Origin of the sequence: Alcanivorax sp. P2S70 (assembly GCF_000475295.1) — a bacterium.
GTDB classification, from domain to species: Bacteria; Pseudomonadota; Gammaproteobacteria; order Pseudomonadales; family Alcanivoracaceae; genus Alcanivorax; species Alcanivorax profundi.
The window spans coordinates 112913-154349 of record NZ_AXBZ01000013.1; the positions used below are offsets into that span (position 1 = coordinate 112913).

At 58.4% G+C, this 41437-nt stretch carries 42 protein-coding genes (1 of these 42 only partly in view); 18 read left to right on the forward strand and 24 right to left on the reverse strand.

Going from position 1 to position 41437, the window contains the following annotated elements; genetic code table 11:
• Positions 1–324, reverse strand: partial view of a hypothetical protein gene (locus Q672_RS23420; protein WP_022984886.1) — the 5' portion only. Its footprint begins 48 nt before the window's first position; the window shows 324 of its 372 coding nt (coding positions 1–324); the start codon lies at positions 322–324; its stop codon lies beyond the left edge, outside the window.
• Positions 325–479: 155 nt separating this feature from the next.
• Between Q672_RS23420 and Q672_RS23425 the strand changes: the two genes are divergently transcribed.
• Both Q672_RS23425 and Q672_RS23430 read left to right on the forward strand, forming a co-directional pair.
• Entirely contained in the window at positions 480–2297 is a 1818-nt protein-coding gene (locus tag Q672_RS23425) for a sensor histidine kinase (RefSeq protein ID WP_022984887.1), read from the forward strand.
• 63 nt (positions 2298–2360) lie between these two features.
• The gene (locus Q672_RS23430; protein ID WP_022984888.1) at positions 2361–2726 is read left to right on the forward strand and encodes a hypothetical protein; all 366 of its coding nucleotides are present in this window, start codon (positions 2361–2363) and stop codon (positions 2724–2726) included.
• 164 nt (positions 2727–2890) lie between these two features.
• On the opposite strand, the gene Q672_RS23435 is transcribed toward Q672_RS23430, so the two are convergent.
• The 8 genes from Q672_RS23435 to Q672_RS23465 all read right to left on the reverse strand — a co-directional run bounded on the left by Q672_RS23435 (position 2891) and on the right by Q672_RS23465 (position 11423).
• Complete coding sequence (locus tag Q672_RS23435; RefSeq protein WP_022984889.1) at positions 2891–3271, reverse strand: hypothetical protein; 381 nt, start codon at positions 3269–3271, stop codon at positions 2891–2893.
• A 102-nt stretch (positions 3272–3373) separates the two neighbouring features.
• Complete coding sequence (locus tag Q672_RS23440) at positions 3374–3730, reverse strand: hypothetical protein (RefSeq protein WP_022984890.1); 357 nt, start codon at positions 3728–3730, stop codon at positions 3374–3376.
• Between the two features lie 98 nt (positions 3731–3828).
• Positions 3829–3981 carry a hypothetical protein gene (locus Q672_RS34210; protein ID WP_022984891.1) on the reverse strand — a complete coding sequence of 51 codons (153 nt, stop codon included), beginning with the start codon at positions 3979–3981 and terminating at the stop codon, positions 3829–3831.
• Between the two features lie 107 nt (positions 3982–4088).
• Positions 4089–4898: a sulfotransferase family protein gene (locus Q672_RS33950; RefSeq protein WP_081703623.1), complete on the reverse strand. Its 810-nt coding sequence runs from the start codon at positions 4896–4898 to the stop codon at positions 4089–4091.
• Positions 4899–5349: 451 nt separating this feature from the next.
• A complete protein-coding gene (locus tag Q672_RS23450; protein WP_022984893.1) occupies positions 5350–8493 on the reverse strand; it encodes an efflux RND transporter permease subunit in 3144 nt (1047 codons plus the stop codon).
• A gap of 11 nt (positions 8494–8504) precedes the next feature.
• The gene (locus Q672_RS23455) at positions 8505–9749 is read right to left on the reverse strand and encodes an efflux RND transporter periplasmic adaptor subunit (protein ID WP_022984894.1); all 1245 of its coding nucleotides are present in this window, start codon (positions 9747–9749) and stop codon (positions 8505–8507) included.
• 59 nt (positions 9750–9808) lie between these two features.
• Positions 9809–11041, reverse strand: a complete 1233-nt coding sequence (locus Q672_RS23460) for a TolC family protein (protein ID WP_022984895.1) — start codon at positions 11039–11041, stop codon at positions 9809–9811.
• 85 nt (positions 11042–11126) lie between these two features.
• The gene (locus Q672_RS23465; RefSeq protein ID WP_022984896.1) at positions 11127–11423 is read right to left on the reverse strand and encodes a hypothetical protein; all 297 of its coding nucleotides are present in this window, start codon (positions 11421–11423) and stop codon (positions 11127–11129) included.
• Positions 11424–11582: 159 nt separating this feature from the next.
• Here Q672_RS23465 and Q672_RS23470 point away from each other — a divergent pair, with 159 nt between their 5' ends.
• Positions 11583–12002: a PaaI family thioesterase gene (locus tag Q672_RS23470; protein WP_022984897.1), complete on the forward strand. Its 420-nt coding sequence runs from the start codon at positions 11583–11585 to the stop codon at positions 12000–12002.
• Positions 12003–12153: 151 nt separating this feature from the next.
• Here Q672_RS23470 and Q672_RS23475 read toward each other — a convergent pair whose 3' ends face one another.
• Positions 12154–13212, reverse strand: a complete 1059-nt coding sequence (locus tag Q672_RS23475; protein ID WP_022984898.1) for a transporter substrate-binding domain-containing protein — start codon at positions 13210–13212, stop codon at positions 12154–12156.
• Between the two features lie 25 nt (positions 13213–13237).
• Between Q672_RS23475 and Q672_RS23480 the strand changes: the two genes are divergently transcribed.
• Both Q672_RS23480 and Q672_RS23485 read left to right on the forward strand, forming a co-directional pair.
• Positions 13238–13708, forward strand: coding sequence for a hypothetical protein (locus tag Q672_RS23480; protein ID WP_022984899.1), 471 nt, complete (start codon positions 13238–13240; stop codon positions 13706–13708).
• Positions 13709–13876: 168 nt separating this feature from the next.
• On the forward strand, positions 13877–15103 hold the full coding sequence (locus Q672_RS23485) for an alkaline phosphatase PhoX (protein WP_200866012.1): 1227 nt from the start codon (positions 13877–13879) through the stop codon (positions 15101–15103).
• 157 nt (positions 15104–15260) lie between these two features.
• Here the strand turns inward: Q672_RS23485 and Q672_RS23490 are convergent, their stop codons facing one another.
• Both Q672_RS23490 and Q672_RS23495 read right to left on the reverse strand, forming a co-directional pair.
• Positions 15261–18323 carry an efflux RND transporter permease subunit gene (locus tag Q672_RS23490; RefSeq protein WP_022984901.1) on the reverse strand — a complete coding sequence of 1021 codons (3063 nt, stop codon included), beginning with the start codon at positions 18321–18323 and terminating at the stop codon, positions 15261–15263.
• 11 nt (positions 18324–18334) lie between these two features.
• Positions 18335–19501 carry an efflux RND transporter periplasmic adaptor subunit gene (locus Q672_RS23495; RefSeq protein ID WP_022984902.1) on the reverse strand — a complete coding sequence of 389 codons (1167 nt, stop codon included), beginning with the start codon at positions 19499–19501 and terminating at the stop codon, positions 18335–18337.
• Positions 19502–19590: 89 nt separating this feature from the next.
• Between Q672_RS23495 and Q672_RS23500 the strand changes: the two genes are divergently transcribed.
• Both Q672_RS23500 and Q672_RS23505 read left to right on the forward strand, forming a co-directional pair.
• Positions 19591–20241 carry a TetR/AcrR family transcriptional regulator gene (locus tag Q672_RS23500; RefSeq protein ID WP_022984903.1) on the forward strand — a complete coding sequence of 217 codons (651 nt, stop codon included), beginning with the start codon at positions 19591–19593 and terminating at the stop codon, positions 20239–20241.
• A 127-nt stretch (positions 20242–20368) separates the two neighbouring features.
• On the forward strand, positions 20369–20761 hold the full coding sequence (locus Q672_RS23505; RefSeq protein ID WP_022984904.1) for a hypothetical protein: 393 nt from the start codon (positions 20369–20371) through the stop codon (positions 20759–20761).
• Between the two features lie 45 nt (positions 20762–20806).
• On the opposite strand, the gene Q672_RS23510 is transcribed toward Q672_RS23505, so the two are convergent.
• The 8 genes from Q672_RS23510 to Q672_RS23545 form a co-directional block, all read right to left on the reverse strand.
• Entirely contained in the window at positions 20807–21481 is a 675-nt protein-coding gene (locus tag Q672_RS23510; RefSeq protein ID WP_022984905.1) for a hypothetical protein, read from the reverse strand.
• Positions 21482–21626: 145 nt separating this feature from the next.
• Positions 21627–21878: a hypothetical protein gene (locus tag Q672_RS23515; RefSeq protein ID WP_022984906.1), complete on the reverse strand. Its 252-nt coding sequence runs from the start codon at positions 21876–21878 to the stop codon at positions 21627–21629.
• On the reverse strand, positions 21875–23233 hold the full coding sequence (gene creD / locus Q672_RS23520; protein WP_052017490.1) for a cell envelope integrity protein CreD: 1359 nt from the start codon (positions 23231–23233) through the stop codon (positions 21875–21877). Before creD ends, Q672_RS23515 begins: the two co-directional genes overlap by 4 nt.
• A gap of 127 nt (positions 23234–23360) precedes the next feature.
• Positions 23361–24782, reverse strand: coding sequence for a two-component system sensor histidine kinase CreC (gene creC, locus Q672_RS23525; protein ID WP_022984908.1), 1422 nt, complete (start codon positions 24780–24782; stop codon positions 23361–23363).
• A complete protein-coding gene (gene creB / locus Q672_RS23530) occupies positions 24779–25444 on the reverse strand; it encodes a two-component system response regulator CreB (RefSeq protein WP_022984909.1) in 666 nt (221 codons plus the stop codon). Before creB ends, creC begins: the two co-directional genes overlap by 4 nt.
• A gap of 75 nt (positions 25445–25519) precedes the next feature.
• Positions 25520–25984, reverse strand: coding sequence for a hypothetical protein (locus Q672_RS23535; protein ID WP_022984910.1), 465 nt, complete (start codon positions 25982–25984; stop codon positions 25520–25522).
• Positions 25984–26985, reverse strand: coding sequence for a putative solute-binding protein (locus Q672_RS23540; RefSeq protein WP_031226239.1), 1002 nt, complete (start codon positions 26983–26985; stop codon positions 25984–25986). Before Q672_RS23540 ends, Q672_RS23535 begins: the two co-directional genes overlap by 1 nt.
• Before the next feature lie 100 nt (positions 26986–27085).
• Positions 27086–27529: a GAF domain-containing protein gene (locus Q672_RS23545; RefSeq protein WP_081703624.1), complete on the reverse strand. Its 444-nt coding sequence runs from the start codon at positions 27527–27529 to the stop codon at positions 27086–27088.
• Positions 27530–27684: 155 nt separating this feature from the next.
• On the opposite strand from Q672_RS23545, the gene Q672_RS23550 reads away from it, so the two are divergent.
• The 4 genes from Q672_RS23550 (at position 27685) to Q672_RS23565 (ending at position 31012) form a co-directional block, all read left to right on the forward strand.
• Positions 27685–28302: a TetR/AcrR family transcriptional regulator gene (locus tag Q672_RS23550; protein WP_022984913.1), complete on the forward strand. Its 618-nt coding sequence runs from the start codon at positions 27685–27687 to the stop codon at positions 28300–28302.
• A gap of 211 nt (positions 28303–28513) precedes the next feature.
• Positions 28514–29476, forward strand: a complete 963-nt coding sequence (locus tag Q672_RS23555) for an NAD(P)H-dependent flavin oxidoreductase (RefSeq protein ID WP_022984914.1) — start codon at positions 28514–28516, stop codon at positions 29474–29476.
• Positions 29477–29487: 11 nt separating this feature from the next.
• On the forward strand, positions 29488–29871 hold the full coding sequence (locus tag Q672_RS23560; protein ID WP_022984915.1) for a nuclear transport factor 2 family protein: 384 nt from the start codon (positions 29488–29490) through the stop codon (positions 29869–29871).
• Positions 29872–29893: 22 nt separating this feature from the next.
• Positions 29894–31012 (forward strand): YheT family hydrolase, encoded by a 1119-nt coding sequence (locus Q672_RS23565; RefSeq protein WP_022984916.1) that lies wholly within the window; start codon positions 29894–29896, stop codon positions 31010–31012.
• 6 nt (positions 31013–31018) lie between these two features.
• Here Q672_RS23565 and Q672_RS23570 read toward each other — a convergent pair whose 3' ends face one another.
• The 4 genes from Q672_RS23570 to glnK all read right to left on the reverse strand — a co-directional run bounded on the left by Q672_RS23570 (position 31019) and on the right by glnK (position 34599).
• On the reverse strand, positions 31019–31351 hold the full coding sequence (locus Q672_RS23570; protein ID WP_022984917.1) for a potassium channel family protein: 333 nt from the start codon (positions 31349–31351) through the stop codon (positions 31019–31021).
• Between the two features lie 23 nt (positions 31352–31374).
• A complete protein-coding gene (locus Q672_RS23575; RefSeq protein WP_031226241.1) occupies positions 31375–32577 on the reverse strand; it encodes a class I SAM-dependent rRNA methyltransferase in 1203 nt (400 codons plus the stop codon).
• A 352-nt stretch (positions 32578–32929) separates the two neighbouring features.
• Complete coding sequence (locus Q672_RS23580; RefSeq protein ID WP_022984919.1) at positions 32930–34189, reverse strand: ammonium transporter; 1260 nt, start codon at positions 34187–34189, stop codon at positions 32930–32932.
• 71 nt (positions 34190–34260) lie between these two features.
• Positions 34261–34599 (reverse strand): P-II family nitrogen regulator, encoded by a 339-nt coding sequence (glnK, locus tag Q672_RS23585; RefSeq protein ID WP_022984920.1) that lies wholly within the window; start codon positions 34597–34599, stop codon positions 34261–34263.
• 338 nt (positions 34600–34937) lie between these two features.
• Here glnK and Q672_RS23590 point away from each other — a divergent pair, with 338 nt between their 5' ends.
• From Q672_RS23590 to Q672_RS23620, 7 genes are all read left to right on the forward strand, one after another.
• A complete protein-coding gene (locus Q672_RS23590; protein WP_022984921.1) occupies positions 34938–35177 on the forward strand; it encodes an accessory factor UbiK family protein in 240 nt (79 codons plus the stop codon).
• A gap of 199 nt (positions 35178–35376) precedes the next feature.
• A complete protein-coding gene (locus Q672_RS23595) occupies positions 35377–35844 on the forward strand; it encodes an aminoacyl-tRNA deacylase (RefSeq protein ID WP_022984922.1) in 468 nt (155 codons plus the stop codon).
• A 176-nt stretch (positions 35845–36020) separates the two neighbouring features.
• On the forward strand, positions 36021–37469 hold the full coding sequence (gene pyk / locus Q672_RS23600; protein WP_022984923.1) for a pyruvate kinase: 1449 nt from the start codon (positions 36021–36023) through the stop codon (positions 37467–37469).
• Positions 37470–37704: 235 nt separating this feature from the next.
• On the forward strand, positions 37705–38646 hold the full coding sequence (locus Q672_RS23605) for a DegV family protein (protein WP_022984924.1): 942 nt from the start codon (positions 37705–37707) through the stop codon (positions 38644–38646).
• A 160-nt stretch (positions 38647–38806) separates the two neighbouring features.
• On the forward strand, positions 38807–39748 hold the full coding sequence (locus tag Q672_RS23610) for a DegV family protein (protein ID WP_022984925.1): 942 nt from the start codon (positions 38807–38809) through the stop codon (positions 39746–39748).
• Between the two features lie 143 nt (positions 39749–39891).
• The gene (locus Q672_RS23615) at positions 39892–40110 is read left to right on the forward strand and encodes a hypothetical protein (protein WP_022984926.1); all 219 of its coding nucleotides are present in this window, start codon (positions 39892–39894) and stop codon (positions 40108–40110) included.
• An 18-nt stretch (positions 40111–40128) separates the two neighbouring features.
• Complete coding sequence (locus tag Q672_RS23620; protein WP_022984927.1) at positions 40129–41277, forward strand: hypothetical protein; 1149 nt, start codon at positions 40129–40131, stop codon at positions 41275–41277.
• Positions 41278–41437 lie beyond the last annotated feature (160 nt).

Consider the following 41437-nt stretch of genomic DNA (forward strand, 5'->3'; position numbering starts at 1 on the left):
ACGCTGGCCGAAATAGCTCACCGGCTCGAACTCGCCGCCCTCCACCGAGCCCACCTCGCAATCAACGCGGTATTGTTTGGCCAGGTCATTGAACAGCTGCACCGCCGGCTTGATCTGGGCCGCCTTCTTCACCGGCTGCTGGATCCCCAGACGCCAGTCCTCGCACTCCTCGCTGTCACACTCGTCGATCACGGTGACCTGGCTGTCAGGGTTTTCTTCCGCATACGCGTGCAGTGCTGCCTGCACATCAGACCGGCAACGCTTGAGGGCCTTTTCCTGTTTTTCATCCAGGCCATCGCAGGCCACAAGAAGATAAAGGAGCATGGACAAACATCCGGTTGGGAAGGATGCGCTACTGTACCATAGCGCGAAGACAACGTTGTGACGGAAGCAAGGCCTCAATGGGCCATCATCACGCCACTGCAGCACCGGGATTCATGCTACATTTGCCGCAAACCGATCACCGCAGAACAACAAGAATGCGCGCTTTTCACGTTTTACTGGGCCTCTCGATTCTACTGCTGACCAGCCTGGCCTATGCCGACAGTCCTTATCACGCCATTACCCAGGGGCAAGTCGCCTATACAGAACACCCTACAGACCAGCCTCCCCTGAGCGGCTGGCAGGAAACCGGCTTGCCATTTTCCGGCTCCGCCCGGCAGACAACGGGCACTTTCTGGTTTCGCTTCCCCGTGGAGGCCCTCCCCGCCGACCAGCGCGACAGCCTTTATGTCGCCCATCATGTATTTGATATCACCGTATACCTTAACGGTCACCGGGTCGGCAGCACCGAACGGCTCGATGGTCTGGAATCCACGGGCTGGAACCATCCGTTTTATACGGCCATTCCCGCGCTCTTCTGGCAAGAGACCGGCAACCAGCTGCTGGTGCGCATACGCAGCGGCGAACCCAACGCGGTGCTATCGCCAGTCTTCCTGGGCGCGCAAACCGCTCTGCAAACCCACTACCAGCAAGCCGTCAGGCAGAAAATCCACATCGCCGAATGGAGCATGATTACCTGTCTGATCATGGGTGGTCTTACCCTTTTCATCTGGTTGCTACGCCGTAAGGACCGGCTCTATTTGTATTTCTCACTGCTCTGCTTCAGCTGGTCGGTGGTCATGTTCTATCTGGCCATACCGTTTGCCCCCTTCGACCACGGCAGCTGGCTTCGCTTCGCCTTTTACTGTGTCGATTTATCCGGCTTCTTCCTGTTCATGTTTCTCTACGAGTTGATGAAGCTGGAGCGGCCACGACTCAAATTCACCGCCATCATTGCAGTACTACTCTCAGCGGTGCTGCTGTTCAGCATGCCAATGCACCTGCACTCACTGGTGATCACTCTGGTCCATGGCATGCATCTGGCGCTGGTGGTCTACCTGCTCGTCATTGGCACACGCATCGCCATTCGCAAACGCAGCCGCGAACTGCTGGTGTTGATCCCCGGATTTCTGATTATTGCGGCTCTGGTCCTGCACGACATCTACGCCTTCCAGGTCGCTGCCCGGCAACCGGGCGGGCTGCCGGAAGGCACCTACATGCAATACGGATTCGCCGTATTGCTGATACTCATGTTTATCCACTTGGTGCGCACCTTCGTGCGCGCACTCAACAGCAGCGAAACCCTCAACAGCCAACTGGAAAAACGGGTGGCCGAAGTGTCCGCCTCGCTGGAGCAAAGCTACGCAGAAAATCACGCCCTCGCACTGCACAATCATGCCCAGCAAGAACGCCAGAAAGTCTACCGGGACCTGCACGATGACGTGGGCGCAAAACTGCTCTCCATCCTGCACTCGCGCGCGGAAGACGAAAAATCCCTGCTGGCCCGGGAAGCGCTGTCTTCCCTGCGGGAAACCGTCAACCAAAGTACCCGCGACGTGATCCCTCTGAACGAGCTGGTGAGCAACACGCTCAGCGAAACAGAAAACCGCCTGGCTCACGCACGCATTCCGTTTGAGGCCACCGTTAGCGGCAACACCCCCGACCTGCCCGCCGACCCCAAGAAGGCCTACCACCTGAGCCGCATCCTTCGCGAACTAACCTCCAACATCATCAAGCATGCCAACCAGGGGCCAGTCCGTTTGCACTGCGAGGCAAGCCACCACACCCTGGCTCTGACTCTGCAGGATAATGGCCCTGGCCTGCCGGAAACCAGCCACTCACCAGGAATGGGACTGACCAATATCCGTTTTCGGGCCACGGAAATCGGCGCTACGATGGAATGGGAAAACCAACCGGAAGGGGGATGCCGGTGTCAGTTGCAGATACCCATACACGCCATGCTGCTTGATTACTAAAACCCCATTGAATCGTTGCCCCGGGTTTTCTAGCCTTGGTATTTTTCAGGTGCGTCACATTCCATGCGTATTTACTTTTTCGTGCTGATTCTGCTCGGCCTCCTGCCTTCTGCCTCATTGGCAGAGTCAGACTGCCAGCTCAACATTCTTCACAGTGCCATTGGGTCCACACACAGCTTTAACCTGGAAGTGACCTGTGCGGGCAACTACAACACGCTCACCTACTTGCTACGCAGCAAGACCCAAAAGAATGGCACTACACGCATCGACAGTGAAAGCGGCGAGTTGCACATTCTGGGCGATAGCAAGACGACCGGCCCAATTAAACTCGACCTGACCGCCGGTGACAGCGTGACAGTTGAAGCAAGAATCCTGCAAGCCTGTGAAATCCTGGCGGATACGACCCTGCACTATTCACACGAGCACTAAACCCAGGACGGGAATGGCCACCGCGGAATCAGCGGTAAACGTTCAAGACCCTCAACGGTAACCTACGCATTGAGGCTCGCCTTTAACCGCTCAAACACTCAAAGAGTGCCTGGCCCCGTTGTTGGGATCGGCTCACAACGACAACAACCTGCCGAAAAGCGCTGTTATGGTGAAATGCGGATGGCAGCATGGATTGTCGCGGCAGCAACAAGCCCGACGGTAGCGATAATGTCTGCGATGACCACCTTGCGAATAGCGTCATTGTAGCCGCCCACCGACCATGCAATAGCGATGAAAGACACAACACTGATAACGCCCGCGACAATGGCGATTGATTGCAGAGCGGGTTGAAACGCAGCATAGAGCAAGAATAAGCCGAGAAGCCCAAACAGGATGGCCCGGTGACGCATCAGGATTTCAAGGTTGGGCTCCCCCAGGGAAACACCATACAAAGCAGCAAGGCGCTTTACGCCCAGCACCCCCGAAACGGGCAGCAGATGAATGATGCCGACAAGCACCAGAAGACCGGTAACCACTGACTCCATATTGCACACCCCTGGATTTAACGCTCGGCAAAGCGGAAAAATTACAGCAAGGAACGAGCAAAAAATCGGCCCGCCTGTCGCCACTTGGAAGGGCTTTCATACTTAGAGAACATAGAATTCAGTTTCCCAAATATGAATAGTAAAATCCTCAAAGGGCCGCTCCTGGGTAACAAACACCAGATTCGCATCGCAGGCAAACGATAGGCAGAAATGGAAGTCATCCCTTTTCTCCCACCCTATGACCTTGCATCCAATCAAATCCTCTAACCCACCGGTGCTTACCCAGGAGTCAGAGAAGAGCTGCTTCGAAATTCCACTGCTCTCAAGCAGTAGATCGCCACCACCCTGTATAGACACCCTTTCAAATTTAAGCTGTATTTGATGCTGATCGATGCAGATTTGAGACAGCACATCCCCCACAATTTCACTCAAATCAAAGCTATCCGGTATCCGGTTCATTCAACCACCAACAAATCCAACCTACAGTTCAACATGGCTGTTTCACGAAGGTTTTTAATTTCCCATGATGAATGAAGTGAATGCATCAGGTTGAGCCTCTATATGTGAAACCCCGGATTATTATCTAAAAACCTTATTAATGCATAAACACCAATCAGTCCTGCGAACACCAGCATAATGATGCAGACCAAAAAAACACCCAGGCAACCACGTTCTTTCTCTTGCAATTCTTCGCTATCGAAATCACTCATCACAAATTCCATTTAGCGCGATATCCGGAGTTTGGGATACCTGATTCCAAGCCACATGAACGCTATCGTCACGACAACATTCCATGCCCAGTGCCACCGATAATAATTTAAAGCAACTTATAATCGAAATAATCGAGCAAATCACGCTCAGGACAGAGAACACTATTCAGGCAATCGACATCATCGGCAGTCAAGTTCGAAATCTGCCGCTGATTCTGATTAATAATCGGTTGCAGCTCGTAATCTTTTACTTTTACGTGCGCATTCAGGCTGATGGTTTCTGCAACCCCCTCTGGCAACGAGAGCATATCAAGCAACAAAGAGGGGCTCTCGCAAAAACGCTCGTACGTCAAAACAGGAACCCCCCCCCCTTCAACGAATTCACGAATTCGACGACTTCTTTCCACCCAGACCCTGGCCAAGTCTATCAATATCTCTTGTCGCGACGACAAGGTGACATTTTCCACATCGTGATAACGAAAAAGCCGACTTGAACAATTCGCATACGGATCTCTGTTGTTTGCCAAAAATGAGACTCTGTCAAATTGACTCGATAGATCCGCGATTCTCATCATGTTGGGAGGGCTCTTTTCAATCACCACGTCCACTTCAGAATGCTGGCTTTTGACCTTTTGATAACGATTCAGCCAAACTGCCTTGACTGACGAGTAGTCCACTTCTTTATCTGGATCCCATCGATCCGCAGAACATAAACCCGGAACAAGCCATTGACCTTCTCCATTTGGCGTCAAAGTCATCGTTCTAGGGCTGGAATCAAGTACTTTAGCAATCGCGGTTGATCCAGAATTAGGAGGCGTCAAAAGAAACAGAAAATATGGTTGATCACTTTCATCATGCTTTGGCTTTGGCCACTTGGGCTTCACACTTTGATAAAGCGATTTCAGGGTTTTTTTCATAGAACGCCTTGGATATAGATCATATAGCCGGAAGAATAAGCCGGTCAGGATACACCTATCCTGATTTAGGTTGAAATTTTATACATCTGAATAATGCCATCCCCCTAGAATCCTGGAGGAAAGAAAACAGGATTTGCAATCACCAGGGCAGCGTAATATCTGGCGCTGGCGTTTCCATATTCTGATCTTCTTCATGAGCTTTAACTTTTATGCATTTTCTGCCAACTAATCGCTTTCCGCCCTCTCCTCTTACCTTCCGCATTCAAAACCTGGCCATCATATCTTCTTTCGCACTATTCATAACAAATATCCGCAGGCTATTTTGTCAATTCATGCCGCCCCTTATTGCTCATGAGCGTCCCTTATAGTTTTTGCATTAACCTGCAAATTCAACTTGCGAGCGGGTCAAACCGGAAAGTCATCCCCGGCGAGTGAAGCCGGGGATAGTGGCTTATCGCTGCAATGTCGCAGCCTTCTCCCTTGAAAACACTCCATAAAGACTCGGTAACACCAACAACGTCAACGCCGTCGCCGACACCAGGCCACCCACAATCACCACCGCCAGGGGTCGCTGCACCTCACTGCCGACCCCGGAGGCCAATAGCATGGGAATCAACCCCAGCATGGAAGTGAGCGCAGTCATCAATACCGGGCGTAGTCGCGACACGGCTCCTTCAAAGATAGCCGCCTCCAATTTCTCACCATCGCGCAGCCGATGATTAATGGCTTCCACCATCACCACCCCATTGAGTACCGCCACACCGAACAGGGTGATGAATCCCACGGAGCTGGGCACGGACAGGTACTGGCCGCTAAGTGCTAATGCGAGGATGCCGCCGATCAGGGCCAATGGGACGTTGACCAAAATCAGGGCGGCCTGGGCTACGGACCCGAAGGCGAAGTAGAGCAATAGGGCGATCAGCCCCACAGCCACGGGCACCACCATGGCCAGGCGTTGCTGGGCACGTTGCTGGTTTTCGTATTGGCCGCCGATGTCCAAGCTGTAGCCAGGGGGCAGGTCCACTTCGCTGTCGACGGCTTGCTGGATGTCCGCCACTACGGAGCCCATGTCGCGCCCGGCCACGTTGGCCTGGATGACCACGCGGCGTTGCACGTCGTCGCGGCTGATCTGCGGTGGGCCGGAGACCAGATCCACGTCTGCCACGTCCATAAGCCGCACCCAGGCACCGTCTGCGGCTTTCAAGCGCAGGTTGCGAATGGCTTCCGCATTGTGGCGGGCATTCTGTTCCAGGCGCACATAGATGTCGTAGCGTTCGTTGCCGTTAATCACCTGTCCGGCGCTGCCGCCACCCAGGCCGTTGCTGACCAGATCCATGACCTGATTGACGCTGAGGCCGTAACGGCTAAGGGCGTTGCGGTCCGGGGTGACTACCAGCTGTGCTTCCCCCGCGATCTGTTCCAGTTGCACGTCGGTGGCACCATCGACTTCTTTCACTGCCTGAGTGATGGCTTCGCCTCTTTCCTGCAACACAGTGAGATCCGGGCCGAACAATTTGATGGCCAGTTGCGCTTTGACGCCGGAGAGCAGTTCGTCCACCCGCATGGCGATGGGCTGGGAAAAGTTGAATAGCAGGCCGGGGTGCACCTCCAGCCGTTGCTGAATTTTTTCCTGCAGTGCTTGCCGAGAACTGGCGCTTTCCCATTCGCTGACTGGCTTGAGGCCGATATAGATTTCCACGTTGCTTACCGGCTCCGGGTCACCTCCGATTTCCGCACGCCCTACCCGGCTGAGTGCGTAGGTGACTTCCGGGAAGGTCAGGATTTCCTTCTCCAGTTTTTGCCCCACGTTCAAGGCGGTGTCGAGACTGGAGGACGGCGCCAGGGTGACACGCAAGGCCAAGGTGCCCTCTTCCAGTACCGGCACGAACTCCGTGCCGATAAAGGGAGTGGTGGCCAGCGCCAACGCGAACAAGCCAACCGCACCGCCGACGACGACCTTGCGTGCCTGCATCGCTTTCGCCAGCAGGGTTCGATAGCGGGTTTCCAGCCACTGCATCAGTTTGTTTGGCTTTTCTTCCACGCCGTGACGAAACAGAAACCCGGCCAGTGCCGGCACCACGATCAGCGCCACCAGCACGGCAGCGGCCATGGCCAGCATGATGCTGATGGCCATGGGCACGAACATTTTGGCTTCCACCCCTTCGAACGCGAACAGGGGCAAGAACACCACCAGAATAATGCTGGCAGCGAAGAACACCGGGCGCGCCACTTCCTGGGCGGCAGCTTTGACGCGCAAGGCCATACCACCACGAGCATCATCGTTGCCCGCCCCCTGGCTGAGATGTTTGACGATGTTCTCCACCATCACCACGGAGCCATCCACCAGCATGCCGATGGCCACGGCCAGGCCGCCCAGCGACATCAGGTTGGCGGACATGCCCAGGCTGGCCATGACCAGCAAGGCCAGCCCAATGGACAGGGGAATGGACAACAACACCAGCGCCGTGGCGCGAAGGTTCATCAGGAACAAGGCCAATACGATGACGATAAACACAAAGGCCAGCAGCAAAGCGGTGACCACGGTGCTGACGGCTTTTTCCACCAGGTCGGCCTGGTCGTAGAACACCTGGAATTCCACACCGTCGGGCAGGGCCTGCTGAATGCGCGCTTCACGGGCCTTGATGCCATCGATGGTGGCCTTGGTGTTGGCGCCCATGCGCTTGAGCACGATGCCCGCCACCACTTCGCCCAAGGCTTCCGGTTCGCCGTTGGCGTCGCGGCGGGTCATGGTGAGCGCGCCCTGACGGATCTCGCCGCCGAATTCCACCTTGGCCACATCGCTTACACGCACCTGGCTGCCGTCCACTTCGCGCAGCGGAATGGCAGCGATGTCTTGCAAGCCCTGTTCACCGCTGCCCACCCAGCCCATGCCACGAATCACCAACTGCTCGGCGCCACGATCCAGATACCAGCCACCGGCGTTGCGGTTGTTGGCGGCGATGGCCTCCATGACGTGTTGCAGGGTCAGGTCGTAGGCAAGCAACCGGGTGGGATTCACGTTGACCTGATACTGGCGCACTTCACCGCCGTAGCTGAGTACATCGGTAACCCCACCCACGGGCATAAGCAGCAGCTTCACGACCCAGTCGTTAAGGCTGCGCAATTGCATGGCGTCGATATTGGCGCCCGGCTTGGCGGTGAGCAGGTATTGATAGACCTGACCCAGCCCGGAGGTGTTCGGGCCCATCTCCGGGGTGCCGACGCCGTCGGGAATATCTTCCCGCGCCGCTTGCAGGCGTTCGAACACCAATTGCCGGGCGAAATAGATGTCGGTGCCGTCTTCGAACACCACGGTGACGATGGACAGACCGGTCTTGGAAATGGAACGCACCTCGGCCACCTGGGGCAGCGCATACATCACCGCCTCGATGGGATAGGTGATCAACTGCTCCACTTCTTCGGCAGCCAGCCCTTCCGCTTCGGTGTTCACCTGCACCTGCACATTGGTGACATCCGGGAAGGCATCCAGTTTCAGGTTGGGCAATTGCCAGCCGATCACACCGACGGTGATGACCAGTAACAGCAACACAATGAGGCGGTTGTTCACCGCCCAATCGACAAGTCGATTAAACATGACGGTGATCCTCAGTGGTTGTGGATGTCGAAACCGGACTTGGCCATTTCACTGGCGAGAAAAAACGCGCCGCGAGTGACCACGCGCGTGCCAGGCTCAATGCCAGTCACGATGCGTTGTTCACCGAGCTGACCGGTGAGTTCGATTTCTACCGGCTGGTAATGGCCGGACTCTTCTTCCACAAACAATTGCCAATCGCCATCGGGCCCACGGGTGAGCGCTTCTTCCGGTACGGTTAGGGCGTTCTCCGGTGCCGCCAGCAGCAACGCCACATCGGCGAACATGCCCGGGTGCAATAGATGCCCGGCATTCGGCACTGCCACCCGCACGGACAAGGTGCGGGTAATCGGGTTCAGGCGATGACCAGACTGAATCACTTCGCCGGCCACCTTGGTCTCACCGATGATGACCTTCGCCGGGGTGCCGGTAGCGATGTGCAAACCGGGGCTGGGCGGCAAGGCCGCTTCGGCCCACAGTTCCGATTCATCCACCAGGGTGACCAGGGCGCTACCGGCAGTGAGCCATTGGCCTTGCTGGAAGGCATCGTCCAGCACCAGGCCATCGTCCGGGGCGGTTAGCGTGTAGACCCCTTTTTCGCTTTTTCCCGCTTCGATAGCGGCGATGGCCGTGTCATCCAGCCCGTAGCCTTTGGCCCGGGCACGCAGAGACTGGTACTGGCTTTGCGCATCCAGATAGCGCTGGTTGCCCACGGTCCGGCGGCCAAGATTGTTCACTCGCCGCCAGGCATCCGCCGCCACTTGCAGGTCGCTTTGCAACTCGGCCATGGCCGGACTGAACAGGGTGGCAATGGGCTCGCCTTGTGTCATGTGCTGCCCGAGGGTCGCGCTGCGTGACTGCACCTGGGAGTCGATACGCACCGGCACCACCCAGGTGCGGTACTGGTTGCTGGTGATTTCCGCCGGGACGGTCAGGGTTTGGGTGGCATTCTGCTGCGGCTGCAGGGTGAGGATTTGCAGGTTGAGCATGGCTTGTTGTTCCGACGTCAGGGTCACGCCGGTTTCTTCATGCTCATTCTGCTCACCGTGTTCGGTCTGATGATCATGACTGGCGTTGTCGTCGCCATGCGCATCCTGGGCATTGTGATCGTCGTGGGATTCCCCGGTATGAGATTCGCTTTTTTCCTGTGCCGTATCGTGATCATGACCGTGGTCATCACCCGCCCAGGCAGGGAAGGAAAGGGTGGCCAGCAGCGCGATCGCCAATGGCGTTTTCATGAACTTATTTTGCGTTTTCATAAAAATTTCCAATTTTTTGGCCTTTGCAGGAGCGTCGCAAGCGCCGCGCCTACGGCGTGTCAGGGATTCGCCAGTGCGGTTAACCACGCATCCAGCTGAGCGCTTTGCTGGAGCCATTCGATCCAGGCCTGTTGCATGGCTTCGCGCAGGGCGATGCCGGACAGGCGGGTGTCGAGGCTCTGGTTCAGCGCCAATAGATAGTTCTGGGTGGTGAGTTCACCCTGCTCCCAGACCCGTTTCAGCAAGGTGTCGTTGTCGTCCAGGCGACTCTCTGCCAGTTGTTGCCAGGTGTCCCAACGCCGCTGTTGCTGACGGAAATTGTCGCGAGCCCCTTCCAAACGGGCCCGGATATCGTTGCGGGTTTTCTCCAACAGGGCGCGCTGGGCATCACTGTCTGCCAGCGCTTGCTGGTAGGCAGGTTTACCACTGTTGAAAATGTTCAGCGGCAGACTGAAGTCCACGCCCCACAGGTTGGCATCGTCTTCCTTGCCGAAACGCACTTCCAAGGTGGGGTCGCTGTTGCGTTGCCGGTCGGCGACGGTCACGCCCTGCTCGGCCAACGCCAGTTGCTGTTCGGCCAGTTGCAGGTCGTAGTTGGCGGCCAGCCGCGTGTCCACCCCACCCCGTATCGCCAGCCCTTGCACGGTGGCATCTTCCGGTAGCGGATAGGCCGGCGACGACAGCGCCATGACTTCGCGCAGGCGGGTCACGGCTGCGGTGGTCATCGCTTCGGCTTCTGCCAACGCCTGCTGGGCCTGGCCCACGGACAGCATCGTCAGGCGGGCATCCACCTGGCCTACATCGCCGGCCTGTTCACGGCGCCGCATCAGGTCCGCCAGTGCCATCAACTGACGCTCCTGCTCACGGGCGGCGAGCAATCGGGCGTGGGCTGCGTCATACGCCACCAGGGCGCGCAGGCTTTGAGCCAGCAGATCGGCGCGGGCCTTGTCGGCCCGCAACACCGCCACGGCATCGCGCTGCTGGCGGGCCTCGCCAAGGGCTCGGCCCTTGCCGGACCAGTCCAGGGTCTGGCTGACGCCAAGGGTCTTGGTCACATCAACACTGTCTTCGTACCCGATGTTGAGCGCCGGGTTATAGAGCGGCTGGGCCGCGTTGCGGTTGTCTGCCAGCCACTGTTCCTGCCGGGCGGCAATGGCACGACTGGCGGGCAATTGGTTGACCTGTTGGCGGACCCAGGCCGCCCAATCGGCGGCACTGCTGGCCAGCGCCGGCTGCTGTACACACAGCAGGATAAACAGCGCGCCGGTGCGCACTGCGGTGGGAATTCCCATGGGGAAGCTCCTGATTTTTTAGACACAAAACGTCGCCATGCCGGGGCAGAACAAGCCCGTCGGCGCAGCACTCAGTGCGAAAAAATCAGGCGGTTATCGGTGGGCGGAAAGGGGTATCCGCGGGGGCATCCGGCAGGGCCGGGGGCAGGGCTGTCAGTTGGCGGGCCGGCGCAGGCTGGCGGGCCGGGGCACAATCGATGCCGGTCATGAAGCCATGGCACTGGCAGCAATGCTCACCGCCACGGTCCAGCACATCCTGATGGGCCTCATCCTGTTGGACCTGCTCGTAGGCAACGCCTTCATCGTGCTCGTGGTGCATGGCATCCAGCACCAGCACGTGAGTGCCGATGACAAGCAGCAATGTCCAGACCAGAGCTTTCATGAGGGTCGCCGTCGAATTAATCCATAGAGCGGAACGGATATCTTGCGAAATATTGGGACCACGGTCAAACCGGGCGGTTCCCCACGGTCATTCACAAGTGACCAAAGCGCAGGCAAAGTAGCGCCCGCGTTTGCTCCCCACCCCCACAGAGAGAACCCCATGAGCCGCCTTGATGTTGCCCGCGATGATGTCCTTGCCCACCCGCTGCACCGTGCCTGCGAGCTGGAACTGCTGCATGCAGGGGAAGGCACCAGCGAGCTCCGCTTTCAGGTGAATGATTTTACCGCCAACCCGTTGGGCGCCCTGCATGGCGGCATTCTCTATGCGTTGATGGATGTGACCTGTTTCTTTGCCGCGGTGCCGCTGCTCAAGGACAACCAGGCACCAGTGACCATCGAGACCCACAACAGCGTGTTACGAGCCGCCCAGAAAGGCGAAACCGTAGTGCTGCGCGGCCGCGCCGACCGCATCGGCCGGACCCTGGCAGCCATGCGCGCGGAAGCCTATGCGGTAAATGCCGACGGCGAAGAGCGACTGATCGCTACCGGTTCGGTAACCAAGTCTATCCTGACGGTTTAAGCTATCAGCTATCAGCTATCAGCTGTCAGCTGTGAGCTACAACCCACAAGCCACAAGCCACAAGGAAGAGAAAAACCCACCCCTTCGAAATGGGCAATGGTTTTTCTTGGCTTTTCCTCAAAGCTCAAAGCTGATAGCTGACAACTGCCTTTCACTGCCCCAGATAGCGGTTGAGCACCATGCGCCAGCTTTCCGTGGGCAGGATATCCAGCATGGCCTGGTCCAGGGTTTCGCGCAGCGGGCTACCGTTGGCCACGGCAAAGGCATAACTTTCTTCGCGGACCAGCTTGGGCAGCACCAATAGATTGTCGTCTTCACGCTCACTCAGGATATAGCGCATCACCGGCGCATCCCCTACCGCAGCATCCGCCTGCCCCAGGGCTACCGCTCGCAGCGCTTTTTCGGTGTTATCAAAACGCTGGTGTTTGATGCCATTGGCCGACAGCCACTGGGCGCCACTGGTATTGGCAACGGCCGCCACAGTGACACGCGGCAGATCACCGGCGCCATCAATACGGGTTTGCAGCTGGTTCACGGTCACACTGGAAGCAATGGCCGCCGTAAAACCGGAAATGGTGATAATGCTGACGAACATCCACACCAGCCCCAGCACCCGGCCACCCAGACTCACCGGCGCCTTGTCGCCATACCCCACTGTGGTCATGGTTACCGCAGACCACCAGAAACCATTGCCAATCCCTTCGCTGACACTGCCACCGAATTGCTGCGGGTTCTTGCGTCGCTCCAGCAACCAGATCAACAACCCGACCAGCAGCAACACCAGCACCAATGCCAGCACGGCCGAAAAGAACTTCCAGCTGAACAGGCTGCGCAACGTGGTGCTCCAGCCGCCGGGCTCACTGCGGGTGGCGATACCCAACCCGGCCCGGTACATGGGCTGGGTAAAGTCCAATCGCCGCTCGCGCTCGGCGGTAACACTGATGGCACCGATGGCCACATCAGCCTGGCCCAACTCTACCGCTTCCAGCATGTCTGCCAGGGTCTTGTAGGGACGCAGGCGATATTCCAGCCCCGCCTTGTCAGCCACGCTTTCCCACAGCTCCACACTCACACCGTCCCAGCGATCCCCTTCCGGATAGCTGAACGGCGGTGACGCTTTCACGGCCACCGTGAGTGGTGCCGCCGATGCGACAGACGAAAGCAGCACCCACAGACAGGTGAACAGGAAAAGCGGTATTCTGGCAGTCAATGTTATCCCTCCGACCCGGCACCCCATGAAACAGACGCTCGCGGCCATCGTTATCATTTTTCATATGCTTGCCGCGCAGGGTAGCGGGGCCCACGGCATCTTGCCAGACGAGATCCCCATGGCCGGCGGCACCGCCCTGCGCGAACCCGGCCCGCTGCCGGCACTGCCCGTAAGTTTCGATCACCACTGGCAACCGGCCACATTGCGTGTGCAGCACACCGCCGCCGTGGCGTTATCCGTCACCAATCACAGCACCGACTGGCACCTGTTCGCCCTGGGGGACGGCACCGCGTTACGCGACCAGAACCTGATCCACCGGCTGATGCCGGACTTGCGCAAGGACTACCCCAATACCCGACTCAGTGAACCCGGCAGCACCGTGACCCTGCCCTGGCGCTTTGATCAGGTGGGCGAGTTCGAGCTGCGCTGTGTACGCGCCGAGCATCAGGGACATTCCCCGCCGCTGCCCATCCAGGTGCTTCCCGCAACACCCTGAACCGGCCAGGTCCCGGCCGCACCACAGAGTGAACTTTTGGTTACGCTGGCAAGAAACGTGACCGGCTTCATGGGGTGCACTGGCAAGGTTTGCACGCTGTCACCCAAATTGACTTATTTCCTCGCTAGGCTTGCCGCCTGTCCATTCACTTTCATGGAGGAAGCCACCGTGCACAACAAGGCAGCCCTGTCCCGTCGCGACCTGTTGAAGAAAGGCTCAACCGGCCTTGCCGCCCTGGCCATTGGCCCCAGTTTGCTGGCGATCAGTCAGCCGCTGGCCGCCCGCACCCTCGCCAACATTGGCGAATTGCAGTGCCCCGATGCCAACGGCATGCGCCTGCCTGCGGGCTTTTCCTCCCGAGTGATTGCCGCCGCCGGACAACGGGTGCGACGCAGTTTCTGGAACCGTACCCACTACCGCTGGCACAGCTACCCCGACGGTGGCGCCACCTTCGCCACCCCGGATGGCGGCTGGGTGTATGTGTCCAACAGCGAAACCATCAGCCTGTTGGGCGGCGGCGCCGGCGCTATCCGTTTCCATGCCGACGGCAGCATCAACGACGCTTACCGGATTCTGGGCGGCACCAACATCAACTGTGCTGGTGGCCCGACCCCCTGGCAGACCTGGCTGTCCTGTGAAGAAGTGGATTTCGGCCGCGTGTACGAGTGCGACCCGTTTGGCGCCCGCCCGGCCCGGGTGCGTCGTGGTCTGGGTTACTTCAAACACGAAGCCGCGGCAGTAGACCCGGTGTTCAACATGGTCTATCTCACCGAAGACGAAGGCGACGGTCGTTTCTACCGCTTTATCCCCGCTGGCCACCATCACGATGGCTCCCTGAATCTGGATGAGGGGATCCTGCAAGTGGCGGCCATGGATAGCCAGGGGTATGTGGAGTGGCTGGACCTGCCCAACCCCACCCCCAATGCCCTGCAGGCACCCACCCGTGAACAACTGCCCCAAAGCAGCGCCTTCGATGGTGGCGAGGGCTGCTGGTACAGCCACGGTTTTGTGTATTTCACCACCAAGGGTGACAACAAGGTGTGGCAGCTGGACACCAATCTGAATCGGCTCACGGTGGTCTACGATGCCGCCACCTCAACCAACCCGATTCTCACCGGTGTGGACAACCTGACTGTCTCCAGCGGTGGCGACCTGCTGGTGGCCGAAGACGGTGGCGACATGCAAATTGTGGTGATTGATACGGATGGCAAGGTGGCCCCGCTGTTGCAGGTCACCGGCCAGGATGATTCCGAGATTACCGGCCCGGCCTTCAGCCCGGATGGCACCCGTCTGTACTTCAGTTCGCAACGGGGCAGTGACATTTTTGGTGGCGGCAACGGCTTCGGCATTACCTACGAAATCACCGGGCCATTCCAGCAATTCGTGACGCTCTGAAGCGTGTAGCAGGAGCGAATAACCGACGCTCCTACGGAAAAAGGGCATTAATTAAACCAGGCTTTCGCGGAAATCCGTGATGAACCATAAAAAAGCCCCGGCAGGGGCCGGGGCAAGGGGAATACCGGAAACTGTCCGGCAACAGATTCAGCGTTCGTTACGGCTGTGGCGCGTGCTCTTCCTTGACCCGGAACCAGGCCGCATAGAGTGCCGGCAGGAACAGCAGAGTTAGGGCGGTGGCGACAATCAAGCCCCCCATGATTGCCACGGCCATGGGGCCAAAGAACACGCTCCGCGACAGCGGAATCATGGCCAGCACCGCGGTCAGGGCGGTAAGGGCGATGGGCCGGAAGCGGCGCACGGTGGATTCGATAATCGCATCCCAGGCGGTCAGCCCCTGCGCCATGTCTTGACCAATCTGGTCCACCAGAATCACCGCGTTACGCATGATCATGCCCGCCAAAGCGATGGTGCCGAGCATGGCCACAAAGCCGAACGGTTTCTGGAACAACAACAGGAACAGGGTGACGCCGATAAGCCCCAGCGGCGCGGTCACAAAGACCATCAGTGACAACGGCATGCTGCGTAGCTGCAACATCAACAAGGTAATCACCACCAGCACGAACAGGGGCATGCCTGCATTCACGGATTGCTGGCCACGGGCCGACTCTTCCACCGTACCGCCCACTTCCAACAGGTAACCCGGCGGCAGGTCTGCCTGCACCGCGGCAAGGGTCGGCATTATTTCGTTCACCAGTGTGGCCGGTAGCGCATCATCGGCAATGTCCGCACGAATGGTCACCGTGGGCAACCGGTCCCGGTGCCAAATGATGCCTTCCTCAAAGCCATACTCCAGTGTCGCGATCTGGTTCAACGGCACCCGCCCGTTTTCCGTTTGTACGGCCAGGTTGCCAAGCAGCCCAAGGGCGTGTCGCTCGCGGCTGTCGCCACGCACTTCCACATTGATCAGCTCGTTGTCTTCCCGGAACTGGCTCACCACCACCCCGGACAGGGACGCCTGCAGCGCCACCGACAAATCCTGGGTGCTGATACCCAGGGTCCGGGCACGGTCCTGGTCCACATTCAGACGCACTACCTTGCTGGGCTCTTCCCAGTCCAGATGCGCGTTGATGGTGTGCGGATTGGCACGCACTTTTTCTGCTACCCGGCGAGCCAACTCGCGCACCTGCGGAATGTGTTCACCGGAAACACGGAATTGCAGCGGGTAACCCACCGGTGGCCCGTTCTCCAGACGCGATACACGACTGCGCACCGTCGGGAACTGATCGTTGAGCAACTGAATCAGCCAGCTTCGCACTTCTTCGCGCTCTTCCACATTGCGAGTCAGGATCACAAACTGTGCCTGTGATGCGGCCGGCAACTTCTGATCCAGAGACAGATAGAAACGGGGCGATCCGCTTCCCATGTAGCCCACGTAATTTTCAATCAGCGGGTTTTCGCCAAGCTGGTTTTCCAGACGCAACGCCAATTCCTGGGTGGCATTGAGCGAGGCCCCTTCTTCCAGTTTCAGGTCCACCATCAGCTCCAGACGTCCTGAAGCCGGGAAGAACTGCTGCGGCACAAAACGGAACAGGAAGACCGAGAAAAAGAAGATGCCGACCGTAATGGCAATCACCGTTTTGCGGTAACGCACACACCACTCCACCCATTGGCGGAACTTGCGATAAAACGGTTTCTGGTAAGGGTCGTGCACTTCGCCATCACGGTTATGACGCACCAGGCTCGGCAGCAACTTGTCACCCAGGTAGGGCACGAACACCACCGCCGCCACCCAGGACGCCAGCAACGAAATCGTCACCACCTGGAAGATGGAGCGGGTGTATTCCCCGGTGCTGGATTCTGCGGTGGCAATGGGCAGGAAGCCGGCCGCGGTGATCAGGGTCCCGGTGAGCATGGGGAACGCGGTACTGGTCCAGGCAAAGCCCGCTGCCTTGAGGCGACTGAAGCCCTGCTCCATCTTGATGGCCATCATCTCCACGGCAATGATGGCATCGTCCACCATCAGCCCCAGCGCCAGCACCAGCGCCCCGAGAGAAATCTTGTGCAGGCCGATATCAAAATACTTCATGGACGCAAAGGTGATCGCCAGCACCAGCGGAATCGACAGTGCCACCACCATGCCGGTGCGCCAACCCAGCGAGAAAAAACTCACCAGCAGCACAATCACCAACGCTTCCATCAACACCTGAACGAATTCGCCCACCCCGGCTTCCACCGCCGCTGGCTGATCGGAAACCTTGCGCAGCTCCATACCGATGGGAAGGCTTTTCTGAAGTTCGGCAAACGCCTTGTCCAGGTTCTCACCCAACTGAAGAATGTCCCCGCCTTCTTTCATGGAAACCGCAATACCAATGGCATCTTCTCCCATGAAACGCATGCGCGGCTGGAACGGGTCACTGAAGCCACGGTACACATTGGCGATGTCATCGAGACGCAGGGTGCGGTTGTCGACCTGAATCGGGAAGTTGCGAATGTCATCTACGCTGGTGAATTCACCCGATACGCGCAAACGTACACGATCGGTCGGGGTTTCAAAAAAACCGGCATCGGCAACCGTATTCTGCGACTGTAGTGCCTGCTGCACCGTTACCAGGGGGATCCCCAGCGAAGCCAGTTTGGTGTTGGAAATCTCGACCCAGATTTTTTCATCCTGCAGGCCAATCAGCTCCACCTTGCCGACGTCGTCCACCCGTTGCAGCGTTAGCTGCAAACGGTCGGCGTAGTCTTTCATGATGGCGTAATCGAAGCCCTTGCCGGTGAGCGCATAGATATTGCCAAAGGTGGTACCGAACTCGTCATTGAAAAATGGGCCGCGCACATCCTGTGGCAGGGTGTGGCGGATATCGCCCACTTTCTTGCGCACCTGGTACCACAGATCATCGATATCGGTTGAGCGCATTTCGTCCCGCGCCATAAACATGACCAGCGACTGACCCGGCCTTGAGTAAGACTGGATGCGTTCGAAGTCACCGGTTTCCATCAATTTCTTTTCAATGCGCTCGGTAATCTGCCGGGAGACTTCTTCGGCACTGGCACCGGGCCACAGGGTATTGATGGTCATGACTTTGAAGGTGAACGGCGGATCTTCACTCTGGCCAAGATTGGCGTAGGAAATCGCCCCGATGGCACCGAGCAGCAACATGGCATAGAGCACCAGCGCGCGGTTTTTCAGTGCCCATTCCGACAGGTTGAACGACATGGCAGCTCCCCTTATTCGCCCTGATCGACAGGTTCGTCTGCCGGCTCGGCCGGGGCAGATTCCTGCTGCGACACCTCTGCCGTGGCGGCGAGCTCCACCTGGCGGTTCTGGCGATCCACGGGAATCACCACCTGGCCATCGCGCACCAGATGGGTGCCTGCGGCCACAATCCAGTCATCGGCCTGCAAGCCGGACAGCACCGGCACCACCTGCTCCTGGTAGGGGCCCACTTCCACCGGGGTTTTTACCAGGGCGCTGTCGTCCGGATTCACTACCCACACATAGGTCGCGTCTTCTTCCGCGGTCAGGGCGGAGAGAGGAATGCTGAGCACATCATTGTCTGCCCCACTGACAAATACCCGGGCAGACTGGCCAAGCTCCGCTCCGACCTGGTCGTTGTCAAAAGCGACTCGCGCTTCATAGGTCCGCGAACGGGGGTCCGCCGCTGGCGACAGCTCACGCAGTTTGCCGGGGAAGACCTGCCCCGGACGGGACCACAGTTCAATGGCCACCGGCATGCCGATGGTAAACCGGCCTACATCCTGCTCGGGCAGATCAATGCGCACTTCGCGATCACCATCGGCAGCCAACACAAACACCGTCTGGCCGGCGGCCACCACCTGCCCGGCTTCCGCCAGACGCTGGGCAATCACGCCGTCACGGGGGGCCTTCAGGGAGGCGTAATCTGCCTGATTGCGGGCCACATCCAGATTGGCACGGGCCTGCCGCAGCTGGGCAGCACTGGCATCGAAGCGGCTTTCGAAGGAATCAAACTGGGACCGGCTGATCACCCTGCGCTCCAGCAGTTCGCGATAGCGCTCCAGCTCGCTTCTGGCCAGCTTGTGATCTGCCTGGGCAGAGGCAAACTGGGCCCGTGCCGCATCCAGCTGCAAGCGCACATCGTCGGTATCCAGCTTGGCCAGACTGGTGCCCTTACTGACCCGGTCCCCCACATCCACTTGCCGCTGGCTGATCTTGCCTCCAATGCGGAATCCCAGCTGCGGTTCATAGCGCGCCCGGATTTCGCCCGGGAACACATCCTGCCCCACATTGGCCGATAACGGCTGGGTCACCAGCGCCGGACGGGGAATCTCGTTGTGGTTGGTGTCCCCATCGGAACACCCCTGCAGAGCCAGCAAACCGGCCAGCAGGCCAGGGAATACGGTGTTACGCAACATGTCAGTACCCTCGGTCACCGGTCATTGCCGGTATGCTATACTGGCGAGTATAGTAAGTTTGTTAAACTGAACCGTCCAGTATTGAAAATATGACCCAGACCGTCCCTGCGGCCAATCGCGGCCGCCCCAAAGACCCCGCCAAGCGCGCAGCCATCCTGGAAGCGGCGAAAACCCTGTTTCTTGCCGGGGGATTCAGCGGCACCAGCATGGATGCTGTCGCCAAAGAAGCCGGCGTCTCCAAACTCACCGTCTACAGTCACTTCAGCGACAAGGAGACCCTGTTCTCCGCCGCTATCGAAGCGAAATGCCAGAACATGTTGCCCATGCCGATTTTCGAGCTGGAACCCGGGCAACCGATCCGCACCACCCTGACCCGGATCGGGCTGGCGTTTCTGGACCTGATCCACACCCCGGAAGTGATTGAGCTTCAGCGCCTGATGGGCAGCCTGGCCACCCAGGACACGGCCATGTCACAGCTGTTTTTCGAAGCCGGCCCGCAGCGTACGCTGACCGCCATGGAAAACCTGGTCCGTCATGCCAGCGATGCCGGCCTGCTGGACGTGCCCGATCCGCGTCAGGCCGCCAATAACTTTTTCAGTTTGCTGCAGGGCTGTGAGCACATGCGCGTCATGATCGGTTACTCCGAGCCCATGACCGCCTGCGAAGCCCAACCCCACGCCGAACAGGTCGTCGACATGTTCCTGCGCGCTTACGGTGTCCCCCCAGGTTCCAGCGCTTAACACTTCGCTACACAATGCCCGGAAACCTACCCCATATGGGGTACGCTTTGCGTGCACGCACTCCCTAGAATGTAACGGTCGGCTCTGTTGTTTGTGTCGGCCCAACATTCTTTAAGGGAGCGAAATCATGAAATGGACGTTTGGCCTTGCCGCCCTGCTGCTACCGGCACTTACCCTGGCGGATTACTACTCATCCGTGGACGACGATACCTGCTGGGACGGAAAAACCAGCAGAAACAGCCCCTGCATGGTGGTCGATAATGATCGCTGGAGTCAGTATTCCGAAGGTCAGTTTATCGTTACCTACCGCAACGTCTGTGACCACCGTATCTATGCCCGATTCTGCAACGAGCGCAAAGACGGCACGGAAGACTGCGGTGCATCCGGGATCTCTCCCGGCAAAACCAAGAACTGGTCGACCTACCGCGCCAATGGTCGCTACTCTTATAAGTGGATTGGCGTTACCAAAGGCTCCATGGACTGGGTTTGCTCCGGCAAAGTGAACGGCTGGCACGACTAAAAAAAAGGCCTGCAAAGCAGGCCTTTTTTGACTCTTCGGTTAGGGTTAGAACGATTTCCTTACCCCAATAGAAAAGTAATCGTACTCAATATCCGCATCTGTAGCACCGGCCTTCAGTTCGTGTGTCGCATCGACATATCCCAGCACCAGTTGCGGAGCTTCCGGCGCAAACGAAATGGCCACATCCAGCCCCAACAGCTCCGGATCTATGTCGACAGTCTGACTGCCTGCCTTGGTATCGGTACTGCCCATGTTGTACCACAGGGCCGCTTCGATCATCTCGACGTTCACCCGGGCACCCACTTCCAGACCATAGCCTTCACCGGCCACATTGGTGTAAGTGGGGCGACTGAAACCCATGACTCCATACACATCCAGCATGTCAGCAATGGGAAGATGCGCGCCCACCCCGATAAACGTCATGTCGTTAATCACGGCATTGTCTACGCCCAGAAAGGTGCCATCACTGTCATCGTAATCCAGCGCGTGGTGACGTCCCATGACCAGCATATAATCGCCAATCTCGAACGCGCCTTGCAGGGCAAAACCCTGCTCTACATCCAGGCTCTCACTGCTGAGCCCGGAGGATTTTAGTTGGGTATCACCAGACACCACATAGTCGAATTGCACGTAATTGTAGGAAGGCGCTTCCGCCATTACATGCTGGCCGGCAGCAGCAATCACCGTGGCCATCGCAACACGCATCGTTTTCTTGTTCATCATTTTCTCCCTGAATTGAAAAGACAGGCCAGTACTGCCTCAGGTCTGATTACATCCTTCCCTGACCCGGATTCAGAATTAATGCAATTGTCACAATTTCGCAATAGCGAACTAAAATAAACAACATAAATGCCCCTCACCGGTTTCAGTATTGGGGATGAGGTATCTTGCTGCGCTGCACAATACGGCTTTGCAACAGGCCACGTGCCCGCCGGGAGGCCCCAAGCCTCAGCCAGATTGCGGCCAGCAACCCAATGGCAACCGGATCATCGCCATTTGTTGCCATCGATTGTTGCACCACTCTCAACGCCTGCATGCAGCAATAGCGGTGGAATAGCGGCGTTGCATCGGCTTCCTTCAACAACACCATGACCCGCGCCCTTTCCTTTTTTTTCATGGCATGTTTCGCTCTTTCAACAGACTTTCCTGGCCGGTTTTACGCACCGAAGCAAAGCTGTACCAATCCAGTTTTCGCGTCACCAACATGACGCTGGCCAGTGCGGCAAACAACAGCAGGGCCCCCATCAGCAAGGCGTAGTCTTCTGCCATCAGAATGCCGTAGATCAACACCATCACCAGCAGCAAACTCCCTGCAAACAGCCAGCCACTTTTTAACGAACGCATCACCGCCATTAGATACACCCCAATAAGGGCACAACAGGCCAGCGCGGCGCAGGCATAGGCCAACGCAAAGTCGATGTGCTCACTCAACGCCACCAGCAACATGTAGAACATGGCCAACGACAACCCCACCAACAAGTACTGCATGGCGTGCAGGGGGTAGCGGCGAAGAACCTCAAAAAGAAAGAATGCGGCAAACGTCAGGCCGACGATCAGAAAACTGTATTTCAGTGCCCGCTCACTGGAGAGCAAACCGGTAACCGGCTGCACCAGCCGTACCCGCAACGCCTGATCCGCATCACCGCAGGCCGCATCCCCCCGGGCACAGTGAATGGCACTGGCCGCCGCCAGACTGTTGGTACGCCATTGACTGGTGAAGCCTGCATCGCTGATCTCGCGCTCCACTGGCAGCACCAGGCCTTCGAAACTCGGATGGGGCCAGTCTGACCGCAATGCCATACGGGTCTCCTTGGCCAACGGCAGCATGCCGAACGATTGGGTACCGTTAAGGTTGAGTCGAATCTTGACGGTGAATGCTCCCTGCAAGGTGTCGGGTAACGCCACGGCAATGGCATGGGTTCCTACTCCCTTTGGTAGTTGCTCTGCTTCCATCAACGCCAGCGGGACATCATTAACCAGAACCTGGGGGCGCTCTACCAGACCCCGAAGATCCCTGATTTGAAATAACAGCAAAGGCGATGACGAGGACACCACCCGGGCATCAGACGACGGCTCACGCCAGTTGGCAGGAAAAACCGCCTCCAGATGGAGCAGGGTACGATAGACCGGCACACCATAAATTCCGCGATATCGCATCTCCGTCTGCATGTCCCCATCCAGCGACAGGCTGTCGGGGATTAGGCTGTCCAACTCGATATGATGGCGCACAGTCATGCAGCCACTACCCTCGCAATCCGGCTTCTCGCTCCAGCTTCTTACTGTCCGGGGCACCACAATCATGGGGCCACCCAGCTGTTGTTCTCCACTGATCTGTCTGGCGATCTGGTCCCCGACCTGCCACGCTTCGCTTTCCCGCTCAGAGATCTTTCCCTGAATCATCAGTAACGGCACCACCAGCACCAGCATCAGCCCGCCGATGGTCAGCATCTTTATTAACAAATTGGGTCGCATTGCCTTTTCCCTCGCAGTCATCATCAGAGGAGAGTCTGAACGGCAGAGTTGAGGGTTATGTGGGGATTGTGTGGGGAAGGCGGCTTAGAACTAAAGGATACACAACCCCCCGACGCAGGGGCGTCGGTTATTCGCTTCGCTCCGACGGGGCAAGTTTCAGGGTGACTGCCACGCCGGCGCCCGTGTTCTCCACGACGAGTTCGCCGCCATGCAGTTGGACAATTTCCTGCACCATGGCCAGGCCAAGCCCGGAACTCTTTTCCTGACCCGGCGCGGGTAGCGAATAGAAACGTTCAGTGACGCGGGAAAGCGCGTAATCCGGAATCACCGGCCCGCGGTTTTCAACGCGGAGCTGATGGCCATCGCCATGTACCCGTATCACGCTATTCGGCTCGGCAAAGCGCAGGGCATTGTCGAGCAGATTGAACAGGGCCAGCTGAAAGGTTTCGGGTTCCACGTTTATCACCTGATCCTCCACCGCCACCGACACCGATTTTTCGGCTAGCAGCGCATATCGGCTGGCCTGCCAGTCGACTACCAGCCTGGCTACCGCCACCGGCGCCCGTTGAGCCGGCAGGCTTTCCAGTTTTTCCAAACGTGCCATGGCCAGCAAGCGGTCCAGCAGATCACTGAGCCGCACGCTTTCATGCACCACATTTTCGGTGAACCGCTGCAGGGACGGGTCGCGCACTTCATCGGCGAGGATTTCACCGGCACCGCGGATGGCCGCCAGCGGACTTTTCATTTCATGGGTCAGCAGAGTGACGTTGTCTTCCAACCGGGCACGATCCTCCAACCGCCGACGCATGGCGGTCACCGATTCTGCCAGCGCCTGAATTTCATCCTTGCCCTTTAACTGCGGGGGCGCGACCCGTTCGCCGCTGGCCACTGCCTCGGCATAATCGCGCAAAAGGTTAACCCGGCGACTCAGCCAGAAAGCCAGCACGCCGCCGAGCAGCAAACACAGCAGCAGTACGCCACCGCCATACAACAACAAAGCGCGCTCCGCGCGATCCACAAACGGCGACAGCGAAAGGCCAGGCTTGCCAAGGCTGATCACACCGATCAGCTGCCCTTCATGACGAATCGGCGCCGCCACATACATGACCGAGGTCGAAGGATCGGCAGGGTCAGTGCGAGTAGTGCGCGCACCGTAGCGCCCCTGCAAGGTCAGATACACATCATTCCAGAGGGAAAAATCCTGCCCTTCATCCCGGCCACGGGAATCGAACAACACGATGCCCTCCGGGCTGGTGATATAGACATGGGTATGAATCGCCACTTTCTTCATGCCCCAGATATCGGCATCCGGGGTACGCCCTGCGTATCGGTTCAGGGCCTCACGTAATTGCGGGGTGACCACCACCACACCGTCTTTGGCTTCCACCGCGACCATTTCTGCCAACAAGTTGGCCGCGTCGACCAGGGTTTCTTCCGCAGACTGCCGCACCAGCGGCTTGACCCGGTCGAATACCAGGTCCAGCACAAACCAACCCAACAACCCCAGGATCAAAAAATAAAACAGCAGAATCCGCTGGCCGAGTTTCACGCTGACTCCAGGTAGTACCCCAGGCCCCGCCGGGTGGCCAGCAGGCTATCCGCCTGCAAGGGCCGAAGCTTGGCACGCAGTGTCTTGATATGGGTATCGACACTGCGTTCAAAACTGTCCTCGTCGCTATCACAGATATCCAGCAACTGTGCGCGGCTGAAGACCTGGCCAGGGTGACGTAGCAGGGCCGCCAAAATCAAAAATTCGGAACGGGTTAGCGATAACGGCTCGCCCTTGCAGAGAACACGGGCACCGGCTTCATCCAGTTGCCAGAGTGGTACGGCTGAGCGGGACCCGTTGCCCCCCTGACGCTTGAGAATGGCACGCACCCGTGCCACCACTTCACGGGGACTGAATGGCTTGGTGACGTAATCATCGCCGCCCAGCTCCAACCCGAGAATACGGTCTACCTCATCCTGGCGAGCCGTCAGGAACAGCACCGGAACCTCATTACTCTGGCGCAGCCGCTTGAGCACCTCAAAACCATTGATATCCGGCAAGCCCACATCCAGGATCACCAGGTCCACATTGTCACGGGCCAGACATGCCAGCGCCGCCTCGCCCAAGGCCACATGCGCCACCGAGAAATGCTCACGCTCCAACGCATAGATCAAGGGTTCGGCGATACGGGGTTCATCATCAACAATCAATATTCGGGTCACGGGCGCACATCCTGGTCGGTCACATCGGCATGATAGCAGGGAGCCTTTGAAAAACGCCCTCCCCCTGTGGCGCTATCACTCCCGCGTCACCACGTTCATTGCGAAAATGCGCTGTACATCATCATGCTGCTCCACGACCAGGGGGATCTGGTTGTCTCGCTTCAGGGTACTCCGGAACAGCGCATAGCGTTCCTGTTGCTCAAGCGTGACTTCCCATCGCTGCCGGCCACTTTCCTGGCTCACCTGTTTCACGACCGGCCGGGAAAATTCAAACGCATGCTCTGTCGAAAACAACCATAACGCCCGCTGCTGCTGCAAGAATTCATCCCGACTCAGAGACACCGTAACGGGATCTTCATCCGCCATCAGCAGGGTTACCTCAACACTCAGCTTTTCAGACAGCACCGCCTCCAGTTTGGCGCTGCTCTGCTGCCGCAATGCATTTTCATATTGCACGATCAGAGACCCAGGCCCATCGGCATACACACTGCCAGAGAGGCTGCATAAAACCAGAATCCACCCTCGTATTTTTCTTTTCATCACCAGGGACTCCCGTTGCCGCATTCCGCACGGACGGGGTCCACCTTGCAGCGCACCTTTTTCATCCATGTCATCATTGCCGTGTCATAGACGCCCGCGTCTATCAGGAACAGCCGCGCGTCATTCATCATCTCGACATAGCGTTCCTGGTCCTTGTCCGGTGGCGGGTAGAAGAACAGCAGCTCATCCTCTGCTGCACGCACGACCTCCATGGCCTGCTCAAACTGGTCTGCAAAGTAGCGACGCGAACGCGCCATGAATTCGTCAGAAAAACGCTCATGGCGCAGCACCAACTGTAGAGTGAGCTGTACTGTGGCCATCTTCACGACCATGCCTTTCACCCCCACCCCGCGATACAGCTCCAACGGGCGATAGGCCACCGCAGGGGCAGCGATCACATCCACCACCCCGTTATTGAATTTCGAGGAAAAGTTGCTGATATCCGACAGCTCCGGCCTCACACCGATGCGCTCGGCCATCAGGGATTGAGCCCGGTCATTATCAAACACTGCCATGGTGTGGCCGGCCATCTTCTCCACACTGTTGATGGTGCGATCGTTGATGAAGAGATAGGCCGCACCCAGCGGAAGGATGCCCGCGGTTTCATAGGCGCCATGGCGCAGGCTTGCCGCCAGCTTTGGGTGTGCCAGCAGTTCGATCAGCGCCTGCAGCGCCACGTAGGAATCCAGCCCACCGATGGCATCGACACTGCCGGAGAAGGGCACAAACTGGCGAGCACGGATGCCCGTCATCATCAACCCATCGCAAAAGCCGGCCTTGAAATCCTCGGCCGCAACGCGCTCATCGGTGAAAACCCGGAGAGTGATTGGCGTGCCCCAGCGGGCAGCGGCGATGCGGTAATCCTGCATCTGCTCCCATAGCTCACCCTGGGCGCCAATCAGACTGAAAACACACAGGGTATTGGCGGATGCGCGCGACGTTACCGCGCACAGCATCATGGCTATCGCCAGCAGCAAGGCAAGACGTTTTATTATTATCATGGTTGTCCCTTTCAAGCAGTGTCTTCAAGCAGAAGCGGTCTGCCAGAAAGGAGACAAACCGGACCCATGCATCCTACTCTACCGGGGTACGCCTGCAACACTAACCGGCTTGCCGGGCTCCGAGCTTAAGGGCGTCCAGCAAATCCCGCCCGGCACTGTGCAGCTCACGGATGTCCTTGAGGAAAAAAGTTTTCTTCGCTTCGGTCTGCACCACCAGCACGCCATAGAGAATGCTGTCATATTCGAGCGGGATGCCCAGATAGCTCTGGAAGTGCTCTTCATCAGAACCGGGGATGTGATAGTAATCCGCATGGTTGCGAATCTCGCGAGCCACCACCGGGCTGCGGGAGCGCGCCACCTTGCCGGTCAAACCCTGCCGCCAGGAAAGCACCGCGCCCAGCGCCTTCTGGTTCAAGCCGCTGGTCGCCACGATCTCCAGCGTCTCGTTAACAATATCGGCCTGATAGAGGCTGCATACCTGCACATTCAGCCGATTCTTGACCGCGTCGACGCGGGCCTGCATGAAATCCGGGGGTAAAGGCACGTTGATTCCTGTATTTGGGGAAAGCCTGGTGCTTTTGTCGTAGTGAGGACATTCAAGTTTCATGCCCACCCGCCGAATGAGCCCGCGCAACAGGCCATCGGCAGCCGAGCCAAGCTTGGTTTACACTGTACGCCTGTTTGTCCGGAGCACCCAGCGTGGCCAAGAAAGCAAAGACCGACGCCGAAATCGCCGCCTTTCGCGAATCGGTTTGTGACGCGGCAACCCGCCTGTTTATTGAGCGCGGGCCTCAGAACGTGACCATGCGGCAGATTGCCAGTGAGCTGGGCGTCAGCCCGATGACCCCCTATCGCTATTTTAAGGACAAGGACGAAATCCTGGCCGCCGTGAGGGCGGCGGCCTTCAACCGTTTCTCGGAAGGCCTGGAGGCCGCCGTGGCCAATGCCCCGGATGCTCGCAGCATGGGCCGTTCGGTAGGGGATGCCTACGTGGACTTTGCCACTCGCTATCCCGCCGCCTACCAACTGATCTTCACGCTGAACCAGCCCAATGAAGAGCGCTACCCGGAACTGCGGGCCGCCAACGCCCGCGCCCAGGAAAACATGGTCGATTATGTCCGCCGCATGATCGCCGCCGGCCTGCTGGAAGGCGATGCCCAGCTGATCGGCTACATGTTCTGGGCCACGCTGCACGGCATTGTGGTACTGGACCTGGGCAGCGGCCTGCGCGGCATGAATGGGCACACCCTGCGCGAAAAGATCATGCGCACTCTTTATACGGGCATGAAAGTTCATCCTCCTCGTCTCGACGACTAGGGGGCGGGCCCCTCCTTGCCTGTTCCAGCTTCCGGCTGACTCACCCTCCCCCCTGGATATTGAAACCCTCCTTGTGACCCTGGCTGCACGCCTCACATCGCCGCGCAGACAAACGGGACTTGACCGCACAAAAATATACGGTGTAAATTTTACTGGTATTCCATTATGCCCCGCCTGTATACCCGGGGCCTTTTTTTGAGAGGACCTCCGCATGTCATTGCCAGAATCCATTCGCTCTCGTCTCCGCGTACCGGTGATGGGCTCCCCCCTGTTCATCATTTCCAACCCGGATCTGGTGCTGGCCCAGTGCAAAGCCGGAATCATCGGCTCTTTCCCGTCGCTGAACGCCCGCCCGCTGTCCCAGCTGGATGAGTGGCTGCACCGCATTACTGAAGAGCTGGCGGCCTGGGATCGCGACCACCCGGATCAACCGTCCGCCCCGTTCGCCGTCAACCAGATTGTGCATCGCTCCAACGACCGTCTCGAAAAAGACCTGGAGTTGTGCGCCAAGTACAAGGTGCCCATGGTGATCACTTCCCTGGGCGCCCGCGAAGAAGTCAACCAGGCGGTCCACGGCTGGGGCGGCATCGTCATGCACGATGTGATTAACAACCGCTTTGGCCGCAAGGCCATTGAGAAAGGCGCCGATGGCCTGATCGCCGTGGCTGCAGGTGCCGGTGGTCACGCAGGCACCCAGTCACCCTTCGCGCTGATCCAGGAACTGCGCGAGTGGTTCGACGGCCCGCTGGCCCTGTCCGGTTCCATCGCCAACGGCCGCGCCGTTCTTGCCGCCCAGGCCATGGGCGCGGATCTGGCCTACATCGGCTCCATGTTCATTGCCACCGAAGAAGCCAACGCAGACCAGGCCTACAAGCAGATGATCGTGGACAGCAGCGCCGAAGATATCGTCTACAGCAACCTGTTCACCGGAGTGCACGGCAACTACCTGGCCCCGTCCATCATCAATGCTGGCATGGACCCAACCAACCTGCCGGAAAGTGACCCGTCTGCCATGAACTTCGGATCCGGTGGCAACAGCGACAAAAAGGCATGGAAAGATATCTGGGGCTGCGGCCAGGGTATCGGCGCGGTGGAAACCATCGGCAGTGCCGGCGACGCCGTTGCCCGCCTTGCCGAAGAATACGCCCAGGCCAAGCAGGCTCTGTTGGGCTAACCGGAGGCAATATGAACGGATTAAGCGCCTGGCATGCCGTGGTCAAAAGCAAAAGCAGTGACCAGCTTCAACAGCTGGTCGCCGACGACGCCGTGTTCCATTCTCCGCTGGTGCATACCCCCCAGGCAGGCAAACCTCTCACGGTTGCCTACCTGACGGCAGCCATGCATGTACTGGCTAACGACAGTTTCCACTACGTGCGGGAAGTGAGTGAGGGGCCGCATTCCATTCTGGAATTCGCCCTTGAGCTGGAGGGTATCGCCGTGAACGGTGTCGACATGATCACCTGGAACGACGAGGGAAAAATCATCGATTTCAAAGTGATGATTCGTCCCTACAAGGCCATCGAAACGGTACGCACGCGTATGGCCGCGATGCTGGAAGCACTGAAATAACATCGTCGGAGGTGAGGGGCACATGGGGCTGTTTATCACCATGCTGCTGGTCGCAGTGACCGTCGGCTATTACCAGACCCGGGTTGCCCTGCCTCCCCGATTGATCTACCAGGATAACGAGGCCAACCGCCAATCGGTGGCCTCAATACCCGCTCTGACACAACGTTATTCGCCCACCCCCTGGCTGGCAAACACGCACCTGCAACTGATTTTCCTTGGGCTGAAAAAAGCCTTTGGGCGCCGCCTTCAGTACGACAGCCACGATATCCTGACCATGGCCGATGGCGGCACTACCGCTCTCTACTGGCTCGGCGAGAGTTTGCCCGAACAGACGCCCACTCTGCTGGTTCTGCATACTATTACAGGCTCTCCTCACAGCATGCGGGGACTGGTTCGTGACCTTCAGTTGCGCACCGGCTGGCGCGTGGTGGTATGCACCCGACGTGGCCATGCAGAACTGCCGCTGACGGCCCCCCGCATCAACACCCTCGGCGACACCGCAGATCTACGCGAGCAACTTGCCGTTATCACGCAGCGCTACCCGCATTCGCCATTGTACGCGGTGGGCATTTCTGCCGGCTCCGGTTTGTTGGTGCGCTATCTGGGAGAGGAAGGCCACAACACTCCCATTCAGGGAGCCATGGCCTACTGCCCGGGCTACAACGTAGAAGTGGCGTTTCTTCGCTCGCGCCCCCCCTACAACCGCATGATGGCCCGCAAGCTCGCTCGCACCTTTGTTACGCCCTACGCCGACCAGTTTTCCACCAAGCCCGGTTATCAGCAGTGCGCACAAGCAAACGACTTGCAGAGTTTTCACGAGCATATTCATGCTCTGGCAGGCTACCCCAGCCAGAGCGCGTACCTGGAGGCCTGCAACCCGGTGGGTGTAATGAAGAGCATCGTCACTCCGATGCTGATTCTGAACGCCGAAGATGATCCCGTCTGCGTCATCGAGAATGCCGACGAACACATTCCACTGATCAGGCAGCTTCCCCATGCCATTCTGGCGATAACACGGCGCGGCAGTCATTGTGCTTATTTTTCTGGCTGGCTCCCTCGCAGCTGGGCCAATGCCGTCATGGCGGATTATTTCATGCACCTGAACCAACAACGTCAGGCAACCGCACCGCTCAACCACTGACCCGTTTTAAAGCGGTCTGGCGCCCGGCATATAATGATGAAAAGCCTCGGTGGCTGCCGCCACCGTGACCGCCACAAATACGCCGGTGAACATAATCCCGAGCGTTGCCACCAGCAGTGCCAGCAACTTGCTCTTGCGGCAGGAAGGGCGTAAGTCGCCATATCCCACCGTCAACGCAGTAATAAAGGACCAGTAAAACGCATCGAAACGGCTCCAGCCTTCCATGCGTCCAACCCATTGTCCCAGCAACGTGATAATCAGAAAAAAAGATAATAAAAGAGGATAACCCAAGCCCATGGCGCTAAAAAAAAGCTCAAGAAAAATCAGGGTAAATTCCATTTATCCGCCCTTCCCAGTTGCTATCAGTACGAAAAATTCACCCGACATATCCAGCTCTTGAGATACGCTGTTTCCGCAATCGCCGGGTGCACCGGGTGGTCTGGCCCCTGGCCTTCATAGCCAATAATCTGAATGCTGCGATCAATATGGCGAGCACTTGAATGGATCACATCCAGCAGGCGGCTGGCAGGCATATGCATGGAGCACGATGCCGACACCAGATAGCCTCCCGGTTTTACCAACCGCATGGCCAACTCGTTAATCGCGTGGTAACCGGCCAACCCGTTCTTGAAATCCTTTTTGCGCTTCACAAACGCCGGCGGGTCAAGAATGACCAGATCGTATTTTTCGCCGTCGGCAATCAATTGTTTCATGGCAGCAAAGGCATCGCCCTGAATGGAACCCACCTTGTCGCCAACCCCATTTAACTCCGCATTGCGGTGAACATACTCAATGGCGGCCTCTGAGGCATCCACACAAGTAACCGACTCTGCACCGGCAAGCGCGGCCTGTACCCCCCAACCACCACAGTAGGAGAACACGTCCAGTACACGGGCACCTTTGGCCAACGGCGCCACTTTCTGACGTGCCGCGCGGTGGTCATAAAACCAGCCTGTCTTTTGTCCTTCCGCCAGTGGCGCAGTAAAGTGCGCCCCGTTTTCCGTCAGGGACACGTTATCCAGCAACTCTCCTTTCAGCGCCTTGGTGTAGCGGTCCATCCCTTCAATTTCTCGGGCAGCCGCTTCGTTCTTGGCAATGATATGAGAGGGACTCAATACCGCATCCAGTGCACTGACGATAACGTCCAGGTGCGCCTCCATGGCGCCAGACCCTGTTTGCACCACCAGCACATCGTTGAAACGATCCACCACCAGCCCGGGCAACCCATCAGCCTCACCATAGATCAACCGGTAGCAGGGGTCGCTGAACAACGTCTCGCGCAGCACCAGCGCCTGCTCGATGCGCTTCTTGAAAAAGCTGCGGGAAAGTTCCTGCTTCACATCACGACTGTAGACCCGGGCGGCAATCAACGAATGAGGGCTGAGCAGCGCTCGCCCCAGCGGCTTGCCGCGACTGTCTTCCACCACGCAGGCTGCGCCGGCGGGCAACTCTTTCAAGGGTGTCTGGCGGGTGTCGATCTCGTTGGCATAGATCCACAAGTGGCCGGCCTTGAGACGGCGTTCTTCGTTTTTACGCAGGCGGATAACAGGGGTGGCTTCAGTCATGGTGTCAACAAACGGCTGGCGGGAAGGACGCATGATAGCACAGGGGCGAGGATGTCTGGTGGTGGGAGCGGCGCCTCCACCGCGCAACAGCCCGGATGACGGGAATCGCGGGTGAACGACCGCTGCCACCATTATGGGTACACCCGTGTGAGAGTGCTTGCACGCGACATGCCTTGTCAGCGCCGAGAGAGGCTTCATTTGCAAGCAAACTCCCACACCAGGACTGACAGTCCCCTCCGCCCAATTCCGGGCCTGCCAACTTTCCCGCTACTCCGCGATAAACAAAAAAGCCCCGGCCAGATGGCCGGGGCTTTCATGTTGCGTGACGCGTGTTGCTTGTTGCGTCCGGTACTTAACCCTTCACGAATTCCGGGTAGGCTTCCATACCGCAGTCTGCGATATCCATGCCTTCGTACTCTTCCTCTTCGCTGACACGGATGCCCATGACCGCTTTCAGGATGCCCCACACGACCAGGCTGGCAACGAATACCCAGATGAAGATGGTAGCGGCACCGATCAGCTGACCAGAGAAGCTCACATCACCGTTGGTTACCGGTACCAGCATCAGGCCCAGGAAACCCACCACACCGTGTACGGAGATTGCACCTACCGGATCGTCGATCTTCAGCTTGTCCAGAGTCAGGATGCTGAAGACTACCAGCACACCACCCAGGGCACCGAACAGAGTCGCTTGCAGCGCGCTCGGGGTAGACGGCTCGGCAGTGATCGCAACCAGACCGGCCAGAGCACCGTTCAGCAGCATGGTCAGGTCAGCCTTGCCGAACAGGATGCGGGCAACGATCAGGGCGGCGATAGCACCACCGGCAGCAGCGGTGTTGGTGTTCAGGAATACCATGGCCACAGAGTGTGCGTTGGCAGCATCACCCAGCTTCAGTACAGAACCACCGTTGAAGCCGAACCAGCCCATCCACAGGATGAAGGTACCCAGAGCGGCCAGCGGCAGGTTGGAACCCGGAATCGCGTGAACTTCACCGTTCGGGCCGTACTTGCCTTTACGAGCGCCCAGCAGCAGAACACCGGCCAGGGCAGCAGCAGCACCCGCCATGTGAACGATGCCGGAACCCGCGAAGTCAGAGAAGCCCAGGTCGCCCAGGTTGTACATGCCGAAGACTTCAGCACCACCCCAGGTCCAGGAACCTTCCAGCGGGTAGATCACGCCAGTCATGACAACAGCGAAGATCAGGAAAGCCCACAGCTTCATGCGCTCTGCTACCGCACCAGACACGATGGACATGGCAGTCGCCACGAACACGACCTGGAAGAAGAAGTCAGAAGCACCAGAGTAAACGGAGTCACCGTCGAAGCCGTTCTCAGCAGAAGCGCTCAGCACCCCAGCCAGATCGAAGTCGGCGATGCCGCTCAGGAAGATGTCACCGCCGTACATGATGGCGTAACCGCACACCAGGTACATGATGCAGCTAATGGCAAACAGCGCCACGTTCTTGGTGAGAATTTCGGTGGTGTTCTTGGCACGCACCAGACCGGCTTCCAGCATGGCAAAGCCGGCAGCCATCCACATTACCAATGCGCCACACACCAGAAAATAAAAGGTGTCCATGGCGTACTGAAGTTCAAAGATTTGATTTTCCACAATGCAACCCTCCGGAAATGGAAGCGTGTTTTTCAAGCCCTGGCATGGGTCGGTTCAAAACACGGTAAAACTTAAATCGCGTCCTCACCGGTTTCACCGGTACGGATACGAATGGCCTGCTCAAGGGAGGTAACGAAGATCTTGCCGTCACCAATCTTGCCGGTATTAGCGGCTTTGGAAATGGCCTCGATCACCTGGTCCAGGCTGGACTCGGCAATCGCCACTTCGATTTTTACCTTGGGCAGAAAATCCACCACATATTCGGCACCCCGATACAACTCGGTGTGACCCTTCTGACGTCCAAAGCCTTTCACCTCGGTAACGGTGATGCCCTGCACGCCGATCTCGGAGAGTGCTTCACGCACGTCATCCAGTTTGAACGGCTTAATTACGGCAGTAACCAGTTTCATTTCATTCTCCTCAGCTTTCACCGCGTCCGGTGACGTCCGTTTCACTTTGAGCCCCGTTATGGTTCCCGATCCACAGTATGCTCGAACGCTCTGACCCAATTAGTGCACGACCCATGCCAGTTTTTGAAAATCATGCAAATTCAGGGGGTTAACCTGTGTCCCTGGCGTTGCCGCCGGGGAAAACGCGCCATTATAGCGCACCACATTGGGGCAGGCTCCGGTTTGGTGCAGCACGGTTCCGGGCGGCACTGTCGGTGCCCCAATCGCACACACCGTGCTACCATCGCCGACACATTACAAGCCGTGCCTGCCCTGACAGGACAATGCCGGAGTTCCCCATGCCTGACCAGCCTTTCATTGACCGCCTGATGGCCGATATCAGCCGCCGCCTGCCTACCGATCTGGGGGGGCTGCGCAGTGAAGTGGAGCGCAACATTCGCAGCGTGCTGGCCGAGACCGTCAGCCGTCTGGACCTGATTACCCGGGAAGAGTTCGACATTCAGCAACAAGTGCTGCTGCGCACCCGCGAAAAACTGGAAGCGCTGGAGAAACAGGTCGCCGAGCTGGAAAAGCCCTGATGCCCCCCGGGGGTGCAGTCGTGCTCCCACTTTGCTTTATTCCCTTGCGCTATTTTCGTTAGCGCAGAACTGTATTTCCCCTGTTGCAACTTGCTGCCTAAGCTGAAAAGACAACCCCCCTTTCTGGAGCCGGCAAGGCTCGCCAACCGCGTGCCCGGCGGCTCCCCGGTCCCGAATACCCTTTCGGGAGGAGGTGCACATGCCTGCGCGCAATCTGGAAGAGTATCTCGACAACAACGGCGTCTATTACCACTGCTATAACCACCCCCCGGCCGTGACGGCCTCGGAAGTGGCCCAGTCTGCCCATATTCCCGGGCGCCATATGGCCAAAACGGTGATCATGGATGTGGATGGCGATCTGATCATGACAGTGCTGCCTGCCAATCAATACCTGGACCCGGAAAAACTGCGTCAGGCCCTGAACGCCGACAGCGTAAGACTGGCCAACGAAGCCGAATTCAAGGACCGCTTCCCGCTCTGCGAAACCGGCGGCGAACCGCCCTTCGGCAATCTCTATGGCATGCCGGTCTATGTGGATGACACCCTGATGAGTGAAGACTGGATTGCCTTTAACGCCGGCACCCACACCGAAGTGATCAAGATGGGCATGGGCGACTTCCTGCGCCTGAGCGAAGCCCGCACCTGCTCCTTTGCCATGCTGCACTGATTCCAGCAGCCCCTTTCCCCGCCCTCCCCGGGCGGGCTTTCTTTTATGGCTTCTCCCGCGTTCCACAGCAGGAATGTGCGAAGCCACTGCAGGAGCCTTGCCCGCAAGGCCCCCGCTGTCACCGATCCATCGCATAGCCATGTTATGCTGCAGAAAAACCGCTAATGGATAGCTGAATGACCCGTCGCACCAAAATCGTGGCCACTGTTGGCCCCGCCTCCTCCTCCGAGGCCATGCTCGATAACCTGATTGCCACCGGCGTGAATGTTTTCCGCCTGAATTTTTCCCACGGCAGCGCCGACACCCACCGCGAAACCGCCAGCACCATTCGCCGCTGCGCGGAAAAGAGACAGGAGCATGTCGCCATCCTTGCGGACCTGCAGGGGCCCAAGATCCGCATCGGCAAATTCCGCGACGGCCCCATTCAGCTCAAAACCGGGCAGGCGTTTGCTCTGGACACCGGGCTGGATGACAGTGCCGGCGACGCGCACCAGGTCGGTGTCAGTTACCCTCCCCTTCCCCACGATTGTCAGCCCGGCGATGTATTACTGCTGAACGATGGCCTGCTGGAACTGGAAGTGACCGGGATCGAGGGTACCCGGGTCAGCTGCAAGGTACTGGTCGGCGGCGAACTGTCCGACCACAAGGGCGTTAACCGCAAAGGGGGTGGCCTCAGCGCCCGCGCCCTGACCGAGAAAGACCTGGCCGACATCATTACCGCGGCCGAGATGGAAGTGGATTATCTGGCGCTCTCCTTTCCCCGGGATGCCCGCGATGTGGAAGAAGCCCGCAAGCACTACCGCAACGCCGGTGGTCAGGGCGGCATTGTTGCCAAAATCGAGCGAGCCGAAGCGGTAGCCGACGACGACACCCTGGATGCCATCATCGAGGCCTCCGACGGGGTCATGGTGGCCCGCGGTGATCTGGCCGTGGAGATTGGCGACGCCGAACTGGTCGGCGTACAGAAACACATTATCCGCCGTGCCCGTGCGCTCAATCGCTTCGTGATCACTGCCACCCAGATGATGGAATCCATGATCCACAGCCCACAACCCACCCGTGCGGAAGTGTCCGATGTGGCCAATGCCGTGCTCGACGGCACCGATGCGGTGATGCTGTCTGCCGAAACGGCCGTGGGGGATTATCCCAAAGAAACCGTGCAGGCCATGGATCGCATTATCCGCGGGGCGGAACGGACCTGGCAGGAACGACGCAATGATCACCCCGCGCACAACAGCGCCGACAATATCGACGAGGTGATTGCCATGGCCGCCATGCAAGCGGCCAACCGACTCAGCAACGTGACCGCCATCATCGCCATGACCGAAACCGGCAACACACCGCGGCTGATGTCCCGACTGCGCTCCGGCATTCCCATCTTTGCCTTTACGCCTTACCCCGCGACCCAGCGCCGGGTCGCAATCCTGCGCGGGGTGCGCGCAGTCCCGTTCGACAGTACCTCCATGCCCAGTGACACCGTCAACCGGCAGGCCGTCGCCATACTGGAAAACCTTGGCGTGGTAAAAACCGGTGACCGGGTGCTGATCACCAAAGGCAATTACGCCGACGCCCATGGCGGCACCAACACCCTCAAAATTGTGGAGGTGGGCGGCAACATCCAGTAACCGCCAGTTTTGACTTCTTGCCTTGCAGGCAATCACAGGGCGTCGCACGACGCCCCTGATTTTTATAGACCCTCCGAATCACTCCTTAACATTCCTACACCATTCCCATACGCAACAAGACGCCAGTAACAGCACGCCCGTTCTAGACTCAAGGTGAATCTGACAGGACACGGAGCTGCACTCGGGAGAGCCACCCGCGGCTTCCCTCCCACTGTGCAAAGCAGGGCGTATAACAATGAAAATCGGTCTGGTTGTGGATTCGGGCTGCGATTTGCCCAAAGACTACCTTGATGCCAATAACATTCTGGTCTTGCCGGTACCCATTCGGATCGGCAAGGAAATTTATGTAGATGACCGCGACCCGCAGCGAGCCCGCGACTTTTATACCCGCCACGAGGTCGATAAAAATCACGATGCCGAAACCGCACCACCCAGCGTCGAGCAGATCCGCACCCTGTTGTTAAAAGAGGCTGTTGGCAACTTCGATTATGCGCTGGTGCAAACCGTACCCAAAAGCCGTAGCCCCATTTTCGACAACGCCACCGAAGCGGCTCATGCCATCCTCGGCGATTACCGCCAGTACCGCGAAGCAGCGGGCCGGGAAGGGCCTTTTCGGATTCGTGTCAGTGACAGCCAGACCCTGTTCGCCGGTCAGGGCGTGCTGGCGGCCGAAACCATGCGGCTGATCAACAGCGGCATGAAAGTGGGCGATATCCGCCAGCGCATCAGTAATCTAACCCCGTGCACGACCGGCTATGCGGTAGTGCCAGACCTCTACTACGTGCACAAGCGAGCGCGCAAGAAAGGCGACAAGAGTGTCGGCTTCGTTGGTGCCCTGATGGGCTCCGCTCTGGATATCAAACCCATCCTGTGTGCCCGTCAGGACCAGACCTTTCCGGTCGCAAAAGTACGTGGCTTTGATGCAGCGGTGAACAAGATGTTCCAGCATGCCCGTGCCTGTGTTGAAAACGGACTGCTCACTCCCATTGTCTGTGTGAGTTATGCCGGCGACCCCGAAGCCGTGTACCAGATGCCAGGGTTTGATGCCCTCAAAGCCGCCACTGAACAACATGCCGTCGAGCTGTTGGTAAGTCATATGGGGCTTACCGGTGGAGTCAACATCGGCCCCGGCGCCATCAGCGTTGGTTTTATCAGCGAGCAGGAACCGTTGCAGTAGTCATCGCAGTTCCATCCCCCCGAATACGCCGCCGGTCAGGCGGCCCCGCTATTCTGTGATCCCGTTCTTGGTACGATGTGCTCGCGCAGCCGACAACAGCCGACCAAAACAATAACAACGGCACCGGTCGCGCATCGTTTCGCTACAACGGGAGAGCACAATGAAAATCGGATTGGTGGTAGACGCGACCTGCGATCTGCCCGCCCCTTATATTAAAGAGCATCACATCCAGGTTTTGCCCATTACCTTACGCATTGGTGATGAGCATGTGGTCGACGACCGCAACCCGGACACCCGCCAGGCCTTCTATGCCGATAACCGCCTGGACAAGGGCCATGATGCGGAGTCAGTGCCACTGGATGTGGACGCTTTTCGGGAATTTTTTCTTGAACGGATCGTCACCCACTACGACTACGCACTGGTGCAAACCCTGCCAGACAGCCGCAGCCCCATGTTCCAGAATGCCACCCGCGCATCCCATGCCATTTTGCAGGACTACAAGGCCGTGCGCAGTCAGGCTGGCGCGGAAGGCCCCTTTGCCCTGCGCGTCACCGACAGCGGCACCCTGTTCTGTGGCCAGGGCGTTCTGGCTGCCGCCACCATGAACCTGATCCGCACCGGCATGCGCATCAGCGAGATCCAGAACCGCATCAGCGAACTGGTCCCGCTTGCAACCGGTTATGCCGTCGTTGATGATCTTTTCTACGTTCAGAAACGGGCCCGCAAGAAAGGCGACAAAAGCGTCAGTTGGATCGGCGCCAAGCTTGGCAGTGCCCTGGATATCAAGCCCATCCTCTGTGCCCGCAATGGTGATTCCTTTCCCGTGGCCAAGGTGCGCGGCTACGACGCAGCCATTCTGAAGATGTTTAACCACGTGCAGCACTGTATTCGCCAGGGCCTGGAAGAGCCGGTGATTTGCGTCAGCTACGCGGGTGACCAGAATCACATTCCCCACTTGCCCGGCTTTAGCGAACTGGCTGCCTGCGCCACAGAACACGGCGTGCAATTGCTCACCACCGGCATGAGCCTCACCGGTGGGGTCAACCTGGGCCCAGGTGCTGTCAATGTCGGCTTTATCAGCACCCAGCCCGACGTCAGCTGACCCTCCCTGGAGGCCGCGCCCGCTTTCTTGAGCGCCAGCGCGGCCCGGCTTTTCGGCAATGGCAACCTCCGGGGATGCTGGCATAGTAACGGCCCCGATTTTCTGCCCCCGCCCACCGGCGCGGGCAGCCCCAAGGAGGAAGCATGTCTGATTCCATCAGTACCTTGAAAGCCAAGGGCCTGCCCGCCGAGGCACTGGCCTTTATCGAGTCCCTGCCCGCCGACCAGGCGGAGCAACTGGCCGCCAGCGTTCTGGCTGCCCTGCAAACCAAAGATGCCCGCGTGGAAAAGGCCATGAACAATGCCCTGAACGTGGTGCCCGGGCCGTTCCGACGCCCAGTGAAAAAAATGCTGTTCGGTTAAGCCCTGGAGAAACGTCTCATGCATATTGAAACCCGGGCAGAACTGCTCAAACTCAGCCGCCTTCTGGAAAGTGACGAAGGCTCCCTCGATTTCCTCGACGGTCAGGATCTTGACCAGCTGGCTCGCTTCCGAAACACCGTTTCCAGCTTTTTCTATGCCCAACACCAGGATAGCTATCAGCGCCTGGCCGGCATCAGCAAACTGGTGCCCACCGGTGCCAGCGCCAAGCTTGCTACCACCGTGCTGGGGTCTGTCCTGGCCGCAGGCATCGCCTCCGAGCTGCCCGCCGACCGCGCAATCAAACTGGCGGACAAGCTGCCCGATGACTTCCTGGCCAAGCTCTGCATCCACCTGGAACCGTCACAGTCCCGCAGTCTGCTTGCAGCCATGCCTGACAAAATTGTGGCGCGGGTCGCGCAAACCCTGCTGACCATGGGCGAACACATCACGCTCGCGCGCTTCGTGGCAGTGATTCAACCGTCCGCCCTGCAAACCATTACCGCCACCGTCAACGACGGCGAAGCCATGGTAATGATTGCCCTGTATCTGGAAGACAAGAGCAAACTGGATACCCTGCTCGGGCTGCTCAGTGAAGCGCAGCAACGGGCTACTCTGCAGGCCGCCACCGATCAGGCGTTATGGCCCGCTGTCCTGTCGCTGAATGAGCATCTGAACACCGAGTTGCGTGGCCGCATGGGTAACATGGTCGCGGAACAGGGCGAAACCGTGCTCAATCACATTCTCGATGTGGCCCGCGAGCAATCGCTGTGGACCAACCTGTTGCAGGCAGTCCATGCCATGGACAACCAGCATCAACAAGCGGTGGTCAATCTGGCCAAACTGAAAGAAGCAGCGGTCATGGAAAGCCTGGTAAGCACCGTTGCCAGTGAAGGCAGCTGGGACGAGTTTCTTACCCTGATCCCGTTGCTGGACCAGGCCCATCTGACCCCGGCGCTGGATGTACTGGTCGAGCATCAGCCAGCGGCGCTGGCCAACGCCCTGGAACACGCCCATGACAGCCATTTGCTGGGTTTCTTCGGGCATCTGCCGGACAGTGATATAGCTCGCATGGCACAGGCGATTCAGGGCCACGCCGCCAGTCAGTGGCAGGCATTTGCCGAGCGCAACAGCGATGCCCATGAAATCGAGGCCCTAAGGAACCTCTGAATAACGCCTTGCATGCTCAGCGTGTCCTGAAGCGCAGATCGGCTGATCTGCGCACGACCACCAAGGTCCGAGCCACCACTCCCGCCACATAGATACACGGCAGTAACGCCGCACTGTCTGGGCGGGAGCGGAAACTTAAGGAGCCTCTGAATAACTCCTT

Excerpts from the sequence above, each read along its gene's own strand:
- Q672_RS23425 (WP_022984887.1), top strand. The coding sequence starts at position 480 with ATGCGCGCTTTTCACGTTTTACTGGGCCTCTCGATTCTACTGCTGACC.
- Q672_RS23430 (WP_022984888.1), top strand. The coding sequence starts at position 2,361 with ATGCGTATTTACTTTTTCGTGCTGATTCTGCTCGGCCTCCTGCCTTCT.
- Q672_RS23435 (WP_022984889.1), bottom strand. The coding sequence starts at position 3,271 with ATGGAGTCAGTGGTTACCGGTCTTCTGGTGCTTGTCGGCATCATTCAT.
- Q672_RS23440 (WP_022984890.1), bottom strand. The coding sequence starts at position 3,730 with ATGAACCGGATACCGGATAGCTTTGATTTGAGTGAAATTGTGGGGGAT.
- Q672_RS34210 (WP_022984891.1), bottom strand. The coding sequence starts at position 3,981 with ATGAGTGATTTCGATAGCGAAGAATTGCAAGAGAAAGAACGTGGTTGC.
- Q672_RS33950 (WP_081703623.1), bottom strand. The coding sequence starts at position 4,898 with ATGAAAAAAACCCTGAAATCGCTTTATCAAAGTGTGAAGCCCAAGTGG.
- Q672_RS23450 (WP_022984893.1), bottom strand. The coding sequence starts at position 8,493 with ATGTTTAATCGACTTGTCGATTGGGCGGTGAACAACCGCCTCATTGTG.
- Q672_RS23455 (WP_022984894.1), bottom strand. The coding sequence starts at position 9,749 with ATGAAAACGCAAAATAAGTTCATGAAAACGCCATTGGCGATCGCGCTG.
- Q672_RS23460 (WP_022984895.1), bottom strand. The coding sequence starts at position 11,041 with ATGGGAATTCCCACCGCAGTGCGCACCGGCGCGCTGTTTATCCTGCTG.
- Q672_RS23465 (WP_022984896.1), bottom strand. The coding sequence starts at position 11,423 with ATGAAAGCTCTGGTCTGGACATTGCTGCTTGTCATCGGCACTCACGTG.
- Q672_RS23470 (WP_022984897.1), top strand. The coding sequence starts at position 11,583 with ATGAGCCGCCTTGATGTTGCCCGCGATGATGTCCTTGCCCACCCGCTG.
- Q672_RS23480 (WP_022984899.1), top strand. The coding sequence starts at position 13,238 with ATGAAACAGACGCTCGCGGCCATCGTTATCATTTTTCATATGCTTGCC.
- Q672_RS23490 (WP_022984901.1), bottom strand. The coding sequence starts at position 18,323 with ATGTCGTTCAACCTGTCGGAATGGGCACTGAAAAACCGCGCGCTGGTG.
- Q672_RS23495 (WP_022984902.1), bottom strand. The coding sequence starts at position 19,501 with ATGTTGCGTAACACCGTATTCCCTGGCCTGCTGGCCGGTTTGCTGGCT.
- Q672_RS23500 (WP_022984903.1), top strand. The coding sequence starts at position 19,591 with ATGACCCAGACCGTCCCTGCGGCCAATCGCGGCCGCCCCAAAGACCCC.
- Q672_RS23505 (WP_022984904.1), top strand. The coding sequence starts at position 20,369 with ATGAAATGGACGTTTGGCCTTGCCGCCCTGCTGCTACCGGCACTTACC.
- Q672_RS23510 (WP_022984905.1), bottom strand. The coding sequence starts at position 21,481 with ATGAACAAGAAAACGATGCGTGTTGCGATGGCCACGGTGATTGCTGCT.
- Q672_RS23515 (WP_022984906.1), bottom strand. The coding sequence starts at position 21,878 with ATGAAAAAAAAGGAAAGGGCGCGGGTCATGGTGTTGTTGAAGGAAGCC.
- creD (WP_052017490.1), bottom strand. The coding sequence starts at position 23,233 with ATGCGACCCAATTTGTTAATAAAGATGCTGACCATCGGCGGGCTGATG.
- Q672_RS23535 (WP_022984910.1), bottom strand. The coding sequence starts at position 25,984 with ATGAAAAGAAAAATACGAGGGTGGATTCTGGTTTTATGCAGCCTCTCT.
- Q672_RS23540 (WP_031226239.1), bottom strand. The coding sequence starts at position 26,985 with ATGATAATAATAAAACGTCTTGCCTTGCTGCTGGCGATAGCCATGATG.
- Q672_RS23555 (WP_022984914.1), top strand. The coding sequence starts at position 28,514 with ATGTCATTGCCAGAATCCATTCGCTCTCGTCTCCGCGTACCGGTGATG.
- Q672_RS23560 (WP_022984915.1), top strand. The coding sequence starts at position 29,488 with ATGAACGGATTAAGCGCCTGGCATGCCGTGGTCAAAAGCAAAAGCAGT.
- Q672_RS23565 (WP_022984916.1), top strand. The coding sequence starts at position 29,894 with ATGGGGCTGTTTATCACCATGCTGCTGGTCGCAGTGACCGTCGGCTAT.
- Q672_RS23570 (WP_022984917.1), bottom strand. The coding sequence starts at position 31,351 with ATGGAATTTACCCTGATTTTTCTTGAGCTTTTTTTTAGCGCCATGGGC.
- Q672_RS23575 (WP_031226241.1), bottom strand. The coding sequence starts at position 32,577 with ATGACTGAAGCCACCCCTGTTATCCGCCTGCGTAAAAACGAAGAACGC.
- glnK (WP_022984920.1), bottom strand. The coding sequence starts at position 34,599 with ATGAAACTGGTTACTGCCGTAATTAAGCCGTTCAAACTGGATGACGTG.
- Q672_RS23590 (WP_022984921.1), top strand. The coding sequence starts at position 34,938 with ATGCCTGACCAGCCTTTCATTGACCGCCTGATGGCCGATATCAGCCGC.
- Q672_RS23595 (WP_022984922.1), top strand. The coding sequence starts at position 35,377 with ATGCCTGCGCGCAATCTGGAAGAGTATCTCGACAACAACGGCGTCTAT.
- pyk (WP_022984923.1), top strand. The coding sequence starts at position 36,021 with ATGACCCGTCGCACCAAAATCGTGGCCACTGTTGGCCCCGCCTCCTCC.
- Q672_RS23605 (WP_022984924.1), top strand. The coding sequence starts at position 37,705 with ATGAAAATCGGTCTGGTTGTGGATTCGGGCTGCGATTTGCCCAAAGAC.
- Q672_RS23610 (WP_022984925.1), top strand. The coding sequence starts at position 38,807 with ATGAAAATCGGATTGGTGGTAGACGCGACCTGCGATCTGCCCGCCCCT.
- Q672_RS23615 (WP_022984926.1), top strand. The coding sequence starts at position 39,892 with ATGTCTGATTCCATCAGTACCTTGAAAGCCAAGGGCCTGCCCGCCGAG.
- Q672_RS23620 (WP_022984927.1), top strand. The coding sequence starts at position 40,129 with ATGCATATTGAAACCCGGGCAGAACTGCTCAAACTCAGCCGCCTTCTG.